Raw genomic sequence first — 55,397 nt, 5'->3', positions numbered from 1 at the left:
CCGACTTGATCAACGCCGGAAAGCTCCCGGTCACCGAGCTGCCGGGAGCCGCGTACTTCCATCACGCCGATTCGTTCGGCATGATGCGTGGGGGACACCTCGACATCTGCGTTCTCGGTGCCTTCCAGGTGTCGCAAGCAGGCGATCTCGCGAACTGGCACACCGGCGATGCCGGGGCGGTGCCCGCCGTCGGAGGCGCCATGGACCTGGCGATCGGCGCGAAGCAGGTGTTCGTCATGATGGATCTCCTGGGCCGCGACGGCACGTCGAAGCTCGTGGCCGAGTGCAGCTACCCCCTCACCGCCGCGCGCTGCGTGAGCCGCGTCTACACCGATCGCGCCATCTTCGACGTCACCCGGTACGGGCTGGCAGTCATCGAGGTGCTGGGCGACTCCTCTGTCGAGCACCTCCGAGAGGTGACGGGCCTCGACCTCATCGATGCGGTGCCCAAGCACCCGGCCGCCACGGCCGTCGGGAGTGCGTCGTGATCGCCAGCTTCGTCTACGACGCCGTCCGAACGCCGTTCGGGCGATTCGGCAAGTCCCTTGCCGGTGTGCGACCCGATGACCTGTTCGCGACGGTGCTGCGCGGCGCTCTCGCCCGGCATCCGGATGTCGACCCGGCCAGGATCGATGACGTGGTCGCCGGAGCCGCCAATCAGGCCGGTGAGGACAATCGTGACGTGGCGCGCATGGCGGTGCTACTCGCGGGTCTGCCGACTTCGGTTCCCGGCGTCACCGTCAACAGGCTCTGCGGTTCGAGCCTGCAGGCCGTGATCGACGCCAGCCGCGCGATCGAGGCGGGTGATTCGCACCTCGTGCTCGCCGGGGGAGTCGAGTCGATGAGCCGGGCCCCCTGGGTGATGCAGAAGCCGGATCGCAGCTTCCCAGCCGGTGACGCGACACTGCACTCGACCACCCTCGGCTGGCGCCTCGTCAACCCGAGGATGCCGAAGGAGTGGACGATCTCTCTGGGGGAGTCGAACGAGATCCTGGCCGAGCGGTACGCCATCACACGCCAGGAGCAGGATGCGTTCGCGGCGGACAGTCACAGGAAGGCCGACGCCGCGTGGAGCGCCGGCGTCTACGACGGCGAGATCGTGCAGGTGCCGGGAGTCGACCTCGAGCGTGACGAGGGCATCCGGCCCGATTCGACGGTCGACGTGCTGGCGCAGCTCACGCCCGTCTTCAGGGCTGACGGATCGATCACCGCCGGAAACGCCTCGCCCCTCAACGACGGTGCCTCGCTCGTGATCGTCGGATCGGAGGATGCTCCCCTCGAAGCCGAGCCCCTGGCGCGCATCATCGGCCGAGGTGCTGCGGCGGTCGCTCCGGACGTCTTCGGAATCGGACCGGTCGAAGCCGTGAACCACGCGCTCGAGAATGCGGGCAAGACCTGGGCCGACGTCGACTTCGTCGAGTTGAACGAGGCCTTCGCCGCGCAGAGCCTCGCCTGTCTTCGGCTGTGGCCCGAACTCGATCCCGAGAGTGTGAACATCCACGGTGGCGCCATAGCCATGGGCCATCCGTTGGGGGCCTCCGGCGGGCGCATCATCGGGCACGCTGCTCACGAGCTCGCACGCCGCGGCAAGGGAGTCGCCGTGGCGGCCATCTGCATCGGCGTTGGGCAGGGCCTCGCCGTCGTGCTGGAGCGATAGAGAGGCCGACCTGCCGCGCCGTGACGGCGACTCCTCTGCCGTCGCACTAAGTTCAGTGCCCATGAACAACACGTTTCGCACGCTGCCACCGCCCCGCACGTCTCCGCTCCGCGGCGGCCCCACCCTCCGCTGGGGGATCGCCGCCCCGGGAGGGATCGCCGCCGACTTCGTGCACGCCCTGCACACGCACACCGATCAGCGCGTGGTGGCGGTGGGCTCGCGCTCGGCGGAGAGAGCCGAGCAGTTCGCGCGCCGGCACGGCATCGCGCGGAACCACGGCTCGTACACGCAGCTGTTCGAGGATCCGGGCGTGCAGATCGTGTACGTGGCGGCACCCCACAGCGAGCACCGCACGATCGCGCTCGCCGCCGTGGCGGCGGGCAAGCACGTGCTGATCGAGAAGCCGATCGCGCTCTCGGCGGCCGAGGCCGGGGACATCCGGGATGCCGCCCGCGCTGCCGGGGTGTTCGCCATGGAAGCCATGTTCACGCGGTTCCTGCCGCAGACCGACGTGATGGTGCAGCTCCGCGACGACGGGGTGCTGGGGGACGTGGGGCTCCTGACCGCGGATCTCGGGTTCGCGGCCGAGCCGGGCGGGCGCATCCACGACCCGGCTCTCGGCGGGGGAGCGCTCCTCGACCTCGGGGTCTACCCGGTCTGGCTGAGTCACCTGTGGCTCGGGGCGCCGGCCTCCGTCACCGCGGTGGGTTCGCTCTCGGCGACCGGGGTCGACGAGCAGAGCGCCCTCGTGCTGCAGCACGACTCGGGCGCCCTCGCCGAACTCTCCACCGGCATCCGTGTGCGGTCGGCGGGGCGGGCGAGCATCTCCGGCAGCCGCGGGCGCGTCGACGTCGATCCGTGGTTCATCTTCGCCGGTGGCCTGGAGTGGGCTCCCGTCGACCCCGAATCGTCGGTGCTCCGCTTCACCGACGAGTCGGGGCTGCTGCTCCGTGAGGGCATGGCCTGGCAGACCGCGGCCGTGGCCCAGCACGTCGCCGACGGCCTCCTCGAATCACCGCTGCACCCTCTTCAGACGTCGATCGACGTCCTCACCACGATCGATGAAGCCCGCCGACAGCTGCACGGCGATGACGCCGCGCGACACATCTCGTGAGAGCGCTCTCTCACACCCCTTGACCGCAGACAGAAGTTCGACGTAGGGTTTCGTCAATCCCGTGGGAGCGCTCCCACGGCTCAGCATGGGAGCGCTCCCACGGTTCAGACCACGCACACAAGGGAGTGACCGTGACATCATCACGCAGCAGGATCGCAGCATCCATCGCCGGCGCCGCCGCTCTGGCCCTCATCGCCACCGGATGCTCGTCGTCCGGTGAAGCCGCGGGCGGCGGTGACGAGAACATCACCCTGTCGATCACCACCTTCGGCACCATGGGAGTCGACGCCAACTACGAGAAGTACATGGAGGAGAACCCGAACATCACCATCGAGGCGACAAACCTCGAAGGCGGCGGTGCCGCCAGGGACGACGCCTACGCGAAGATCGCGGCCGGCACCGGACTGAGCGACATCGTCGCGATCGAGGAGGGCTGGCTCGGCACGATCGCCGAGGTCTCCGACTCGTTCGTGGACCTGCGCGACTACGGGATCGAGGACGCCAAGGACACATGGCTCGAGTGGAAGTACGACCAGGGCACCGACGCCGAGGGGCGCGTCATCGGCGCCGGGCTCGACATCGGCCCACAGGGCCTGTGCTACCGCGGAGACCTGTTCGAAGCCGCAGGGCTGCCGAGCGAGCGAGCCGAGGTCGCCGCCTACTTCGGCGGTGAGGATGCGACGTGGGACCGCTTCTTCGAGGTCGGCAAGGAGTACGTCGACGCCAGTGGCAAGGCGTTCTACCACAGCCCTCGCTTCTTCTGGAACTCCTTCGTGAACCAGCAGGAGGAGGGCTACTACAAGAAGGACGGCGAGACGCTCAACATCGAGGGCAACGACGTGCTGAAGGCCCAGTTCGAGAAGATCGTCGAGGCCGAGCAGTCCGGCCTCGGTGCAGGTCTCCCCGGTTGGGACGTGGGCCCGGAAGCCAAGGAGGACAAGTTCGCGGTCTACATGTGCCCGAGCTGGATGCTCGGCATCGTGCAGGGCTACTACGACGAGGGAACGACCGACAGCGGCTGGGACTTCGCCGACGTGCTCCCCGGCGGGGCGGCCAACTGGGGTGGCGCGTTCCTCGGTGTCTCGGAGTCGTCCGAGCACAAGGAGGAGGCCGCGAAGCTCGCCCTCTGGCTCGCGGCCCCCGAGCAGCAGGCCGCATCGTTCGAGCTCGCAGGCCCCTTCCCGAGCACGGTCGAGGGCCAGGAGCTCGTGGCCGACACCACCAGCGCGTTCTTCAACGAAGCCCCCGTCGGCGAGATCTTCGCCGCTCGCTCCGAGGGCGTCATCGCGCAGGTCAAGGGCCCCGAGGACTCCAACATCCAGGACAACGTGTTCGGCCCCGTCTTCGACCGCGTCAGCCAGGGCGAGATCACCAGTGGCGATGAGGCCTGGGACGAGGCGCTCGTGCTCCTCGACCAGCTCGTCGGCTAGCTCCCCCGGGGCGGCTCGGCGCACCCCGCCGAGCCGCCCCCCCCTTCCCCGCCCTGCACGCTTCGTCTCGCGGATTGGCTCACAGATGACCAGCTCCACACTCGGCCGCGCGGCTCGACCGCCCCGCCCCGTGCTGACCTTCCGGCAGAAGGTCGGCCGCTTCGACCACCGCTTCTCGCCCTACCTCTACATCGCACCCTTCTTCATCCTGTTCGCGCTCATCGGGATCTTCCCGATCGCCTACACCCTCAACGTCTCGCTCTACGACTGGCACCTGCTGAAGGGCCAGGGCGACTTCGTCGGGCTGGACAACTACGCCTCGGTGCTCGGCGATCCGTTCTTCTGGAACGCCTTCGGCAACACCGTCAGCATCTTCCTGCTCTCGGCCATCCCCCAGCTGGTGATCGCGACGGGCATCGCCGCCCTGCTCGACCAGACGCTGCGAGGCCGCACGTTCTGGCGCATGAGCATCCTGCTGCCCTACATCGTGGCCCCGGTGGCGGTGGCTGTCATCTTCCTGCAGATCTTCAACCAGTACCACGGGCCGATCGCGGGCCTCCTGGAGACGCTGGGGCTCGAGCCCATCCGCTGGGCGTTCGACGTGCTGCCCTCCCACATCGCCATCGCGAGCATGGTCAACTGGCGGTGGACGGGCTACAACGCCCTCATCCTGCTGGCCGCCATGCAGGCCATCCCGCGCGACGTCTACGAGTCCGCGGCGCTCGACGGCGCCAACAAGATCCGCCGCTTCTGGTCGATCACGGTGCCCATGATCCGCCCCACCCTGATCTTCGTGGTGATCACCTCGACCATCGGCGGGCTGCAGATCTTCACCGAGCCGAAGCTGTTCGACGGCCGCACTAACGGCGGAGGCGATCGCCAGTTCCAGACGATCGTGCTCTACCTCTACGAGCTCGCCTTTCCCCGTCGCGACTTCGGCCGGGCCTCGGCGACCGCGTGGATCCTCTTCCTCATCATCATCCTGGCGGGGCTCATCAACTTCGCCATCTCGCGGGCCATCCGCACCGCCGACGCGAGACCCGCGGCCCTCGGGCGGATGGGCAGGTTCCGCCGGAGCGGCCCAGGCGGTCAAGGCAGCGCGAGCGGCACGGGCAGCAAGCCGGCACCGCTCACCGTCACCGGGGCGTCGGTCGGCGCCCAGCAGGGAGAATCATGAGCACCCTCATCAAGACGCCGAAGCCACCCAAGCCGGCCCGCGCCTCCTCGACGCCCACGGTCGAGGAACGCCGGATCATCGATTCCGAACGACGGAGCCGACGACGACGCGCCTACGAGCGCCCGGGCATGCTCACCTACGCCCTCCTCGCCGCGTTCTTCGCGGGTTCGGCGTTCCCGCTGTGGTGGTCGTTCGTCATCGGCAGCCGCCAGTCCTCCGACACCAACCTGGTGCCGCCCGCAGTGCTGCCGGGGCCCAACTTCCTCACCCACGCCCTCGAGGTGTTCGAGACGGTGCCCTTCTTCCAGGCGCTCCTGAACAGCATCATCATCTCGGGGGCCATCACCGTCTCGGTGGTCTTCTTCTCGACCCTCGCCGGCTACTCCTTCGCGAAGCTGAAGTTCCGGGCGCGCAACGGGCTGCTGGTCGGGGTGATCGCGACCATGGCGATCCCGACCCAGCTCGGAATCATCCCGCTGTTCATGCTGATGGCGGAGTGGCAGTGGATCGGCACCCTTCAGGCGGTGATCGTGCCGGGCATGGTGACGGCGTTCGGCGTGTTCTTCATGCGGCAGTACCTCGTCGACGTGATCCCCGACGAGCTCATCGAAGCGGCCCGGATGGACGGCGCGAGCATGTGGGGCACCTTCCGGCACGTCGCGCTGCCGGCGGCAAGGCCCGCCATGGCCGTGCTCGCCCTCTTCACCTTCATGGCGGCGTGGACGGACTACCTCTGGCCCTCGCTCGCGCTCAGCCCCCGCAACCCCAGCGTGCAGACCGCGCTCGCCGCACTGAGCGCCAGCGGCGGGCAGACGCCCGACAACTCGATGGTGCTCGCCGGGGCCGTGCTGTCGGTGATCCCCCTTCTCATCCTCTTCTTCGTCGCGGGCAAGCAGCTCGTGGCCGGAATCATGCAAGGCGCAGTGAAAGGCTGACATGACCCTCGACATCGCACCCCACACCCGGGAGAGCCCCGACTACCGCGACGCAGGGCTCGTCTTCCCGCCCGGGTTCCTGATCGGATCGGCGACGGCGGCCTACCAGATCGAGGGCGCCGCCGCCGACGACGGGCGGGGCCCCTCGATCTGGGACACCTTCAGCGCGACTCCCGGGAAGGTCGCCGGGGGCGACACGGGTGCCGTGGCGGTGGACCACTACAACCGGCTCGACGCCGATCTCGATCTGATGGCCGAACTGGGACTCGAGGCCTACCGGTTCTCGATCGCCTGGCCGCGCATCCAGCCCACCGGTTCCGGAGCGGTCAACGAGGCGGGTCTCGCCTTCTACGGGCGACTGGTCGACGGACTCCTCGCGCGGGGCATCCGCCCCATCGCGACCCTGTACCACTGGGATCTGCCGCAGGCCCTCGAGGAGGCCGGGGGCTGGACCGAGCGGGAGACCGCGCACCGCTTCGCGGAGTACACCCGCATCGTCGCCGAGGCACTCGGCGACCGCGTGCCCGTCTGGACCACGCTCAACGAGCCGTGGTGCAGCGCGTTCCTGGGCTACGGATCGGGGGCCCATGCGCCCGGCCGCACCGACGGGGAGGCAGCGCTCCGCGCCGTGCACCACCTCAACCTCGCCCACGGCCTCGCGGTGCAGGTGCTCCGGGAGGTCGTCCCTCGGGCCGAGGTCTCGATCACGCTCAACTTCCACGTCGTGCGCGGCGACGGCGACGGCGCCTCCGACGCGGTGCGGCGGATCGACGCGCTCGCCAACCGCGCGTTCACCGGGCCCTTGCTGCGCGGGGCCTACCCCGCCGATCTGATCGAGGATACGGGGGGCGTCACGGACTGGTCGTTCGTGCTGCCGGGCGACGACGCGATCATCCATCAGCCGCTCGACTTCCTCGGCGTGAACTACTACTCCACCGCCAGGGTGCGACTGTGGGACGGGGTGTCGCCCCGTGAGCGCGCCGACGGACACAAGTCGGCCGGGGGGTCGCCGTGGCCCGGGAGCGAGCACGTCGAGTTCCTGCAGCAGGAGGGGCCGCACACGGCCATGGGGTGGAACATCGCGCCCGACGGGCTCGAGGAGCTCCTCGTGTCGCTCGGCGAGCAGTTCCCGGGGCTGCCGCTCGTGATCACGGAGAACGGGGCGGCGTTCGACGACGAGGTGACCGGCGACCGCGTGGCCGACACCCTGCGCATCGATTACTTGAGGCGGCACTTCACGGCCGCCCACCGTGCGATCGAGCGCGGCGTCGACCTGCGCGGCTACCTGGTCTGGTCGTTCCTCGACAACTTCGAATGGGCCTACGGCTACAGCAAGCGGTTCGGCATCGTGCACGTCGACTACGCGACCCAGCGGCGCACGGTCAAGGACAGCGGGCGGTGGCTGGCCGAGCTCGTGCAGGGTCACGCGATCCCGCTCTGAACTCCGGGGGTGTCCGCGGAGCCCGCCCAGTGGCCCGACCGCGGCGTCCCCCTACAATGGCGCTGTGCAGGAGCTCGGACATGACGACTGAGGCGACCGGAAGCGACGCGCTCTCGGGCCCGACCCTGGTGGGGGTCGCGGAGCTCGCCGGCGTCTCCCGCTCGACCGCGTCGCGGGTCATCAACGGATCTCCCAACGTCACCGAGGAGACGGTCGCCAGGGTCAACGAGGCGATCGCGCGGCTCGGCTACGTGCCCAACCGCGCTGCGCGCAGCCTCGTCCGTCGCCGCACCCAGACCATCGCGATGGTGATCCCCGAGCGCACCGCGGAGTTCTTCGCCGATCCGTACTTCGCCGAGGTCATCCAGGGTGCCGCGATGTACGCGTCGAGCACCGACTACTCCCTGACCCTGCTGATCGAGTCGGAGTCCGATCCCGCCAAGGCCCACCGGTTCCTGCGCCGCGGCAACGTCGACGGCGCGCTCGTGCTCTCGCACTACAGCGCGTCGTCGGACTACCTCGAGCTCTCGCGCTCGCTGCCGGTGGTGTTCGGTGTGCGGCCCGCCGGAGGCATCGACGCCGAGATCCACATCGTCGACGTCGACAACGACAGTGCCGCCGCCCTCGCGACGGAGCACCTCATCGAGACCGGCCGCACGCGCATCGCGACGATCTCGGGCCCGCAGTCGACCTCGGCCGGCCGGGAGCGGCAGCGGGGCTGGCACCGGGCGCTGGCGGACGCCGGACTCGGCGAGGCGGGGTGCGAGGAGGGTGACTACACGCCCGCCAGCGGAGCCGCGGCCATGGAGCGACTGCTCGCCGGAGCAGGCGGATTCGACGCCGTCTTCGCCGCCTCGGCCCAGATGGCCGCGGGTGCGCTCGAGGTGCTCTCGAGCCGGGGCATCCGGGTGCCCGAGGACGTGGCCGTGGCCACCATCGACAACAACGTCTTCACCACGACGACCACTCCGCCGCTCACGACTGTCGACCTGCACACGGCGGGCAAGGGGGCGACGATGGTGGCCACGCTCGAGCGGCTCATCCGGGGGGAGCACGTGGAGGCGATGACGCCGGTTCCGATCGAGCTCGTGCGGCGCGGATCGAGCTAGCCGGCCTTCAGCGACGCGACCATGCTGCGGAGCGCCGCGCGGGCCGCGGCCTGCTCGGTGGGAGTCAGGCTCTCGAGCATGCGCACTTCCACGGAGCGCACCGCTGCCGTCGCGGACTGCAGGCTCCTGCGTCCTCTGTCGGTCAGCCGGGCGGGGAGCGCTTTCCCGGCGGGCGCCTCGGCGGGGCGGATGACCTGGCCGTCCCGTTCCAGGGACTGCAGCAGGACGTTCATGGACTGGCGGGTGACGAAGGTGCCCCGCGCGAGCTCGGAGTTGGACAGTCCGGGCCGCTGGGAGAGGAGCTCGAGGCACGAGTAGTGCGTGATGGTCATGTTCAGGGGGCGCAGCACGGCCTCCATGGCGACGCGGAGGGCGCTCGAGGCCTCCTTGAGGAGATAGCCGAGCGAAGTGTCGAGGTCGATTCCGGCGTCGTCTTGACTCATGTCAGTATTCTGACATAGATTGACTCGTGTCAGAAAACTGACACAATTCGAAAGGAACACCGTGCCCGTCACCGGCCCCGACTTCATCTCCCTGCAGACCCGCGACCTCGCCGCCTCCCAGGCCTTCTACGAGCAGTACCTCGGACTCGTCCGCTCGCAGGCCGGCCCGCCCCACGCCGTCGTGTTCGAGACGACGCCGATCGCCTTCGCCCTGCGCGACCTCGTTGCAGGCACCGACCTCGACGCCGCCGAGCAGCCCGGCATCGGCGCGGCGATCTGGCTGCACGCCACCGACGTGCAGGAGATCCACGACGCGCTGGCGGCCGACGGTCACCCCATCGTCGCTGCTCCGATCGACGGCCCCTTCGGCCGCACCTTCACCTTCGCCGACCCGGACGGCTACCGCATCACCCTGCACGACCGCGCGTAGTCGGGCGATCCGGTCGCGCGCGGGCCGACCCGGGCTCGCCGGCGTCCACAGGAGGTGGGTCGAGCGGGTTATCGTTGATCGACACGTGTCAGTTCACCGCGCCGATGGCCGCGGTCTCAGCGAGAAACAGGACGACGATGACGGACGCCGCCCCCACGACACCTGCAGGCTGGTACCCGGATCCGGCCGTGGCGAACCAGCAGCGCTATTGGGACGGGGAGCGCTGGACCGAGCACGTGCATCCGCTCGCCCCGGCGGGAGCGTCGCAGCAGGCGCACGGCCAGCCGGGATCGGCTACGACGGGTGGGCCCGGCGGCCCGCAGCGCCCCAAGAAGAAGCGTCGCGGCCTCGTCATCGGCCTGGTGGCCGGAGGCGCGGCGCTCGCCGTGGGAGTGACCGCACTCTTCGTGTGGGGCATCCCGGCGCTCACCGGCCCGAAGCTCGTGACCGAGGAGGGCTGGGCCTACGCCTATGCGCCCTTGCTCGAAGACGTCGAGCCCGACCACACCTTCACCTTCCCGGCCGACTACGACCTCGAGGCGATGGCGCGCGAGAACGGCGACGAGTTCGACAACAGCTTCGCCTTCGAGGTGTTCACCGATGCGGCGCTGACGAAGCACGCCGACCTCTCCGCCTTCCAGTGGAAGGGAGAGATCGATGTCTCGCCCGACGCGCTGTCGACCGGGCGCTTCTACGCCGGCACCGGTCTCGGTTACGACGAGAGTCTCGAGCGCGAGTTCGAGTTCAACCCGGACGGCGGATTCTTCTGGGGCCTCAACGAGGAGTACTTCCTCGTGCAGAAGCTCGACCGTTCCGGCGAGCCCCTCGAGAAGCCCATCGTGCACCCCTTCACCATCGAACGCTCGCTCGCGGCACCCGAAGCGGTCTACACCGCCGACGAGAACGGCACGCTGCAGGTGAGCTGGGATCCCGTCGACGGGGCGACCGAATACCTCGTGACCGTCTCGTCCTGGGACGGGGACCGCCGGAGCGTCGACATCGTGGGCACCACGACCGAGACGTCGTGGTCTCCTCCGCTTCTCGACCCGTTCTCGGGTGAGGAGGTCGAGGTCGAGATCGCTCAGAACGAAGGCCTTCAGACCTACTCCATCTGGAGCGCCGCGCAGATCGCCGACGCCGGATCGAGCGGCACGGTCAACCCGCTCGACAACGACACGAGCGAGTACGAGTACGCCGTTGTCGCCACGGACGGCTCCCAGTTCTCGTCGACCATCTCGACCGACGCCGAGGCGGTCGCCGCCTCGCTGCCGAAGGAGATCCCCCTCGACGCGAAGGAGCAGCAGTTCCCGAACGGCCAGTGGGTCGACTCGCTCGACCAGATCCCCACCCGGTTCCTCTTCACATCCCTCGACGGTGCGACGAGGCAGACCGCCGGCTACATCGACCCCGCGATGGTCACGCCGGGCGACGAGACCTCCTGGCGCCTCGCCCTGATCGGGAAGGGCACGGCGCTGAGCTGGCCGGTGCGGCTGAACGCGCCCGATCGGGCGAGCGTCGATGCACAGATCGCCGCCTACAACACGCGCGTCGCCGCCGAGGCGCCGACGACCGGCATGCCGGAGATCTCGCTCGTGGCCGAAGGGGTCGACGCCGACTTCGACCAGTACACGCCCTCGACGGTCGCGCCTGACGTCGACTACCCCGTCTACGGCAGCAACGACTTCACCGAGTACCTCGCGGCCAACCTCGTCGCCCGCGAGGACGCCATCGACATCTCGGAGTTCCAGGACGCTCCGGGCATGCCGGAGCTCGACGACGCGATGGGCGAGGCGGTCTACCAGAACCCCTACGTGCTCGGCTACCGCGGCTACTCCGTGCGCGACGAGGTCGTCTACGTCAGCTACGCCAACGACCCCGACGAGACCGTGCGCCTGCAGGCCGAGGTCGATGCGGCGACCGCTGCGGCCGTGGCCTCCGTCGTGACCGAGGGGATGAGCGACGCCGAGAAGGCGACGGCTCTGAACGGCTGGCTGGTCGACACCGCGGAGTACGACACCCCGGCCTTCGAGGCCTCCTTCTTGAGCTACCCCGACGGGTTCGAGCACGCCTGGGACCCCAGCGGCGTGCTGCTGCCGGAGAACGGCAACGTCGGGGTCTGCGCGAGCTACGCCGCAGCGTACAAGGCGCTGCTCGACGAAGCGGGGCTCGAGAGCGTGGTCGTGACCGGAGACGTCTTCGACGGCGGCGGGCACGCGTGGAACAAGGTGAAGATCGACGGGCAGTGGCTGGCGGTCGACCCCACCTGGAACGACGGATCCGACCCGTCGGCCTACCTGCTCATCACCGACGGCGAGTTCGTCGACCAGGCGGCACGCGCCGAGAACACCGAGTGGATGGCGGACCTGCGGATCGCCGGCTACGCGACGCCGTAGCGGCGTCGCTGCTCACTCGCGGTGGGCGGCGGGCCAGATGCCGTGGCGGCCGGGCGAGAGGATGCCCTTCGGATCGACCGCGTCCTTGATGGCCTCGCAGAAGCGGCGGTAGGAGTGGTCGCCGAAGGAGAACTGCTCGGAGGCGAGATCCATGATGTCGAGGTGCGCCCGGTACTCGCCGTAGCCGAGCGTGCCGAAGTGCTCGACCATCTTCTTGAGGGTGTCGCGGGCGCGCCGCACCTGCGCCTCGTCGTCGAGCACGAGCGTGAGGTTGCAGATGAAGATGAGCGAGCGCTCGTTCGTGACCAGCACGCCGGCCGAGAGGTTCTCGTCGAGGTTCTCGCGGATGAACTCGCTCGCGAGCCGCTCGAACTCCACGACCTCCTTGCCGACGAGCGGGATGACGGGGGAGAACGCGAGGTGCCCGATGCCGGTGGGCACCGCGTTCATCATGTCCATGGTCGGGACTCCGGCGTGCACCTTCTCGGTGAAGCTCTCGAACGGGCCCCACTGATCCTTCGTGTAGGTGTGGTCGTGCACGATGCTCGAGCCCTCGATCGCGCCCCACGCCTCGGTGATCTTCGCGAGCTGGTGCTCCACCACGGGGCCGTCGCCCCAGAGGGCGGCGCGGAACCCCCAGCGACCGAGGCCCGAGTTGTCGGCGAGCTCCTGCAGCTGCTCCTCACTGAGCGCGCCCTTGCCGCCGAGGTACTCGCCGAGCTCGGGGAACTGCCAGGCGAGCGAGATGATGTTGTAGAAGCACGGCACACCGCGGAGCACGCCACTGAGACGGAGCTCCCGGATGATGTCGACCGCCTGCTCGAGCTGGTCGCCTCTCGGGATGGTGAGGTAGAGCGGTGCGTAGGCCTCCGGGCGGCGCATGAGCCAGTAGCCCATCCTGGTGACGATGCCGTAGTTCGACTGCACGAAGAGCGGATCGAGCACAGGGCCGAGCCCCCGCTTGTAGAGGTGCCACGACTTGTTGCCCGGCACGCCGCCCATCCCGGTGCGCAGCAGCTCGCCGTTCGCGAGCACGACCTCCATGCCCGTGGCGGCCTGGAAGTCCATGCCGTAGGGGAGGTATGTGCCGCCCGAGTCGAGAGTGTTCCCCACCACCGAGCCCCAGCCGATGTCGGGGATGCTCACGATGAGATCCTCGTTGCCCGAGGCCTCGAGCGCGTCGACGAGGTCGAACCAGCGCACGCCCGGCTCGACCACCGCGTAGGCGAGCTCCCGGTTGATCTCGAGCACCTTGTCCATGCGCCGGAAGCTCAGCAGGATCGAGCCCTTCACCCGCGGCGACGGGCCGCCGTAGCCGTTGTTGCGGCCCTGGGAGCTCGTCCAGATCGGCACGTCGGCGTCGCTCGCGATGCGCACGATCTGCTGCACCTGCTCGGTGCTCGTGGGGTAGACCACGGCGGAGGAGTCGTAGGTGCGGTCGCCCTGGTACCAGTAGGGGTCGCGGTACTCGTCGCGATCGGCGTCCTCGAGGTGCACGGCGTCGTCGCCGACGACCGCCACGAGGCGGCGGACGGTCTCGGCGGTGAGGGTGAACCCGGGGGTGGTGATGGTCATGGCGACTCCTTCGTCGTCGGTGCTGATGCGGGGCGTGCGGATGCGTCTGCGACGGGCTCCGCGTCGGGCGCGACGACGGGGTGGCGGTCGAAGGCGGCGCGGATGGCGTCGTGGCGGGCGCCGACCGCGTCCCACAGCTCGGGGTGGGTGATCGCGTAGAGCTCGTCGCCGCGGATGGCGCGGGTGGTGATGCGCCCCGCGTCGATCGGGTCGATCCAGCGGAGGCCGCTGTAGGCGGGGTCGTGCGAGATGTCGACGTCGGTGAGCCCGCCCTCGAGGCCGGCGGGGCGGTTGCGCGAGCTCGCCTTGATGTTCGTGCGCACAGGCCCGGGCGTGAGGATCGTGACGTGCACGTCGGAGCCCTCCTCGGCGAGTTCCACGGCCATCGTCTCGGTGAGGGCGGCGACGGCGAACTTGGTGGCGGAGTAGGCGCCGAGTCCCGGGTTGATCGAGAACATCGCGTTGGAGGCGGTGTTGACGATGTGACCGCCGCGCTCGTTCGCGCGGAGCAGGGGCAGGAAGGTCGTGACGCCGTGCACGACGCCCCAGAGGTTGACGTCGATCATCCAGCGCCAGTCGGCGAGCGTGAGGTCCGCCACGCGGGCGAGCGGGCCGATGCCGGCGTTGTTCACCACGATGTCGACGCGGCCGAACCGCTCGAGCGTCGCCGCCGCGAGGGACTCGACGCTCTTGGCGCTCGTGACGTCGACGTGCAGCGCGACCGCTCCGATCTCGGCCGCGGCGGTCTCGCAGACGTCGTGCTGCACGTCGGCGATCACCACCTCCGCCCCCTCGGCGATGAGCTGCTCGGCGATGCCGCGGCCGATCCCGGAGGCGCCGCCCGTGACCACGGCGACCGCGCCCTCGATCCGGGTCATGCGGCCGCTCCCGCCATCCGGTGCGTGCTGCGGATGAGTGCCATCGCGTACCCCCGATCGCGGGGGCGCCGATGCCCCCTCGTCGCGCCCACCGTACGAACCGTCCAGCACGCCCGTCAACGACACAGTTGCGGGGAACTACCCCGGATTCGCGGTCGTTGCCGCGCGGGCGCCTACTTGAGGAGGCGGGAGAGGACGCGGTCGGCGAGGGGCTTGCCCCCGGTCTGGCAGGTGGGGCAGTACTGCAGGGAGGAGTCGGCGTAGGTGACCTGGCGCACCGTGTCGCCGCAGACTGGGCAGGGCTCGCCGGTGCGGCCGTGCACCTGGAGGTTCGACTTCTTCTCGCGCTTGAGCTCGCTCGCGGCGAGGCCGTCGGCGCGAGCGACCGCGTCTCGGAGGGTGGACTGCAGCGACGCGTAGAGCGCGGCGGTCTCGGGCGCGGTCATGGCGGCTGGCTTGAAGGGCGACATGCGGGCGGCGTGCAGGATCTCGTCGGAGTACGCGTTGCCGATGCCCGCGATGAGGGACTGGTTGCGCAGCACCCCCTTGATCTGGGCGCGGCCGGCCCCCGCGAGAATGCCGGCGAAGACCTCCTCGGTGAAGGCCGGGTCGAGCGGATCGGGCCCGAGCCGGGCGATGCCGGGGACGTCGGCCGGATCGCGCACGAGCGAGATCGCGAGGCTCTTCTTGGTGCCCGCTTCGGTGATGTCGAGACCCGATCCCGCCGCGAGCCCGTTACCGCCTTCGAGCACGAGGCGGGCGGCGAGCGGACCGCGCGAGGGTGTGCCGGTGGGGGGTGGAGGAGGGCCGTCGCGCCAGCGGATCCAGCCGGCCCGCGCCAGGTGGATGACGAGATGGAGGCCGCCGATCTCGAGATCGAGGAACTTGCCGTGCCGGCGGACCCCCTCGACGGTCTCGCCGCTGAGAGCCGACAGCGGCGGGTCGAACGTCTTGACCGCCGCGAACGAGACCGCTTGGAACGTCTCGACCACGTGTGCGCGCAGGCGCCCGCCCAGGTCGGTGACCAGGGCTTCGACTTCGGGCAGTTCGGGCACGCATCCAGTCTGCGCCCGGCCGCCGACATCCGCTCGCGTTCGCCTGGCGTTCACCTGGTGTTCGGCGCAGATCGCCACACTGCGGTCGACGCCTCTCGGCGTGCGAAAGGGCCCCCATGCGAAACCACTGGCGGAAGAACGCCGCGCTCCTCGTCTCGACCGCTCTCGCGGTCCCGCTCCTGGCGGCGCTGTCGCCGCTGGGCGCCTCGACGGCCTCCGCCGCGGGCGTTCCCGTGGCTGACTCGAGGGCAGCCTCCGGGGCAGCAGACATCCGCATCAACGAGATCGAGTCCGACGGCGACGCCGTGGGCGACTGGGTGGAGTTCACGAACACCGGATCCGCCGCGGTCGACGTCTCGGGCTGGATCGTGCGCGACGACAACGACGGGCGCACCGACGCGCTGCCTGCCGGTTCCGTCATCCAGCCGGGAGGCTTCCTCTCGTTCGGCGACCCCGAGATGACGTTCGGCCTCGGCCGCGCCGACACCGTGCGGCTCTACCTGGCCGACGGCGCGACCCTCGTCGACTCCTGGGCCTGGACCCAGCACGCGCCCACGAGCTACGGCCGTTGCCCCGACGGTGTGGGCGAGTTCATCGCCACCGTGTCGCCCACCCGCGGCGGCGCGAACGACTGCACCCTCGACCCCTCCGCGGTCGTGCGCATCAACGAGGTCGAGTCCTCCGGCGGCACGCCCGGCGACTGGATCGAGCTCATGAACATCGGCTCCGTTCCGGTGGATGCGTCGGGCCTCGTGCTGAAGGACGACAACGACTCGCGCTCGCTGCAGGTGCCCGCAGGCACCGTCATCCCGGCGGGCGGATTCGCCGCTGTCGACGTCGACGTCGAGGGCGGCTTCGGCCTCGGCGGCGCCGACACCGCGCGCGTCTTCAGCGCCGACGGCGCGACCCTCGTCGACGCCACCAGCTGGACCTCCCACGCCGCCACCACCTCCGGCCGCTGCCCCGACGGCTCGGGCGAGTTCGTGCTCACCGAGAGCGCCACGAAGGCCGCCGCCAACGACTGCGCCCCCGTCGTGGTTCCGGGCGACGCCGTGCGCATCAACGAGGTCGAGTCTTCGGGCGGCACGCCCGGCGACTGGATCGAGCTCGTCAACCCGACGGCCGACGCGGTCGACCTGAGCGGCTGGATCGTCAAGGACAACGACGACAATCACGCGGCGGCCCTGCCGGCCGGCACCACGATCGCCGCCGGTGCCTACCTGTCGATCGACGAGAGCACTCTCGGCTACGGCCTCGGATCGGCCGACTCGGTGCGCCTCTACGCCCCCGACGGCGTGACGCTCATCGACTCCCACACCTGGAACGGCCACGCCGCCACGACCTACGGCCGCTGCCCGGATGCCACGGGCGAGTTCACCACCACGACCTCGCCCACGAAGGGCGCGCCGAACGACTGCAGCGCTCCCGTGCGCATCAACGAGATTGAGTCCTCCGGCGGAACGCCCGGCGACTGGGTGGAGCTGAAGAACAACGGCGCCGGCGCCGTCGATGTCTCGGGCTTCGTGCTGAAGGACAGTGACGACACCCACGCCGTCGTGCTCCCCGCCGGCACGAGCATCGCGGCGGGCGGCTACCTTGCGGTCGATGTCGAGGCCGGTGACACGGGCTACGGCCTCGGCGCCAACGACTCGGTGCGGCTGTTCGCCGCCGACGGCACGACGCTCGTCGACTCGCACACCTGGGCGGGCCACGCCGCCACGACCTACGGCCGCTGCCCCGACGGCACCGGACCGTTCGCGGTGACGACCGCCGCGACGAAGGGCGCCACCAACGCCTGCGAGGGCGACCTCGTGACGCTGCCCTGGCCCGGCGGTGTGTCGATCGAGACCGCCGACGAGGCGGGGTACTTCGGCACCAACATGAGCGGACTCGCCTACCAGGCTTCCAGCACGGCACCGTCGACGGTGGAAGAGGGCACGCTCTGGGCCGTGAAGAACGGGCCAGGCACCCTCTACCGTCTCGACTGGACCGGATCGGCGTGGGCGCCTACGGCCGAGGCCGGCTGGGCGGCGGGCACACCGCTGCACTACGCCGACGGCACGGGCGACGTCGATGCTGAGGGCGTCGCATTCACCTCGGCCGGGCCCGCGGGCGGAGTCTTCGTGTCGAGCGAGCGCGACAACTCGGTGTCGGGCACGAGCCGGCCCGCGGTGCTGCGCTACGACGTGGCGAGTGCCGTCTCCGGTGCGGGCCTGTCCGCCTCGATGGAGTGGAACCTCGCCGCCGACCTGCCGGTCGTGGGAGCGAACGCGGGGCTCGAGGGCATCGCCTGGGTTCCGGATGCCGAGCTCGTGGAGAAGGGCTTCGTCGACGAGCGCACGAACACGCTCTACGACCCGGCGCTGTACCCCGGCCACGGCGAGGGCCTCTTCTTCGTGGCGCTCGAGGCGAACGGAACGGTCTACGCCTACGCGCTCGACCAGGCGACCGGTGGTCACGACCGCGTGGCCACCATCTCGAGCGGCTTCACGGGAGTGATGGAGCTCGAGTGGGATGCGGAGCGTTCGGAACTGTGGGCGGTCTGCGATGACACCTGCGACGGCCGCAGCGCACTGCTCGACGTGGCGGGCGCTTCTGCGGGTGCTGCCGGCGGTCGGTTCGCGGTGACCGAGGTGCTCGAGCGGCCCGCGGGCATGCCGAACCTCAACAACGAGGGGTTCGCGCTCGCGCCCCAGTCGCAGTGCGTCGACGGATCGAAGACCGCATTCTGGTCCGACGACAACGGCACCGACGGGCACGCCCTGCGCACCGGCACTGTGGAGTGCGCGGAGGCGCCGGTGGACCCGACTGACCCGACCGATCCCACCGACCCGACCGATCCGGGTGAACCGACCCTCCCCACAGACCCCCCGGTTCCGCCGACCCCGGTCGACCCGGCGCCGACCGGACCGGGCACCCCCGTGGTGACCGGGCCGCAGCCGGTCGACGGCAGCGCCCTCACCGAGGGCTCGCGCGGTTCGGTGGCGGTTGTCGCCACTGCGCAGGCGGGGCAGTCGGTGGTGGTCACCGTGGGCACGGCCCACGCGGGTGAGCAGGTCGACGTGTGGCTGCACTCGTCGCCGATCAACCTCGGCCGCCACGTGGTCTCGGCGGCGGGCACGGTCTCGGTCACCATCCCGGCCTCGGCTCCCCTCGGGGCTCACCGCGTCGCGGTCGTCGGCGTCGACGGCGCGCTCATCGGCTGGGCGGACATCACGATCACCGCGGCGTCGAGCACACCGACAGGAACGCTCGCCTCCACCGGAGCCGAACCGCTGGTCCCGGCGGGCGTCGCGGCCGCCCTGCTCCTCGCCGGACTCTCGGGTCTCGCGATCCGCCGACGGCGCACGGTGTGACGCAGGTCTGACCCACCTCGCACACGGCTCCGCAGCAGCGGCCCGCTCCTCCGCTCCGGCGAGAGAGAGCGGGCCGTTTCGGCGGTCAGGGCAGGCGACGGAGGCTGTTCTCGGGGTCGATGCGCTCGAGGAGGGTCTCCATGATGGTGTCGAGCTGCGCGACCTGCTCGGGGGTGAGGGCGTCGATCACGTGCTCGCGCACGTTCTCCACGTGTCCGGGGGCGGTCGCGACGACCTTCTCGAAGCCGGCGTCGGTGAGGTGGGCGTTGGTGGCGCGCCGGTCGCCGGGGCAGGGGAGGCGCTCCACGAAGCCGCGGGCCTCGAGGCGGCTCACCACGTGGGAGAGGCGGGGGAGCGTGGAGTTGGTGGTGGCGGCGAGGGCCGTCATCCGCAGCACCCGTCCGTCGGTCTCGGAGAGCTTCGCGAGCACGATGTACTCGAAGTGCGTGAGCTGGGCGTCTCGCTGGAGCTGTGAGTCGAGCACGGCGGGCAGGAGTTCGACGACGGCCTCGAGGCGGATCCACGCCCGCAGCTGCTCAGCCGTCAACCACCGCGCCCCGTCCATCCTCCGAGTCTAGATCCCTTGTCGGAACAACCATTCAGTCGATCCGGGAAGCCGGCTGTCCCGGGTCAGTCGCGGGCGATTCCGCGCAGCTCCCACTGGCGCACCCGCCCCGAGCGGGTGGCGGCGCAGGTGCTCAGCAGGGGCTCCGACAGGTGCTCGGCGAGCTCGACGGTGATGGGCCCCGCCGCATCGCCCAGCCGCACCGTCCAGTGCGCCGCCCCCAGGACGGGATCGCCGTCTCCGTGCCAGCGCTCGTCGAGTGGGGGATAGGCGTCGAGCCCGTCGTCGCCGAACTCCTCGCGTGCGAAGTGCTGCGCGGCCTGCACGGGGTGGGTGAGCGAGCTGCGACCGCGGTAGAACTCGTCCACCACCCGCCCGTCGAGATACGCCTCGGCCACGTGCGCGGCATCCGCATCGTCGACCTTGCCGTAGTAGAGGCCGTGCGGGAAGAGCACCATCGTTCCCGCGAACCGGTCGCCGCCGAGGTGCGAGCACTCCCAGGTCTCGTCGGGGAACGCCTCGGCCAGCCGGGTGACCACCTGCCGGCCCCGCACGGCGCAGCACTGGTCGTGCCGGGCATGGGCGCAGACGGCGAACAGCGGCCGCTCCGAGACCGCGCCCGTCGACCCGTCGAGCGGCACCTCGAGCAGCTCGGCGGGGGAGCCGACCTCGCCCCAGCGCACCACCTCGTGGCCGGGACGGGAGTCGACGAAGGCCCAGCGCCACGTGGTCTGCGCCTCGCGACGACCGGTGCGGCGGATGGCGAGCGGTCGCATCCCGGCCGCCTCGATGCGCGTCACGAGCGCACGCCCCAGCTCGGTGTCGAACGGCGGATCGAGGAACGCCCGCGTGCCCCAGGCGCCCGAGATCTCGACCAGGAACCACTGCAGCCCGCGCGACCCGGTGGCCACGAGCGGATCGTCGCGCTCGCGAGCGCGATCGCTGCACGGCCGCCACTCGATGGTCACGCCGCAGCTCTCACGCCGGCACCAGGATGCCCTCGCGCAGCAACCGGCGCACCACCACCACGGCGTCGGCGTCGTCGAGCCCCGGCAGTTCGGCGAGCGGCACGGGGCCGCCCTCGTGCAGCCGGCGCACGGCGGCCTCGGTCTCTCCCGGGAGCGTGAGCGACTTCGAGGGCGTGATTATCCGCACCTTTCCGGATGCGCCGTCGTCACCGGGCAGCGACTCGACGCGAGCGGCGAGCGATCCCCGCCACCGCACCACCGAGGCCGCCCCGAGCGACGCGATCGCATCGATCGTGGCGAGCGGAGCGACGGGTTCGGGCCGAGTCGCCTCGGCGAATCTGCGTGCGAGCGTGCGGGAGACCAGAGCATCCTGGGCATCAGCGCCAGCACCGGCACCGGAGTCAGCGGCTGGGCTCACGCGCGTGCCGCCACCGGTGAGCGCCGCCACCATCTCGCCCACGACCTGCTCGACGACAGGCCGCACAGCCTCTGCATCGGCCCAGTCGACCCCGAGCGGCAGCGACTCACGGAGCGACTCGTGCGCGCCGAGCGTCGAGACCAGAGCCCGCACCACATCGGCCCGCGTGTACGCCGACATTCCCACGGTGAGGTGCACGGAGGTGCCGCCGAGCGCCGTCGCCGAGTGGATCCAGCCGCGCGGCAGGTAGAGCGCGTCGCCCGGCCGCAGCACAGCGTCGATCACGGGCTCGCCGAGCGCCGCTTCGGCGACGGCGGCCTTGTGGTCGGTCCACGGCTGGTCGCGGAGCGGATCCGGGTGCACGGGAGCGTGGATGCGCCAGTGCTTCTCGCCGGCGATCTGCAGCACGAACACGTCGTGCACGTCGTAGTGGGGGTCGAAGCCGCGGGACGACGCCGGAGTCACATACGCGTTCACCTGCGCCGGATGCCCGATGTCGTCGACAAGGCGCCTCGTGAAGTCGATCAGCGGGGGCCACACGCGGTGCAGCCCCTGCAGCACGATGGTGGCTCCGGCCGCGAACTCGGCGAGCACCTTCTCCGAGCTCACCTGGTCGCCGACCTCGGCGCCGAAGCCCCCGGAGGCGGTGAACGAGGCGGGCGGCAGCACCGATCCTTCGTGCGCCATGCGGATGAAGGGGGTGCGGAGGCCGCGCTCCCGCACGAGTTCGTCGACCGCCGAGGCGCTGAACAGGTCGGAGAAGTCGGCGTGCAGGCCCGAGGCGGGCGAGAGCAGCGCCCGGCGCCCCCAGTACTCCGCAGCGAAGGTGTCGGGGGAGACGTCTATGCAGCGCGACAGCGCGGGCCGGGCGTCGGTGTCACCCGATCCCGGCCCGCCCGTCGTTCCGCGCACGGAATCGAGTGTCACGCCGAGCCGTCGGCCCCGCCGTCGTGGCCACCGGGGTTGGCTCCGCCGTCGGCCGGACCCTCTCCCTCGTCGGCCGAGCCGTCGGCTCCGCCGTCGTGGCCGTCGGGGTTGGCTCCGCCGTCGGCCGGGCCCTCGCCGCCGGCAGCCGAGCCGTCGGCTCCGCCGTCGTGCCCGCCCGGGTTCGCTCCGCCGTCGGCGGTCCCCTCGCCGCCCGCGGCGGCGTCGGTCGTGATGTCGTCGTCGTCGATTGCCATCTGATCTCCTCTCACAGGGCGGCTCGATGCCGTCGCTCGAAGCGTACGCCCGGCCCCCGACCGCCCGCATCCTCTCCCTGTCGCATCCGGGTAGGACGACCGAGGGCGTCGTGCATCGGGTCGGTGCACCGTGCTCGGGCCGGGTACAGGCCGGCGCAGTACCGTGGCGACATGCGCGCGCTCACTCATTCCTCCTTCGGCGAAGCCACCGATGTCCTCGAGGTCACCGACCTCCCTCTGCCCGAACCCGGTGCGGGAGAGGTGCGCGTGCGCACCGTGCTGTCGCCCATCCACAACCACGATCTGTGGACCATCCGCGGGACCTACGGCTTCAAGCCGTCGCTGCCGGCGGCATCCGGAACCGAGGCCGTCGGGGTGGTCGACGCGCTCGGCGAGGGCGTGACGTCGCTGCGGGTCGGCCAGCGCGTCGTCACGGGCGGAACCTTCGGCGTGTGGGCGGAGCACTTCGTGGCGAGGGCCGCCGGTCTCATCCCGGTGCCCGATGGCATCGCCGACGAGACCGCGGCGCAGCTCATCTCGATGCCCTTCAGCGCTCTCAGCCTGCTCGACCACCTCGGCGTCTCGCCCGGCGACTGGATCGTGCAGAATACGGCGAACGGTGCGGTCGGCCGGCTCGTGGCCCGGTTCGGCGCGCTCCGTGGAGTGCGCGTGCTCGGACTGGTGCGCCGCGACGCCGGTGTCGACGAGCTCGCGGCCATCGGCATCCATGACGTGGTCTCGACCGAGAGCGCGGGCTGGGAGAAGGCCGCGGCGGCGGTGCTCGACGGCGGCAGCCCCGTGGCGGCGGTCGACTCCGTCGGTGGCAGCGCGTCGGCCGACCTGCTCGGGCTGCTGGGAGAGGGCGGCACTCTCGTGTCGTTCGGCGCCATGGGATCGGGCGACCTGCAGATCTCGTCCGGTGCCCTCATCTTCAAGGACGTCACGGTCAAGGGCTTCTGGGGCAGCCGCGTGAGCCGGGAGATGGATGCCGCCAAGCGCTCGGCGCTGTTCGGTGAGCTCTTCGAGCGCGTCGGCTCCGGCCAGGTGGAGCTGCCGGTCGAGGCGGTGTTCCCGTTCGAGGAGGCTCGCGAGGCGGCGGCGGCCAGTGCGGCTCCCGGCCGCGCCGGCAAGATCCTCCTCCGCTTCTGACCTCAGCCGCGGTCGGGAGCCCTCAGGCGCAGACGCGGGCCCGACGCTCCTCGAAGGCGACGACGTCGCCGGGGTGCAGCTGGCGGCCACGTCGGAGGTCGACCTCGCCGTTCACCGTGATGTCGCCGTCGGCGATGGCCTCCTTCACGGTTCCGCCGCTGTCGAGAAGGCCCGCGAACTTCACGAACTGGCCGAGGCGGATCATCTCTCCGCCGATGGAGACGTCGTCGATCGGACCGGGGTTCGTCATGCTGGAATGCTAGCCGTCGTCGCGGGGCCCGGAGGTGGCATCCGCCACCCCTAGGCGGCCCGGGCGCCCGGGCGTAGCGTGAAATTTCTCACCCACCGATTGGAGCACCCATGACCGGCACCGACTTCGAGACCCTGGCCGACCTGCTCGACGACTTCCCGCTCACGATGATCGTGACCCTCGACGACGCCGGGCACCCGGTGTCGCAGCCGTTCGCCATGCAGCAGCACCACCGGTTCGACGGCGACCTCTGGTTCCTCGTCAGCGCCGAGTCCTCGACGGCGATCCGGCTCGAGAAGAGCCCTGTCGTGAACCTGGCCTTCAGCTCGAACGACTCCTGGGTCTCGGTCACCGGGCACGCCGAGCTCACCACCGAGCAGAGCTACATCGACGAGATGTGGGACCCGAGCGTGGAGGCCTGGTTCCCCGGGGGTCGCACCGATCCCTCCGTGCGCGCGCTGATCGTGCACGCCGACTCGGCGGAGTACTGGGACACCCCCGGCTCCACGCTCGCCACGGTGTTCAGCTTCGTGAAGTCGAAGGTCACGGGCGCGCCGATGGACATCGAGAACGAGAAGATCGACCTGTAGCGCGGGCTACCTCCGGAGGCGGATGGCGGCCGCACCTCTGGCCGTGGAGGGGTCGACAGGATGACCCTGCTGCAGCCACTCGACGAGGTCACGGTCGGCGAGGCGGCGGGCAGCTCGGCGCACCTGCTCCCGGTGGCCGTGGGCGGCACCGGCCGATGGGCCCGGGACGTCGTCGAGTTCCAGGGTCGCTCCGCCGGGTCGGCGGTGGAGGGCATCGAGGATCGTCTTCTCGAGTTCGAGGTCGCCGGCCGTGACGCCGCGCCGCCGGCACCCGGTGGAGCAGTAGCGCACGTCGTCCCATGATCGCGCCCACTTGGCCCGCCACTCGATGGTCCGCCCGCAGGAAGCGCAGACCTTCGGCGGATGCTCGGGAGTGCTCGATCGTGCCATGGTCATAACCAAGCCTCCATCGGCTCTTCGCGCAAGCCCGGTGGGTCGCGGGAGCAGGCCGTCAGGGCCTGATCTCGGTACGGTGGGACGGTGGATTCGCACTGGCTCACCGCCCCTCCCACCGAGGTGGCAGCGGCCATGGCGACGCAGCGGCGGAGCGCCCGCCCGGCCTGGGTTCCCACCCGGCGACAGATGCTCGTGCACGTCACCTGGAGCCTCATGCTCTGGTACTGCTTCATCGTGTTCATGGCCAACGGCATCCGTGTCGACGGGTACGGCGACAACGACACCGGGCCGGACGACTACCGCGACCTGGCCATCGCCGTGCTCGTGCTCGCGGTGTGGATCGGTGGGGCCCTGCTGCTGCAGCGCTGGGCGAAGCGTCCGCCGTCGCCGCGGGCCCGGCTCGCCGAATGGCGCCAGACTCTCACCGCGCTCGCGAACGGATTCGAGCCGCGGCCGCGCGCGGGCTCGCCGCTGCCGACCCTGATCGCGCAGCCGGCGGGCCGGGCGTCGGCCTATCCGCGGTTCGTGGCGCAGGGCGACGATCGGGTCGAATTCGGAAACCTCGTGATCCGCACGGGGCTGCACGGCAAGCCGGAGACGCGCGGGTATCTCGCGGTCACCCTCCCGTCGGCGCTGCCGCACCTCTATCTCGACTCCCTGGCGAACGGACGCTCGCCCGGTGGTCTTCCCACGAGTGTCGACCGGCAGCAGCGGCTCTCGCTCGAGGGCGACTTCGACCGTCATTTCGAGGCGTACGCTCCAGGGGGGTACGAGACGGATGCCCTCTACGCGCTGACTCCGGATGTGATGGCCGCGCTCATCGACGACGCCTCCGCCTTCGACGTCGAGATCGTCGACGGTCGCGTGATCTTCTCGACCCCCGCGGCGGCGGACTACTCGGATCCGGCCGCGTGGCAGCGGATCGAGATCCTGCTCACCGGCGTCGCCCTCCGCCTCGCGAAGCGCGCCGCCGCCTACCGAGACGACCGTGTTCCTCACCGATATGCCCGCCCGGCCCGGATCATCGGCCCCGACGGCCGACGCCTCACCCACGCCTACCGCAGCCGTGGCCTCTGGCCGATCCTGGGTCGTGTGGGCTGGATCCTCTCCCTGATCCTGCTCTACGCGGTCCCGGGCATCTTCGCCTTCGCGGGCTTCATGTCGATCATCGACGACAGATGAGTTCCGCTGCTGGTCAGCGGTCGGGCAGGTCAACCCCGGTGGCGTCCGCCAGCGAGGCGAGGAGGCGTTCGCGGAAGACCGGGTCGCTCACGGCCGCCGCGGGACGCGGAGCGGCCGGAGAGCCGGCAGCCGAAAGTCGTCAGCCGGCGAGGTCGAGCCGGCTCTGCCGCGGCAGGGGCAGCCGGTAGGCGGGGAGGATGAGCGTCGTGGCGGGCACGGTGGCGGGGTCGATGGCTCTGAGGATGGTCGACATCGGGCTGAGCTCCGGCGCGATCGGTGCCCAGCCGCCCACCAGCTTCATCCGCCTGACGCGGTTGCTCCTCGCCGTCGTCGGTCCTCCGAGGCAGAGCAACCGCCCCCGCACCGGCGACGCGAAGAGCTCCGCCCCTCCGGTCGCGACGGCGCTGATCAGCAACGACAGCTCGTCGACGGGCTGCATCGTGCGGCCCTGCAGGGTGCGGCGGTTGCCCAGGCAGTCGACGGCCGCGACTCCGGCGAACTCGATGCCGAGGATCTCGTCGCGTCCACCCGTCACCGTGAGCGTCATGGCCGCGGGCTCGTGCGGTTCGATCGTGACGGTACCCGTGCCGTTCGGTCCGGCGTCGAGGGTCACGGCGGCGTGTTCGTGAAGGTCGGCCTGCAGGTAGGTTGCGAGGCGCTGCATGCTGTCCATCGGGCTCCAGATCCGTGCGGCGTCGCAACCCAACCTACGGAGCCACCGCCACCGTTCCCCGCACAATCACCTCCGATTCACCCGGGGGTGACGTGCGGGGGATCAGCGCTTCCTGGGTCTGTCGGTCCACCGCGCCGGGTGCGCGCGAGCGAACGCGACGCCGGCCGCGAAGGCCAGCAGCAGGAGCCCGACACCGACGACGACGATGCTCGCGATCGTCACGGGGCCTCCGATCGCGACGCCCGAGGGAAGCGGCTCGTAGCCGATCCAGCTCAGGACGTCTTCAGCACCACGGGGCAGCAGCAGTGTGACGCAGCCGACGACGATGAGCGTGGCCGCCACGACCGCGGAGACCATGAGCGCCGCACGCTGGACCACGACACCTCCCGAAAACGATCAACAGTTGTCGTTAAACAACGTCGATTCCCGCTCGGCCGCAACCCCCAGCGGCCGCATCCGCGCAATCCGGACACTGGCCCGCGCTCGGGGAAGCACGTTGAACCCGGTCGCCCGCGAGCGGACATTCTTAGGTATGACCACGGAGATCGACGAGCTCGCGCTCTGGGAGCAGGCACGGGCCGGCGACGGTCGCGCGTTCGCGCAGCTCTTCGATCTGCACCATCCGCGCGTCTACGGCCGGGCCCTTCGCGAGACGCAGTCGGTGAGTGACGCGGAGGACGTCACGGCGATCGTGTTCCTGGAGTGCTGGAAGCGACGCTCCTCCATCCGGTCGGGCTCGTCGATCATCGGCTGGCTGCTCATCACCACGACCAACACCACGCGCAACCTCGCCCGATCGAGGCGGCGCCACCGTGCCCTCCTCGAGCAGCTCCCACCGCCGGCGCCGCACCCTGATCATGCTGACGCCGTTGCGGCTGCCCTGGACCAGGACGTGGTGGCCGCGCGGGTGAGGACGGCGATGGAGAGGCTCTCCGCACGGGATCGAGAGGTGCTGACCCTGTGCGTGGTCGAGGGGAACACGGTGCCCGAGGCCGCCGCGCGGCTTTCGATTCCGGCCGCGACCGTCAAGACCCGGCTCGCCCGGGCCAGGAAGCGACTCTCCACCCAGGTCGCCCTGCAGTCTTCGTCCGTGTCTCGAGAGGTTCCCTGATGTCGATCGATCCGCAGCGGAGGGATGCCATCCGCGAACTGCTCCTCAAGAACGCCCAACAACCTGCAGCGCAGCCTCGGCGGCGGAGGGGCGGGATCGTAGCCAGCACGCTCCTGGTCGCCGCAGTCACCGTGGGGGTCGTCGCCGTCGTCGCCTCGGCCCTGCCCTTGAGTGACACGATGCTCGCGGCGTCGGATCCGCCCGTTCCCACGATGGAGTCGAGCCCTCTTGCCTCCGGTGTGCAGATCGACTGCGCATCGGGTCGCGACCCGGGCGGCCCCTGGGAGAGAGGGATCCTGGCAGTGCGGGCGGGCGAGGTCGTGGACCGGGACCAGGTGCCGTTCTCCAGCACGCCGACTGAGCCCGTCGTCGATCGGGAGCCCTTGGTGGCACATGCTGAACGGCCACCTGTCGGGGCAGTGTTGTGCTTCGAGATCTGGGATGTCGACGAGGGGTTCGTCCGGTTCGCGCAGCAGGAGTACCGGGGTGACCTCGCGGCCCTCGTGTCGGCACTGACGGGGCCGAACACCCAGCCTCGGGCAGGGGACTGCACCTCGGTCTGGCGGTCGCAGCCCAACCTGTGGATCGTCCTCTCCGATGGATCGACCGTGGCCCCTCGCTGGCCGACCGACGGGTGCGGCGACCTGGTCGGCGACCCAGCGGAGGGACTGCTCGATCCCGCGAACGTCCCGGATCCGACGCCCTGATCGCCGGCACCCTCAGGCTCGAGGACGGTTGCTTCCTGCGGGAGTCCGACGACGAACCCAGGCCGGATGATGCGACCATTGCACTGCGGCCCGGGCTCAGCGGAGGGCGAGGCGGGTCTGGGTGAGGGTCGCACCGCCGTCGGTCTTGAGGGTGCGAAGGAGGCGGTCGAGGGCGGGGGTGCCGCTCACCCGGAGGTGCACGAGGTAGTCGTAGGCTCCCGTGACGTGGACGGCATCCCGGATCTCGGGGATCCGGAGCGCCCAGGCCAGGAACGCCTCCGAGTCGCGCCCCTCACCGAGCCGCACGTCGACGAACGCCTCGAGGCCACCGGCCGGATCCGCGGTGTCGGATGCGAGGACCGCGCGGTACCCGATGATCACACCGTCGCGCTCGAGGCGACGCACCCGAGCCGCCGTCGCATTCGTGCTCAGTCCGATCCGACGCCCGATCGCACTGAAGGATGACCGCCCATCCACCCGAAGAATGTCGATGATCTCTCTGTCTGTGCCATCCATGCGGCCAATCATCTCAGTCGACTGAGAGAAAACTCCGTCGCCGCGAGGGCTCGGCTCCAGAGTCGACCTATGGATGCTCTCGTCTCCTTCGTCTCCGGGTCCGTCGCCGGCCTCGCCCTGGCTGCTCCCCTCGGTGCGATCGGGATCCTCCTCCTTCAGGAAGGGGCCTCTCGTGGGCTCCGTCGCGGCCTTCCCGGCGCCGCAGCCGTCGCGACTGTGGACGTGCTCTATTGCGTGGCCGCTGTTGTCGCCGGCTCCGTCGCCGGACGGTTCGTCGACAGCTGGACGCCGTGGCCTCAGCTCATGGGCGGTTCAGCCGTGATCGCTCTCGGAGTGCGCGGGCTCCTCGCCGCCCGCCGACCGAAGCCGCCTGAGACCGGCCGCCCAGAGGGGCCTGCGCAACCGGCACTCAGGCGCTTCCCTCTCTTCCTGGCGCTCACGGCACTCAACCCGGCGACCCTGCTGTACTTCACCGCGATCCTCACCGGCCTCGACCGCTTCACACAGTCACCATCGACGGCTGCGGCGTTCGTGGCGGGTGTGGGTGTCGCGTCGTTCGGATGGCAGGCCCTGCTGGTCGCGCTCGGTGCGGGCCTCGGGCGGAAGGCCGGACCGGCGATCGCGCGCGGGGCGACCGTCATCGGGCACGGGGTTGTCGTGCTGCTCGGCGTCATCCTCGTCGTTCGCATCCTGCTCGGGCCGGCGCCGTAGAAGGCCTGCCGCCCGCGTCATTCCGGCAGGTCGTCCGGCTGCCCCGAGAGCCGCACCTGCAGGCTCGAGAACGGAAGGATGGCATCCGCCGGAACCGGTCTCGAGATCAGGTAGCCCTGAGCCGAGGTGCAGCCGATCCCCGCGAGGATGGTGAGCTCCTCCTGGCTCTGCACGCCCTCGGCGACCGTCTCGATGCCGAGGTCGCGGGCCAGCCCCACGATCGACCGCACGAGCGCCCGCGCACGCGCATCGGTGGTGAGCGCCGAGACGAAGCTGCGGTCGAGCTTGAGTTCGTCCACGTCGAGGCCGTGCAGCGAGGTGAGGGAGTTGAACCCCGTGCCGAAGTCGTCGAGGGAGACACGCACTCCGGCTGCCCGGAGGGGCGCGAGGGCGGCGGCCACGCGGTCGGGGTCGTCGATGACGTGCTGCTCGGTGATCTCGAGGGTGAGAAGCGAAGGGTGCAGCCCCCGCTCGTGCAGAAGGGGGAGCACGTGGTCGATCGACCCCGGCTCCGTGAGGAAGTCGCCGGAGACGTTCACGGCGACCCGCAGGGGCAGGCCCTGGCGCTCCCACTCCGCCGCCTGGTCGAGCGCCTCGACGAGGATGTCGTGCGTCCATCCGGTCAGGAGCCCGGCGTCCTCCAGCAGCGGGATGAACTGGTCGGGGCCGAGCAGCCCGCGGGTCGGATGCTCCCAGCGGGCGAGCGCCTCCACGCCCTCGACGGCGCCGGTGGAGATGCGGATCTGCGGCTGGTACCACAGCACCACCTGCTCCCGGCCGATCGTCGACCTCAGTTCGTGCAGGCTCCTGAGCCGGTCGAGCGCGTCGGAGGGCTGGTCACCCTCTCCGTCCCGACTCACCCGACCCGTCCGGCGGGCGCGGCGCACGAGGGACTCCGCGTGCTTCATCAGGTCGGCGAAGGTGTCACCGTCGTGGGGGAACACCGCGAGCCCGGCGGTCGACCTCACCACGAGATCGAGGTCGGCGATCCGGATCGGCCGTGAGATGCCGGCTTGCAGGCCGGCTCGCAGGGAATCCCGTTGCTCACCCGGCAGGCCCGGCGCGAACACGACGAACTCACTCCCGCTGAGACGGCTGATCGTCGCATCCGGCGGCGCGGTCTCGCGAAGAGCGGATGCCACGCGGCCGAGCACGTGATCCGTCGCGCCGTGTCCGAGTGCTTCCGAGATCTCCCCGATGTCCTCGAGATCGAGGAGCATGACGGTCGCGGTCGTGAGCGTCGGCAGCGCCGTGTCGGCGCGGTGCTCGACGAGGCCGCGGTTGCCGAGGCCGGTCAGAGGATCGATGTCGAGTTGGGCCCGCAGCTGCCGGCGACGGATGGCGACGGGGATGATGGTGCAGATGACGGTCGCCACCGCCAGGACCACCGCCACGACGGAGCCGGACAGGGCGGGCGCGATCACGAGCACGGCCAGCGCGCACACGATGGCGAGCACGGCGACGGCGGTCCCCACCCGCGACGGGAGTGTGGGGGAGGCCGCGCGTTCGCGGGTCACGCTCCACTGGCAGATCCAGAGCACGATCAGCAGAACCCCGATGCTCCACGCTGCATCGAGCAGCGTGCCCACCACGTAGCCGGAGTCGGGGACATCCAAGGCGTAGACGATGTCGGCGCCGGCGAAGAGAGCGAGTCCCAGCACGAGGAGGAGCCAGGGGGCACCGGAGCGGTCGGAGGCGCGGAGTCCGACGAGTACGGCGATCAGCAGCACGTCGAGCACCGGGTAGGAGAGCGACAGCAGGCTGGCGACGGGGTCCGAGCTGACGACCGTGCTGTCGAGCACGGGGGTCAGCACGAGGGCGAGAACGGATGCCGAGCCGAGCGAACCCACGACGACGTCGAAGATGACGACGGCGCCCCGGCCCGTGAGGAGGTCTCGGCCCGCGAGGACGACCGCGAGGAGGAGCAGCACGTAGAAGGCGAGGTAGAGCAGGTCGGCGGGGGAGGGGAAGGGGGTGATCCCGTCGGTGCCGGTCGCGGCCAGGAACACCGTGTCGGCGAGCACGGTGGCGGTCACCGCTGCGGAGGCGATGACGGGGATGATCTGCTTCGAGGCCATCAGCACGACGGCGGCCCAGCACGTGAGCACGGCCGTCCATTCGGCGGTCATGGAGGCCCACGCGTCGACGACCAGTTCGGCGCTCCCGAAGGAGAGCAGCAGGGTGGCGACGTAGGCGAGCTGGCCCGCGACCGCCACGAGCGCCAGGATGCGCACAGGCACAGGGAGCGCGACGAACGCGCTCCGAGCAGTGGCCGATCGCCTCACGGAATCTCCAACCACGGTGTGCCCCCGGGTTCAGAGTATTGGATCGTGGTGGTCGCGTCTGCCCGCCCCGGGCCGGTCGTCAGATCAGGATGCGCGTGACCACTTCGACCGCGGCGGCCCGCCTCGTCTCGTGAGAGGCGCGCCCGTCGGCCGACAGAAGGCCGACCGGTGCGAGCTGCCAGGCCTGGGCCACGGCGTAGATGATGACGAGGAGGTCGACGGCGCTGATGGCGGGAGACGCTTGCTCCTGCAGTGACTCGACTTTCGCGAGGTAGGTCTCGAGCGGCTCGGAGGCGGCTTCTGGCCGTTCGAGCTGGGCCCAGAGGCAGATGCGCAGCACCTCGGGCCGCCGCTGGTGGAAGTCGAACAGCTCGCCGACCCAGGCCGGGAGCTCGGTCGGTCGCGGTGGCACCTCCTCGGCCATCCGCCGGATGGCGTCGGAGAGCGCCGCATCGAAGAGTCCGCTCTTGTTGCCGAAGTAGGCGTAGATCATGCGGACGTTGCTCTCGGCCTCCCTCGCGATGCGGTCGATCCGGCCGCCGGAGTGACCGTGTGCGGCGAACTCGATCACGGCGGCCGCGAGGATCCGGGCCCGCGTCGCCTCGGCATCTCGCTGCCCCATGGTTCTCCGCTCGTCGGTTGACACGTTCTCCGCCTCGCCCTTAGCCTATAAGTAAATAGATACTTACTTAGGAGCACAATGGATTCCAGCATCGAACGGGCTCTGGCCATCACTCCGGCGTCCCGTGCCGCGGAGCGCACGATCGACATCACCACCACCGGTGCGCAGACGGGCAGGCCCCGGCGCATCGAGGTCTGGTTCTACCGGGTCGACGGCCGCATCTACCTCTCGACGTCGCCGGCCAAGCGCAGCTGGTACGCGAACCTCGTGGCGAATCCGGATTTCGTGTTCCACCTCAAGCACGGCGTGCGGGCCGACCTGCGGGCCGTGGGAACCCCGGTGCTCGACCGCGCAGAGCGGGAGGCCGTGTTCACGTCGATCATCGCCGACCTCAACCAGCCGTGGAACCCGGCCGGCATCCGGCAACCCGTCGAGCCCCTCGAGGAGTGGATGCAGGGCAGTCCCCTCATCGGCGTGGAGTTCCCGGAAGCAGACGCCGCATGAGCGTGGATGCGCCGCGCATCGCCGTGGTCACCGGGGCCAACCGCGGTCTGGGCCTGGCGACCGCCCGCTCCCTCGCCGAGCGCGGTTTCGCCGTGGTGCTGACCTATCGGGGGGATGTCGCCGAGGCTGCCCGTGCCGTGGCGGAGATCCGTGCCGCCGGTGGTGATGCGCTCGCCGCGAGGCTCGATCTGGCGGATGTCTCGTCGTTCGCCGGGTTCGCTGCTTCGCTGCGACGCGGAATCGGCGAGCGGTGGGGGCGTTCCGGCCTCGACGTGCTGGTGAACAACGCGGGGATCGGGGTGTTCGGCCTGCTCGCGGATGCCACCGTGGACGACTTCGAGGCCGTCGTCGGGACGAACCTGCGCGGCACCTTCTTCCTCATCCAGGCATTGGCACCCCACCTCGAAGAAGGCGGCCGGATCATCAACGTGTCCACGTCGCTCACCCGTCACCTCAGCCCGGGCACCTCGCTCTACGCGGCGTCGAAGGCAGCCGTGGAGGCTCTCACCCGGAGCCTCGCGGTGGAGCTCGGGCCACGCGGCATCCGCGTCAACAGCATCGCACCCGGCCCCACGGCCACCGACTTCAACGGCGGCGCGATGCGCGACGACCCTGAACTCCGCAGCACGCTGGCCGCACAGACCGCGCTGGGCAGGGTCGGGCAGCCTGACGAGATCGCGGATGCGATCGCGGCGCTGGCGTCGGACGACCTCCGTTGGGTGACGGCCGAGCGCCTCGAGGTCTCGGGCGGCACGCTGCTCTGAGCGGGTCGCGCAGGCAACGGAGATGTCCCCGAGCAGCCGCTCGATCCAGCCAGAGGTCGCCGCGAGCCGTGGCCCCAGTGCTGGTCGAGCACCTCGCGGAGCTTGGCGGAGAACGCCTCGGGCTGGCCGGCGTAGCCGAACTCGCCGCCCATGAAGCCGCCGTGGTGGCTGGGGAAGACCGTCGCCTGCCGGCCGAGCCGTTCGGCGAGCCCGCGGGGGTCGTAGGTCACGACGGTGCAGTCGCTGCGGCGCACCAGCGCTTCTTCCGCAGCGACTGCCCCCGGCGCTGGTCAGCGGAAGTCGCCGACCTGTTGGTCGACCGGCACCGTGCCCTCCACCACCACGTCGCCCGTGTGGGCGGTGGTGACGGTCTCGATGAGCACGATCTCCACCTCCTCCTCGGCGACGGGATTGTGCTGCACGCCGCGGGGGACGACGTAGAACTGCCCAGGGGTGAGCACGACCTCCTGATCGTCGGGGAGCTGGATGCGAAGCCGGCCCGAGACCACGAGGAACATCTCGTCCTCCGCGGCGTGGGCGTGCCAGACCAGCTCGCCGAGCAGCTTCGCGACCTTCACGTACTGGTCGTTCACGCGCCCGACGACGCGCGGCGTCCAATGGGCCTCGACCTGGCGGAGCTCGGCGGCGACATCGATGCTGGAGAGAGCGTTCATGCACTCATCCTGGCGGCTACCGTCTGTGTATGGCCACACCGATGATGTTCCACCCCGCCCTGCCGTACAGCCCAAGGAACCCCGCCCTCGAGCTGGACGTCCTGGTCCCGCACTGTGGATCCGGGACCGACCCGCTCCCCGTGGCGATCTTCTTCCACGGCGGCGGCTGGCACGAGGGCGACCGGGGCGCGGGGATGCACCCGTGGCTGAACCCTTTGCTGGCAACCCGAGGCTACGTGACCGTCTCGGTCACCTACCGCCTGAGCGGCGCCGCGACGTGGCCGGCGCAGTACGACGACGCCCTCGACGCCCTGACCTGGGTGCAGGATCACATCGCCGACTTCGGGGGAGACCCGTCGCGGATCGCGGTCTGGGGCTTCTCGGCCGGGGCGCACCTCGCGGCTCACCTGGCCCTCCGCGAGCCGGTCGTGGTCAAAGCGGCGTCGCTCGCGGCCTGCCCGACCGACCTGCGCGACACCGACGTCGACGACTCCCACGAGGTGACGTGGCTGACGGGCCCTTCCCCGACCGCGGCGACGCTGGCCGACGTGAGCCCGATCACGTGGGTGACCCCGGATGCGCCACCCACCCTGCTCGCACACGGCACGGCCGACGAGATCGTCGACTTCACTCAGGCGCTGGCGCTCCGAGATGCCCTGACCGCCGCGGGCACCGCTGTCGAGCTGCACGAGATCCCGGACGCAACGCACTCCTGGGCGGACAGGCCCACGCCCGAACCGACCGACCCGACCACGAACTTCGGCACCGTCACGGCGGAGTTCTTCGACCGCGTGCTCTAGGCCTCTGCTGACGTCATCGCGTCCGAGGCGAGTTCATGGGGAGAGGCGACTCCGGCCGCCCGAGTGGCCGATCTCGAGGGGCCCGGCCTCCGGGCGGAGGATGACCTTCGACAGGTAGAGCGGCCGCGAGCCCAGGTGGATCGTCTGCGTCACGATCAGCACGGGCGACGACGGCCGGATCCGAAGCAGCTTCGCGCGGACGACTCCGGGGGTGCCCACGGTGACCTCCGACCCTCCGCCGCCGAAGGCCGGGCCGAGTTCCGCCGCGAGGCTGCCGAGAATGGTTCGATCGGGATCGGGGTTCTCGACCAGGCGCTGCACGGGGGTTCCGAACGTCTGCAGATCCCGGCCGCCCGGCAGATGCTCCTGCACCAGAGCGATGGGCTCGCCGGACGCCGCCAGCACCGACTCGATGAACCAGGTCGACGACCGCGGCGTGATCCCGAGCCCTTCGGCGATGAACGAGGCCGACTCCTGCTGCAGCGTCACCTCGGTGCGGCGAACCGAGAGGTCGGGGAAGCGGAGGCCGAGGATCTCCTCCAGAGGCCGCAATCGCTCGAACCCCACAGCGGGAAGGTCGCCGGAGACGACGCGACCGATTCCCCGCCGCGACCGCAGCAGTCCGTCCTCCTCGAGCAGGAGCAGTGCCTCTCGCACGACGGTGCGACTGACCTCCATGGCGTCGCCCAGCTCGCTCTCGCTCGGCAGGAGCGACTCGGGCGGCAGCGCACCCGAGCGGATGGCGCCGGCGATCCGGTCGTAGACCTCCACCCGGAGCGGGACTCCGGGCCGTGTGGTGATGGACCCCTGCAGAACGGACACGGCTCCATCAAAACATATGCATGTGTCAGACTGGCTTGTATGACAGGCGCGTCTTACCCGGTGGTCGAAGTCCTCCGCACGAGGCACACCGGGTATCTGCTGTTCACCTCGCTGCTCGGGCGACTGCCCGGGGCGATGGCCGCCCTCGCGCTCGTGCAGCTCGTGCGCTCCACGAGCGGCGACTTCGGCTTCGCCGGCCTCATCACCGCGGTCTACGTGGTCGCCGGAGCGGTGGGGCAGCCCCTGCTCGGCCGGCTCATCGACCGCCTCGGTCAGATCGCCGTCCTGGCGGTCAGCGGCATCCTGAGCTTTCTCGCCTTCACGGGAATGGCGTTGACCCTCGAACCGCTGCCGGGCCCGGCGGTGGCGCTCGCCGCAGCAGCCGGAGTGTTCACACCGCCGCTCGAGCCGGCACTCCGGGCGCTGTGGCCGCGACTCGTGGCCCCTGGCCCGCAGCTGAAGGCGGCCTTCAGCCTGGATGCCGGCGCCCAGGAGATCATCTTCATCCTCGGCCCGCTGCTGACCGTCGCGGGCATCGCGGTCTTCGGCCCGATCGGCAACCTCTTGTTCGCGGGAGGGCTCGGGCTGATCGGCGCGCTCGCCTTCGTCCTCAACCCCGCACCGCGCGCTGCCTCGGTCGAGCGTCGCAGCGTCGCGACGCGGTCCGGCGTCCGCTCGCCGATCCTCGTTCCGGCGATCGCGCGTGTCGCCGTCTTCACGTTCGGCATCGGAGTGCCCGTCGGCGCACTGACCATCGTCGCGACCGCCTCCGAGGCGGCCCGCTCCGCCGACGGCCTCGCCGGTTGGATCCTCGCGGTCAACGCGCTCGGAGCTCTCATCGGTGCCACCGTCGTCGGCATCCGCCCCCTCGGCTCCACCCCGGCCCGTCTCCTCACCGCGTGCGGTCTCCTCCTGGCCCTCGGGTACCTCCCGCTCGCAGCGACGGCGTCGCCGACGTGGGCGTACGTCATCGCAGCGGGTGTCTCGGGGTTGATGCTCCCGCCCACCCTGGGCCAGGTCTTCGAGCGGATCTCCCAACTCAGCCCCGCTGCCGCGCTCACCGAGGCCAACGGCTGGGTCGTCAGCGCCATGACCCTCGGAGTCGGCGCGGGCACGCTCGCGGCGGGTGCGGTGGTGGGTTCCGCCGGCACGGCCGCGGTGACGTGGGTCGTGCTCGGCGCGTCGGCGCTCACGGCGCTCCTGGCCCTGATCGCCTTGCGCGACCATGAAAGGCGCACCGCCAGTAGCCTGGCTGCGAACCGGTGAAACGCTCGGCATGCGACGAGAGAGAGCAACGGATGAGCATATTGCGCTACGGGATCAACCTGACTCTCGACGGCTGCGTGCATCACGAGGCGGGACTCGCCCCCGACGAGGACTCGATGCGCTTTTGGACCGCCGAGATCGACCGGGCAGACGCTCTCCTGTACGGCCGCGTGACCTACGAGATGATGGAGTCGGCCTGGCGGCGGCCGGCCTCCGGGGTGTGGCCGGGCTGGATGGACGAGTGGGACGTGCCGTTCGCCGAGAGCATCGACAGCACGAAGAAGCACGTCGTGTCGAGCACGCTGCAGCCCGGCGAGGTCGACTGGAACGCCGAGCTCCTGCGGGGCGATCTGGAGCAGGCGGTGCGGCAGCTGAAGGAGGAGCCGGGGGAGGCCATCTCGGTCGGAGGCGTGACGCTGCCGCTGGCGCTGGCCGATCTCGGGTTGATCGACGAGTACGCGTTCGTCGTGCATCCGGTGATCGCCGGGCACGGGCCGACCCTGTTCGCAGGCCTGCGCGAGCGGGTGCAGCTCGAGCTCGTCGATCGCCAGGAGTTCCGGTCGGGGGCGGTCGCGTCGCTGTACCGCCCCGTCGTCACGTGAGAACAGCGCGGCTCTCTGGGCTACCCGCGCACCGCCGCGCGGATCCTGTCGACCGGGAACTTCGGTGAGCGGTCCGCGTAGAGCAGGCCGTTCGTCTCCTGCCCGGTGTCGGTGAGCTGGGTGTAGCAGAACCCGGAGAGGGGCTTCGCCGAGCCGACGGTGAGGAGGATGGCGCTCACCTGCTTCTCGAACGACTCCGCATCGGGCGCCGTGGAGTAGCCCCAGTCGCTCGAGTCGCCCGTCTCGAGGCTCACCCCGCCGAATTCGGTGAGCATGACCGGCCGGGGCGTCCGCGCCTCTCCGCCTTCCGCGGACATCCGCCGGCCCGCCGGCCCGAACCCGCGGATCATCCGCTGCAGGCCCTCCGCGTTACCGTAGCGTTCGGCGAGTGCGGCAGGGTCGGCGTCGTAGTCGTGGATCGTCATGATGTCGGAGTCCGTGTGCTCCCAGCCGTCGTTGGAGATGACCGGCCGCGTGCCGTCGAGGGCCCGGGTCAGATCGGCGATCGCGCGACTGAAGGCGCGCTGGCGGGGGTCGTGCGAGATGTGCTGAACGCCCCAGCTCTCGTTCAGCGGCACCCAGGCGATGATCGACGGATGCGAACGGTCCCGTTCGAGCACGGCGGTCCACTCGGCCACGAGCGCGCCGATCGCCTTCGGATCGAAGGCGTAGGCGCTGGCCGTCTCGCCCCACAGCATCAAGCCGAGCCGATCGGCCCAGTAGAGGAAGCGCGGATCCTCGACCTTCTGATGGATGCGCGCCGTGTTGAACCCCAGTTCGAGGATCAGTTCGACTTCGCGGCGCAGCGTCGCCGCCGTGGCGGCGAGATGCGATTCGGGCCAGTAGTTCTGCGCCAGCACCGACCGCAGGTAGATCGGCCGATCGTTGAGCAGCAGCCCCTCCTCGCACGTCGCGACGCTGCGGAGCCCGAGGTAGCTCGACACGGCGTCCGTCGGCGGAGCCGCGGGATCGTGCGACTGCACGGAGATCCGTGCTCCGATCAGTGTCGGAGATGAGGGGCTCCAGAGCAGTTCCTCGTACTGCTGGCCGTTGAGCTGACGGGGGATGACCAGGCGCACGGAGACCGCGCGTTCACCCATCGTCCGCACCGTGGTGGCGGCGATCGTCTCGCCGCCGTGGGTGAGCGTGACGTCCACCGAGTCGGCGCCTGCGACGAGCCCGGCCAGCTCGATGTCGGCCTCCACCGTCGACGTCGTCAGGTCGGACCTCCAGATGATCGATTCGACGGAGACGGGGGGAACCCACTCGAGCCAGACCGGCTGCCAGATGCCGGTCGTGCGGTGGTACCAGATGGTGTGGGGTTCCTCGCGCCAGTCCTGTTTTCCGCGCAGGGTCGAGACATCGCTCGGCAGATCGACCGCGCGCACCACGATCGTGAACTCCCCGCCCCCGGCGCGCACGACGTGGGAGATGTCGGCCGAGAACGGGGTCTGCCCACCGGTGTGCGTGGCCACGAGGTGCCCGTTCACCCAGACGCTGGCCGCGTGGTCGACCGCACCGAAGTGCAGCAGCACCCTCCCGGGATCCGAGTCCGCGCCCGTCGGCGACCCCGCCGCCTGCAGCTCGGCCGCGCCGAACGTGCGCCGGTACCACGCTCGCGAGTGGAACCCGGTCTCATGGATGCCCGATGCGGGCGATTCCGGCGGGAATGGCACCTCGATGCGACGCGTGAACGGCACGTCGTCGTGCTCGTACTCCTCGGCGTCGTCCCAGGCGAAGTCCCAGGTGCCCGAGAGGTCGTGCCAGCGGGGGCGCATCAGCTGCGGCCTCGGGTAGGTGCCGTCCTGCGTCGTCGCGTCCGGGGTCTGGGTCGTGGTCATTGCGCGGGTCCTTTCGTGCTGGCGCGATGGGCGATCGTGAACCCGACGGTGTGCATTCCCGGTGCGGGGGGTTGTGCGAGCAGGAGATCGATGGCCGTCGCGACGAGCTCGGCGGTGTGCGGCGACACGGAACTGAGAGTCGGCGTGCTGTACTGACCCTCCTCGATGTCGTCGAAGCCGATCACCGCGACGTCGTCGGGCACCCTGACGTTCGCCGTGGAGAGAGTGTGCATCGCTCCGAGGGCGAGGAGGTCGTTGAAGGCGAAGATGCCGTCGGGCTCGAGTCCGGCGCTCAGGATCGTGCGGGCGGCGCGGGCGCCGTCGGCACGGTGGAAGCCGTCGACGGGCAGGATCAACGACTCGTCGACCGGGATGCCGGCCTCCTCCAACGCGGCGCGATAGCCGGCGAGCCGCAGCAGCGCCGTTTCGTTCGGGCCGTGCTCCTGGGCCCCGATCGCGGCGATGCGCCGGCAGCCGATCGACAGCAGGTGCTGTGTCGCCGCCTTCGCCGCAGCCGTGTTGTCGACGGTGACGTGCGGAAAGGTGCTGGTGCCGATGTGCTCGCCCAGCAGCACGAGCGGAGTGCTGTCGCGGCGGCCCTCGAGGTCACCGGCACTCAGTGCGAGTGGGCTGAGGATGATGCCGTCGACCGCCGTCGCCCCGATGCCTTCGCTGATCTTGCGCTCGACATCGGCGAGGCCGTCGGTCTGATTCACCAGCACGGTGATCATGCGTCCTTGGGCCTCGCGCACCAGGGAGGCGGCGAGTTCGGCGAAGTACGGCTGGCTGAGCTCGGGCACGGCGAGGGCGATCATGCCGCTCCGCCCGCTGCGCAGCTGCCGGGCGGCGGCGTTCGGTCGGTAACCGACCTCCAGCAGCGCCACCTGCACGCGCTCGCGCAGCTCGTCGGTCACCCAGCCGGTTCCGTTCACCACGTTCGACACCGTCTTGGCCGAGACGCCGACGCGATCGGCGACGTCCTTCAATGTGGGCCGCGCCATTGCCGACCTCCTTTCCGCATCGCCGGGACCGGGATGGTCACCTTCACGGTAACGCCTTGTTCAACGATTACCAGTCATGTATAACGGTATTTGTCCTCTCGTTCAACGTTGAACGACTCACGAAGGAGAAAGTCGATGAAGACACAGCAGCGACGCGGTTCACGCGAACGGCGTTCCCGTCACACGATCCGCCCGCTCACCGTGGTGGCCGCCCTGGCGGTCACCGGCCTCGCGCTCGCCGGCTGCACCGGCCAGGGCTCGGGCGGCGGCAGCGACGACCAGCCCGACGCCTCGGGCAAGGTCACCCTCGACTTCTGGAACGGGTTCACCGGCCCTGACGGACCGGCGCTCGAGAAGGTCATCGAAGACTTCAACGCCTCGCAGGACGACGTCGAGGTCAAGGCCAACATCATGCCGTGGGACACCCTGTACCAGAAGGTGCTCACATCGGTCGCCGGCAACGACGGCCCCGACATCATCGCGATGTCGGCGTCGCGCATGCCGCAGTTCGCGAGCCAGGGCCTGTTCGAACCGCTCGACGACTACTACTCGGATGCCGGCAACGACACCGAAGCCCTCGCCACCGCCGCGGTCGATGCCTCGGTGTTCGACGGCGTCAACTACGGGGTGCCGGTGAACTTCACCCCGATGATGATGTACTACAACAAGGATCTCTTCACCGCCGCCGGCCTCGACCCCGAGAAGCCGCCCACCACGTGGGACGAGCTCGCGTCGATGGTGCCCAAGCTCACCGTCGACGAGAACGGCGACGGCCAGCCCGAGCAGTTCGCGATGGCGCTCGGCGACCACGAGACGGTTCCCGTCTTCGCCTCCCTGCTGTGGGGCACGGGCGGCAGCATCGCCAACGACGACGGCACGAAGTCGACGCTGGGAGACCCCGAGTCGATCGAGGCGCTCGACTTCTGGGTGTCGCTCATCCGCGACCAAAAGGCCACCCAGATCGGCATGTCGGGTGCGGATGCGGACAAGCTGTTCCAGACGCAGAAGGCCGCCATCGAGATCGTCGGACCGTGGATGACGACCGGTTTCGACGAAGCCGGTCTCAATTACGGTCTCGCCAAGCCGCCTGCGGGCCCGACGGACGAGGCGGTGCTCGCCGACGTCGTGTCGATGGGTCTGCCCGCCGGAACGAGCGACGCGCAGAAGGAGGCGGCCTACGAGTTCTTCGCGTACTGGAACTCGGTCGAGGCCCAGACCACCTGGTCCGATGGATCCGGCTTCCCGCCGAACCGCGCCGACGTGGCCGACAAGGTGACCGCGAGCCCCTACCCCGCGATCTTCGGTGCCGCCGAGGTCACGGATGTCTCGAAGACCCTCCTGCCCGGTGTCGCCAGCGGCGGCCCGATCATGGAGACCATCTTCAATCCCTCGGTTCAGAAGGCACTGAACGGAGAGGGCTCGGTCGAGGACATCTTCACCGACGCCTCCGCCCAGGTGCAGGCCGAACTCGACAAGTGATCCACCCGGAGGGCGGGTGCTTCCCGCGCCCGTCCTCCGCGAAAGGCACACCATGACGACCACCGCAGAACGCCCCGCGGTCAAGCTCCCGCCGCCCAAGCGCCGCCGGCCCGCGCTGCGGGTCAGCGGCCGCCGCTCCCTCACCGCGTGGCTCTTCCTCACGCCGACCCTGCTCATCCTGATCGCGTTCACGGTCTACCCGATGGTGCAGGCGCTGTACCTGTCCTTCACCGACTACAACCTGATCAGGGCGGCCGAGTGGGTCGGCATCGACAACTACACCGAACTGCTCTCCGACAGTGCATTCTGGAACGCCTTCGGCAACACGGTGCTCTACGCCGTGGTGGTCACCCCGGTGACCGTCGTGCTGGCACTCGCCTTCGCGCTGATGCTGAACCAGGCGTTCCACGGCCGGGCGTTCGCCCGCACCGCGATCTTCCTGCCGTTCATCGTCTCCCTCGGCATCATCGCGATCGCCTGGGCCTTCCTGCTCGACCCGAACATCGGTCTGATCTCGCACTGGCTGAGCCTCGTCGGGATCGTCCCCGAGCAGGGCTGGCTGAGCGACCCGCGCTATGCGATGGCCGCGGTGATGATCGTGGGCGTCTGGAAGAACGTCGGCTTCTACATGGTGATCTACCTGGCAGGCCTGCAGTCGATCCCCGTCGACATGTACGAGGCGGCGCGGCTCGACGGCGCCGGGGTGTGGCAGCGGTTCCGCAACGTGACGTTGCCCCTGCTCTCGAACCAGACCCTGCTCGTGTCGGTGCTGGCGCTGATCGCGACCCTGCAGGCCTTCGACCAGATCTACGTGATGACGAGGGGCGGGCCGTTCTTCCGCACCGAGACACTCGTGATGCTGGTCTACCGCGAGGGCTTCCAGGAGCTGCGCTTCGGCTACGCGTCGGCGATCTCCTTCGTGCTCGTGCTCTTCGTGTTCATCCTCTCGATGGTGCAGTTCGGCTATCTCCGACGTAAGCAGGTGACCTACTGATGGCGATCACGGCAACGAGGCCGACCGGTGCCGGAAAGCCCACCGGGCCCGGTGAGGCGAGCACCGCATCCGCTCGCCGTCGTCGCCCGGTGAACACCCGCCGGGCCGCCACGTGGCTGCTCGCCATCACCTCCATCGCCATCGGCCTGCTCATGCTGCTGCCGATCATCTGGATGGTGTTCACCGCCTTCAAGCCCGAGAGCGACATCGTCAGTGCGCCGCCCACTCTCTGGCCGCGCGAACTCACCCTCGAGCACTTCGTGGAGGTGTGGGATCGCATCCCGTTCGCCCGTCTCTACGTGAACACCATCGTCTTCGCCGGCAGCGTGACGATCATCTCGCTGCTGTTCGACTCGATGGCCGCCTACGCTCTGGCCCGCCTGCCGTTCAAGGGCCGGGCCGTGGTGATGGTGCTCATCCTGCTGCTGCTGATGCTGCCGTTCCAGGTGACGCTCATCCCGCTCTACGACATGCTGAACGGGCTGGGGCTCACGAACACCCTCCCGGGCCTGATCATCCCGAGGATGACGAACGCCTTCGGCATCTTCTTCCTCACGCAGTTCTTCCTCTCGCTGCCGAAGGACCTGGAGGAGGCGGCGCGGGTCGACGGAGCATCCGAATGGCGTATCTACTGGGGCATCATCATGCCGCTGTCGCGCCCGGCCCTGCTGACCCTCGGGCTCTTCCACTTCCAGTACAACTGGAACGATCTGCTCTGGCCGCTCGTGATGTCGTCGTCGGTGGAGACCTCCACCCTGCCGGCCGGACTCGCCCTGTTCATGGGGCAGCACGTCGTGGAGTACGGGCTGCTGATGGCCGGGTCGCTCCTCGCGATGCTCCCGGTCATCCTCTTCTTCCTCCTCATCCAGCGCAGTTTCGTGGCCGGTATCGCCACCACGGGCCTCAAATGACGAAAGGATGCCGCGTGAGCGACACCCCCTGGTACCTCGAAGACCGCCTCCACTACGGCGTCGGCATCGAGGACACCTTCATTCCGCAGGAGGCCGTGGGCCACCGCAAGCTCGACGAGTACGAACTCACCCAGCACTACGCCCGCTGGCGCGACGACCTCGACCTCGTCGCCGAGAGCGGCGCCGAGTTCGTGCGCTGGGGCATCCCGTGGTACCTCGTCGAACCACGGCCGGGGGAGTTCGACTGGTCGTGGCTCGACCAGGTCGCCGAGCGGATGCGTGAGCTGGGACTGCGCTGCATCGTCGACCTCATGCACTACGGCACTCCGCTGTGGCTCGACAACTCGTTCATCAACGCCCGCTATCCCGAGCGGGTCGCCTCGTACGGCCGCGCGGTCGCCGAGCGCTATCGCGACGTCTTCACCGACTTCACGCCGCTGAACGAGCCGGTGGTCAACGCCGAGTGGTGCGGTGAGAACGCCAAGTGGCCGCCCTATCTCTCGGGCCACGACGGCTTCATCAAGGTCACGATGCAGCTGGCCCGCGGCATGGTGCTCACTCAGCGGGAGATCGCCGCCGTGCATCCGGACGCCACCTTCGTGCACGTCGACGCCGGCTTCCTGTATCGGGGAGAAGGCGAGTCGCCGCTGCTCTCCCGCGAGCTGCTCGAGGAGCGCCGCTTCATCGCCCTCGACCTGATCACGGGCCGCTTCGACGCCGACGCTCCGCTGCACCCGTGGCTGACCTCGCACGGGGTCACGGAGGCGGAGTTGCAGTGGTTCCGCGAGAACGCGGTCACCCCCGACGTGATCGGGGTGAATTACTATCCCCACTTCACCACGGGCGAGTTCGTCGACGGCCGGCTCGTCCCGGTGCGCAACGACGGGGGCGGTCTGCGCACCCTGATCGAGCTCTACGCCGATCGTTACGGCCTGCCCATCGCCGTCACCGAGACCTCCCTGGTGGGCACCCCCGCCGAGAAGATCGAGTGGATGCGCGAGTCGGGAGAGGTGCTCGCGGCGATGCGCGCCGAGGGGCATCCGATCATCGGCTTCACCTGGTTCCCATTCTTCTCGATGGTCGACTGGCTCTACCGCTTCGACCAGCTGAAGCCCGACGACTGGATGCTGGAGTTCGGCATCGTCGAACTGGTGCGCGGCGCCGACCTCGGTCTCGAGCGGGTGCGCAACGAGGCGTTCGACGTGTTCACGCGGGCTGCGCTCGACGCGCGCGGGGCGGGGGAGCGGTCGACCGCTCGGTGACCTGCCGTGACGGCCTCGTCATCGGTGATCAACGCGGGTGGCGCCTGATCTCGTACTGCCGCTCGATGCCGGCGGTGCTCCGGCCCCACTCGCTCGCGGCCACCCGCGCCTGATGGGCGGCGAAGGCGTCTTCGGTCGCGAAGTGCTCCTCGACGGTCCACACGAGGGGGTCGTCCGTCGCGGCGACCTCGAACGAGAGGCAGCCGTGCTCGGCTCGGGTGAGCCCGATGTGCTCGGGCAGGTGGGCGGCGACGATCGCTGCCTCTGCGGCGTTCCGGCACACGAGCTCCCCGGTGAGCCGGATCTCGACCGCGGGCGTGCCGGGTTCGTCATCCGCTCGCCCCCGAGATGGTCGAGGTCGCTCGGGATCGGGAAGCAGGAGCGCTTCGGTGACCAGGTAGGTGACGTCGAGGGAGATCAGTCGAGGGGTGGTCATGGGGCCGCATCCGGCGCCGTGCTCGGCTCGGGCGACGGGGTGGGGGTGGGTGTCGGGGTGGGGACGGTCGACTCGGGCACGGCGTTGGTGGTGCGGAACGGCGGTGTCGCCGGCAGTGCGTCGCGAGCATCCACGTTGCCCAGGTCGTCGAGGGGTGCCTCCCGCAGCGGGTAGACGTTCCAGATGTTCCCGCGAGGGCTGTCCGCGAAGGGCACGGTGACGGTGACGCCGTCGTCGCTGTAGTTGTAGTCGTCCCCGACGAGCGGAGCGCCGACCGTCACCAGCGGGTCACCGTTCTGGTCGAACAGCTGGAGGTCGGTGACGGGGTTGCCGTCGGCGTCGTAACCGAAGATGTTCGTGACGCGCTGGCCGTCGAGCTGCAGCCCTGTCGGGTCGGTGTACATGACAGCGGAAGACGACCCGTCGTTCGCTCTGGCCTCGTTCAGCGCCCACACGGTCACGAACGGGGTGGCCACGATCGCGACCACGGAGACCACCACCCGCAGAACCCGTAGGAACGACCCGGGCGCCCACCGCCCGCGCCCCCACTGCACGCTCACCACGACCGCGGCGAACAGCATCACCCACATGACGAGCTCTGACGGCACCAGCGCACTCCGCCCCAGCACGACGACCGTGAGCAGCTGATAGACGACCCACCCGCGCAGCACCCACCACACGGGCCGCACGGCGAGGGCGAAGTCGACCAGCCACGACCCGACACGGGACGATTGGGTGATTCTCCGAGTAGCCGCCTCAAGAGCGTCGAGCCGCTGCCGCACACGCCGCCGCAGCGGCAGGTTCGAGCTGGTGCGGGGCGGCAGACCAGCGGATGCGCGAAGCTCGGCCGCATAGGACGCCGGGTCGTCGAGGTGCAGGTCGCCCTGCTCGTCGGAGGCCTGTTCGGAGAGGTCGGCCTCGAGCCCGCCGGTGAGGTCGTCGACCTCTTCCAGAGGGAGGTCGTCGAGGTGGCGCCTGACGGCGGCGGCGAATTCCGCGATCGTGCTGTCGAGGGTGGCCGTTGATTCGCTCACTTGTTCTCTCCGATCGTGCGCAGCGCGGTCTTCTTCGGTGGGGTTTCGGCCAGCAGGGCCGACATGGCCCCGGCGAAGTCGGACCAGATGGTGCGCTGGCGGGCCAGCATGTCGCGACCCTCGGCGTTGATGGCGTAGTACTTGCGGTGCGGGCCTCCGTCAGACGGCACCACGTAGCTCGACAGCGCGCCCGCCGCATAGAGCCGCCGCAGCGTCCCGTAGACCGACGCGTCACCGACGTCGCCCAGCCCCGCATCGCGCAGGCGCCGGACGATGTCGTACCCGTACCCATCGTCGTGCTGCACGACGGCCAGCACGGCCACGTCGAGCACACCCTTGAGCAATTGCGTCGTATCCACTGAACCTCCACTGTGTCGATACACACGGTACCACGGGATGCGGAGTAGTGCGCACTGGAAGGTTCGCCGAGTCAACACGCGTCCGCCGGCGGGCGCCGCGGCGGGATCAGAGCACGGGGGTAGGCGGGTAGGACTGGCAGACCTAGGCACGAGCGGGCCAGGTGTGGCGGGAGTGCGCGCCCGGCGCCAGGGGAGGCTGGAGGCACCCCTGAGGAAAGGAACCCCTGATGACCTACCCCACTGACCGCCCCGCCGTCTGGTTCGTGACCGGTGCTTCGCGCGGCCTCGGCCTCGCGCTCGTGAAGCACCTGCTCGGTCGAGGCAATCATGTCGCAGCCACCACGCGTTCTTCCGAGCGCCTCCTCGCCGCGCTCAACGATGTGGAGACCGTCAACCTCCTCGCGCTGGAGGTTGAGCTGAACGACGAGACGCAGGTGAGTGCCGCGATCGCCGAGGCGACCGAGACGTTCGGGCGCATCGACGTCGTGGTGAACAACGCCGGCTACGGCATCCTCGGCGCCGTCGAGCACACCAGCACCGAGGACATCCGCGCGATGTTCGAGGTGCAGGTGATCGGCACCTGGAACGTCATCCGCGCCGTTCTGCCGCAGCTGCGCGCGGCCGGCAGCGGGCACATCATGAACGTGTCCTCGATCGTGGGCCTGCTCGCGTTCCCGGGCTGGGGCCTCTACAGCGCGGCGAAGTTCGCCGTGGAGGGTCTCTCCGAGGCGCTCGCCGCCGAGGTCGCAGGATTCGGCGTCGGCGTCACCGTCGTCGAGCCCGGCTACTTCGACACGGCGTTCCTCACGGCGGACTCCCTCGTGCTGACGGATGACCGCTCGAACGCGTATCCGGAGATCGCCGAGATGATCGCCGCGCACAAGGAGATGCCCGGCACTCAGCCCGGAGACCCGGCCAGGGCCGCTGCCGCGTTCGTCACCATCGCTCAGCGGGAGAGCGGTCCGCTGCACCAGCAGCTCGGTTCGGACTCCTCCGGCCTGGCGGAAGGCAAGGCCGACTCGCTGAAGGCCGACATCCTCGCGGGCCGTGAACTCGCGCGCAGCACCGACTACGTGCGCTGAGAGACGTGGGGAGAATGGAGGCATGACCGATCCGCACCGGGAGCTGGGGGAGTTCCTGCGTCGTGCTCGCGCTCGCCGGAACCCCGACACGACGGGGCTGCTCCCGGATGGCCGGATCCGTCGGGTTCCCGGCCTGCGCCGAGAGGAGGTCGCCGTGCTCGCGGGCGTCTCCACCGACTACTACACGCGCCTCGAGCAGGGCCGCAGTGTCACCCCGTCGGCGCAGGTCGTCGATGCCCTCGTCCGGGCCCTGGATCTCGACACCGCCGGCGAGAACTATCTCCGCACCCTGGTCGGCACGGCGGGAGCCCCGGTCTCCCGTTCTCGCCCCTCCGTGCTGCGGGTCAGACCGGGGCTCTACCGGCTCCTCGACTCCTTCAGCACCCAGCCGGCTCTGATCCTGGGCCGTCGCACCGAGATTCTCGCGTCGAACCCTCTCGCGCGGGCGCTGTTCGCCGACTTCGAATCGATGCCGGCCAAGAGCCGCAACTACGCCCGCTGGCTGCTCCTCGACGACGGCGCGCGAACTCTCTTCCGGGACTGGGAGGAGCAGGCCCGCAACGCGGTCGAGGCACTGCGCCTGGACGCGGCGCAGACGCCTCACGACAAGGGCACCCAGCAGCTCGTGGGTGAGTTGTCCGTAGCGAGCGGTGAGTTCCGTCAGTGGTGGTCGGCGCACCGGGTGCATCAGCGCACGCACGGCACCAAGCGCCTGAATCATCCCCTGGTGGGCGAGCTCGACATTCACTTCGAAACCCTCACCCTTCCCGGAGAGGCGTCCCAGACGCTCTACATCTATACGACGGAGCCGGGCTCGGCGTCGGAGCAGTCGCTCTCCCTGCTCGCGAGCTGGGCCGGATCCGTTCCCGGCGGACCCCAGGCGGCACGCAAGAGCAGGCCGAGCCGATGACGATCCTCCTCGGACTGTCCGGGGCGCTTGCCTACGGATTCGCCGACTTCCTGGGTGGTCTGGCGTCGCGATCGATCCGTCCGATCGTGGCGACGGCCTGGGCGGCGCTCATCGGTCTGGTGCCGCTCGTCGTCGGACTCGCGGTGCTCGGCGGGCAGTTCACGGCGAACGCGCTCCTCTGGGGCACCGTGGCCGGGGTGTCGGGCTCGGTCGGTGTGCTCATGCTCTACACCGCGCTCGCGGTCGGGCCGATGAGCGTGCTCTCGCCGGTGACATCCGTCGTGTCGGTCATCGTCCCGGTGAGCATCGGCCTGATCTTCGCGGGCTCGCGGCTCTCGGCCCTGGGTGTGGCGGCGATCATCGTGGCCGTCATCGCGGTCGCACTGGTCGGCGCTGTCAAGGATCGTTCTGGTTCGAGGCTGACAGGTCGAGGGCTTCTCACGGCGGGGATAGCGGGCTGCGGGTTCGGCGGTCTCGTGCTCGCCTACGCTGCGACATCGCCCGACGAGGGGTTGGCTCCACTCGTCGTGGCGCGCATCGTGCAGGCCGCGGTGATGTGGATCGGGGTGGCCGTCATCGTCGGCCGTGAACGGGCCCGGCAGGCACTTGCCACCACCCTGTCACCGGGTCGAAGCGGCAGGCTCTGGATGCAGATCGCGATCTGCGGCACGCTCGACGCCTCCGCGAACGTCCTCATCCAGGCCGCCCTCCATTCCGGGGCGACAGCGGATGTCCTTCCGGTGGTCAGCGTCCTCAACGCCCTGTACCCGATCGGAACCGTGATCCTCGCCGCCATCGTGCTCCGAGAGCGTCTGACCCTCCTGCAGATCATCGGTCTCGCACTCGCGCTCACGGCCAGCGCGGTGCTCGCAACCACGTGAAGTCGGGGTGCGCTCGGCTGGCCGTCTTTATGACTAACGCGGTTACTCATAATCCTGACCCAGGGCGGTTATGGGTTGGAGGACGCGCTCAGGCGGGTGTTCAATAGAGCTTCGACCGGGCCGCATCCACGAACTTCGGCACTCCTGCTCGGGTGAGCGCGAGCAGGAAGTCATCGACGGTCATCGCCGGAGAGTCGTAGCCTTCGACGAGTTCAACCAGGGCGCGTAGCGTCGGCGCGTGGTGCAGATCGAGCTGATCCAGAAGGAAGGCGTCGGGGTGGACGACCTCGAGGTCGAACGGCTCGACGGACTCGTCGGAAAGTCCTTCACGTTGAAGGTCACAAGCACTTCGGCACTACCTCGGACGGCGGCTGCGAGGACATGCCGATCCTTCTTGTCGTTCGTCATTGTCGGCACCAGGTCGTCGTAGCCGGTGACCAGCGCATCAGCGAAGTATCGCTCCATCGTGCCGACGCGCTTCTCGACGAGCGCCGGATCCTCGCCGTTCTTGACGAGGTTCTTCGCCAGCTCGAACAGCACATCCTTCGACCACAGCGGCCGGAACAGTCCACTGTCGGCGAGTTCGAGGATGAAGTCGTTGAGCAGCGCCCCGTAGAGAACGTTGGTGTCGAAGAAAGCCGGAAAGCTCACTCAGCGTCCAGCTCCGCACGACGCTTCACGTCAGCCGGGTTACCGACCTGAACCTTCGACCCGAGACTGGCGCGCTGCAACTCGCGCAACGCAGCACGGCGCTCAGAGCGAAAGCTCGCCTGGTAGGCGACCAAGTCCTCTAGCTGCACACGACGGTGGCGGCCGGGCTTGTCGTAAGCGATGTCGCCGGCCTCCAGGAGACGGACCAGCGTCGGGCGGCTGATACCGAGGAAATCCGCGGCTTGCTGCGTCGTCATGGACATGCCCTGCGGCACGACCGTGATGCCCGCACCCGCGGCGAGGGCGTTCGTCACCTGGTCGAGGATGCGGAAGATCTCATCCGGGATGGGACGGGCATTGCCCTGGGGGTCGACGAGTGCAGCCTTGGACGAGTTCTGCGCGAGGAAGGCCTCAAGCTCGCGCATCAACTCGGCGAAGTCGAGAATCTCCTCACGGGCGTTGGCCTCGGGGAGGTAGGTCTGTGCCTTGCGGGCACCGCGTGACGTGTTGGGCGAGGTGCTCATAGCGTCCATGATACTCGGGCAAAACGAAAAAAACGAACACAAGGTTGGGTGGTTTCCGCCACCGTTCCGGGCTTGAACGCGAGAAGCGAATCCGTTTTCACTCGGCGATGGGTGCCCACCATCCGGTACAGGATCTCGCCACTCTCCAGGAGTTCGATCACGTAGGGGTGGAGCGGATGGCGCTCTGACCCGCAGCTGACCGAGGTGCCGAACGAATTCGACGCGCGTCGTAACCGGCCAAAGTGTAGGCACCCGACTCGTCGGCGGGCCGGCTCTGGGCTTCGTAACACAGGTCTTACGTCGCCGAAACATAGTTGTCGCGCCGGGATACTTCGGCGAGTTTCCGCCGATCTGAGGCCATAGGGTCGAATGCCTGAAGGTGATCCTCGTGCGGATTATGCGAATCGCATTGTGCTCACCTCTTTGAGAGTGCATCCTGCACTCCTCTGCAATCTGTCGCCCCAATAGCATTCACGCTAATTCAGATCCAGCAGGAGGCATGCAGTGACCAGCTACAGGGTGTCGATGGATATCGGCGGAACCTTCACGGATATCGTGACGTTCAACGAGGCGACGGGGGAGTTCCGGGCGACGAAGGCGTCGACGACTCCTGGGCAACTCAGCACCGGCGTGCTCGGTGGGCTCGAATCGATGATCGACGACCTGGCCGAGATCGACTTCATCGTGCACGGCACCACGCAGGGCTTGAACGCCTTCCTGGAGCGGCGCGGAGTACGCGTGCTCCTGCTCGCGACGGACGGAGTGCAGGACGTCTACCACATCGCCCGCGGGCCCCGGATGCGACTCTACGACGCCCAGTACCGCAAGCCGGAGCCGCTCGTCGAGCGCAAAGACGTGGTCGGCATCGCCGGCCGCTTCCAGTACGACGGCAGCGAACTCGTCCCGCTCGACGAGGCCGCCGTGCGCGAGGCCGCCGAGCGCGCGAAGCGCGAGGGGTACGGCGCTGTCGCCGTCGGGTACCTCTTCAGCTACCGCAATCCGAGCCACGAACTGCGCACGCGCGAGATTCTCCGCGAGGTGCTCGGCGACGACTTCACCGTCTCGCTCTCGCATGAGGCCGCCAAAGAGTGGCGCGAATACGAGCGCACCTCCTCGGCGGTGATCGAGGCGTATACCGGCCCGGTCGTGCGCAGCTATCTCGTCGACCTCGAGCAGAAGCTGACCGCCCGCGGTGTCGAGGCCCCTCTGCACATCATGCAGTCCTCCGGCGGAGTGCTCACCGCCAGATCCGCGAGAGAGCGGCCGCTGCAGACACTGCTCTCCGGTCCCGTCGGTGGCGCCATCGGCGGCGAGGCCCTGACGAAGATCGTCGGCAACGACAACCTGATCGGCGTCGACATGGGCGGCACCTCGTTCGACGTCTCGCTCGTCGTGAACGGCGTGCCGGATGTCTCGACCGAGGCGACGCTCGAAGGCCTCCCGATGCTGATGAGCATCGTGAACATCCACACCATCGGCGCGGGAGGCGGCTCGGTCGCCTGGGTCGAGGCCGGCGGTCTGCGGGTCGGTCCGCGGTCAGCGGGCGCTCAGCCCGGCCCGGCCTGTTACGGCCGCGGCGGCACGGAACCCACAGTGACCGACGCGAACTTCGTGCTCGGCCGGGTCGACGCCGAGAACTTCGCCGGCGGCCAGATGCGCTTGGACCGTGACGCTGCGGTGAGCGCCCTCGAATCCGTCGGTGCGAAGCTCGGGTTCGGCGTCGTCGAGATGGCCGAGGGCATCTGCAATGTCGCGAACTCGCAGATGGCCCAGGCCATCCGCACGATCACGATCTCGCGCGGCATCGAGCCCCGTGACTTCTCGCTCGTCGCCTTCGGCGGCGCGGGCCCGATGCACGCGGTCTTCCTCGCGAAGGAACTCGGCATCCGCGAGACCATCGTGCCGCGGTTCCCCGGCGCCTTCTCCGCCTGGGGGATGCTGCAGGGCGACATCCGGCGCGACTTCACCGAGCCCTACTACTTCCTCGACGAGGACATCGACACGACCGATATGAGCCGCGTGCTGCGCGGTGTCGAGACCGAGGCGCTGGCCTCGCTGGAGAGCGAAGGGATCCCCGCCGCCGACCGCTCCGCCGAGCATGCGGTCGACGTGCGCTACCTCGGCCAGGAGTACTTCTTGACCGTGCCGCTGGAGAGCGCCGATGAACCGATGGCCGAGCACTTCCTGGACGACCTGGGCGCCCGGTTCGCGAAAGCCTACGAGGCACGATACGGGCACTCCACCCTGGGCGCCCCGATCGAGATCGTCACCCTGCGCACCCGGGTCGTCGGCCGGCTCGAGTCGGCGAACGCCTTCCTGATCGCTGCAGCGGAGGGCCCGGAGTTCGCCCACGAGATCCGCAAGGTCATCTTCGACGGGCAGGAGCTCGACACCGTCGTGACGGAGCGCGACGCGTTGCGGGCCGGACACGTCTTCACCGGCCCGGCAATCGTCATCGAGGCCACCGCCACCACCGTCGTGCCCCCGGGATTCTCGGTGGCGGTCGACGAGCACGGCACGCTCATCATCACCAATCTCGAACTCGGAAGTGAGGCCTGAACATGACGTCCACCACCGCCACCGCACCCCCGGTCACCGTCGACCCGGTCACGGTCGACCCTGTCACCGTCGAGATCCTGCGGAATGCCCTGACGAGCGCCGCGGAGGACATGAACGCCACTCTCATCCGCTCGGCGTACTCGATGATCATCTATGAGGGCGGCGACTGTGTCGTCGCGCTGCTCGACAAGCACCATCAGGTGCTCGGGCAGTCTGCCGGGCTTCCCCTCTTCCTCGGCAACATCGAGACCTGCTCGAAGGCGGTCGAGGAGAAGTACGGTCGCGACGTGTGGCGCGACGACGACGTCTGGATCCTGAACGACGCCTACATCGGCGGCACCCACCTCAACGACGTCACCATCTTCGCGCCCGTCTTCGTGGACGGGGTGCTGGTCGGGTTCTCGGCCACCCGCGCCCACTGGATGGACATGGGCGGAAAAGACGTCGGTGCCTCGATGGACTCCACCGACATCTTCCAGGAGGGCTTCCGGATGGGCCCGGTGAAGCTCATCTCCCAGGGGGTGGAGACGGATGTGGTCGAGCTGATCCAGACGAACACCCGCTTCCCCTACCAGACCGTCGGTGACATGCACGCGATGATCGCGGCCCTGCGGATGGGATCCATCCGGATGCAGGAGCTTGTGCGCAAGTACGGCCTCGACGTGATCGAGGCCGCGCGGGACGAGATCTTCCGTCAGACCGAAGAGCTCGAGCTCGAGCGCGTGCGGGAGATCCCCGACGGCGTGTACTCGGCCGAGGGCTACCTCGACAACGACGGCATCACGCTCGACGTGCCCATCCCCATCAAACTCACGGTCACGGTCTCGGGCAACCAGATCGAGTTCGACGTCACGGAGTCGGCCGACCAGACCCAAGGCCCCGTGAACTGCGGCGTCGCGCAGGCCATCTCGGCGCTGCGCGTCGGGTACAAGATCCTGGTGAGCCCTGAGACGAACTCCAACGGGGGATCCTTCCGGCCGCTGACGGTGAAGGTGCGCGAAGGCTCCGTGCTCGGAGCGGTCGCCCCCGCCGCCTGTCAGTGGTACTTCTCCCATCTGGGCATGCTGATCGACATGGTGTCGCGCGCGCTGGCCCCTGCTCTGCCCGACCGGGTCGCCGCCGCGAGCCACGGGGATTCGATGATCATCACCAGCGCCGGGTTCGATCCGCGGGTCGGTCGCAACTGGGTGTCCATGGAGGCCACCCTCGGCGGCTGGGGAGCATGGGAGGGAGCGGACGGTGAGTCGGCCCTGATCAACAACGTCAACGGTTCGCTCCAGGACTTCCCGATCGAGATGGTCGAGACGAAGTGGCCGTTCCGGATCCGCGAGTACTCGATCCGCCCCGACTCGGGTGGGGCCGGGCGCTGGCGCGGTGGCAACGGTGTGATCCGCGAGTACGAGTTCCTCGCCGACGGCGTGTTCGGCCTCTGGTTCGAACGCTCCACGACGCCGGCCTGGGGCTTGTTCGGCGGAGATGACGCCGTGGGCCCGGAGGTGGTCATCGATCCCGGAACACCTGAGGAGTTCCGCACGCTGAAGGTCAATGCCCGGCCAGCGGCGAAGGGCACGATCATCCGCTTGGCCGTCGGCGGCGGAGGCGGCTACGGAAACCCCGAGGAGCGCGATCTCGAGGCCGTGCGCTACGACGTCGAGAACGGTTTCGTCTCCGCCGAGCAGGCGCAGTCGGACTATGGCTACACCCACGACGTCCCGACGTCCTGA

The 55,397-nt window shown here is 69.6% G+C and carries 56 protein-coding genes (1 of these 56 cut by a window edge); 31 read left to right on the top strand and 25 right to left on the bottom strand.

From position 1 onward, the window contains the following. The 8 genes from N1028_RS01900 to N1028_RS01865 form a co-directional block, all read left to right on the top strand. On the top strand, positions 1-488 hold the 3' portion of the coding sequence (locus N1028_RS01900) for a 3-oxoacid CoA-transferase subunit B (RefSeq protein WP_259525070.1). Its footprint begins 208 nt before the window's first position; the window shows 488 of its 696 coding nt (coding positions 209-696); its start codon lies beyond the left edge, outside the window; its stop codon occupies positions 486-488. After that, on the top strand, positions 485-1,657 hold the full coding sequence (locus N1028_RS01895; protein WP_259525069.1) for a thiolase family protein: 1,173 nt from the start codon (positions 485-487) through the stop codon (positions 1,655-1,657). Before N1028_RS01900 ends, N1028_RS01895 begins: the two co-directional genes overlap by 4 nt. 61 nt (positions 1,658-1,718) lie before the next feature. Then, the gene (locus N1028_RS01890; protein WP_259525068.1) at positions 1,719-2,771 is read left to right on the top strand and encodes a Gfo/Idh/MocA family protein; all 1,053 of its coding nucleotides are present in this window, start codon (positions 1,719-1,721) and stop codon (positions 2,769-2,771) included. Positions 2,772-2,902: 131 nt separating this feature from the next. Next, positions 2,903-4,201, top strand: coding sequence for an ABC transporter substrate-binding protein (locus tag N1028_RS01885; RefSeq protein ID WP_259525067.1), 1,299 nt, complete (start codon positions 2,903-2,905; stop codon positions 4,199-4,201). Positions 4,202-4,286: 85 nt separating this feature from the next. After that, positions 4,287-5,378 (top strand): carbohydrate ABC transporter permease, encoded by a 1,092-nt coding sequence (locus tag N1028_RS01880; RefSeq protein ID WP_259525066.1) that lies wholly within the window; start codon positions 4,287-4,289, stop codon positions 5,376-5,378. Continuing rightward, positions 5,375-6,313, top strand: a complete 939-nt coding sequence (locus N1028_RS01875) for a carbohydrate ABC transporter permease (RefSeq protein ID WP_259525065.1) — start codon at positions 5,375-5,377, stop codon at positions 6,311-6,313. The genes N1028_RS01880 and N1028_RS01875 overlap by 4 nt, the downstream gene beginning before the upstream one ends. A gap of 1 nt (position 6,314) precedes the next feature. Next, positions 6,315-7,754, top strand: a complete 1,440-nt coding sequence (locus N1028_RS01870; RefSeq protein ID WP_259525064.1) for a GH1 family beta-glucosidase — start codon at positions 6,315-6,317, stop codon at positions 7,752-7,754. Between the two features lie 80 nt (positions 7,755-7,834). Then, on the top strand, positions 7,835-8,863 hold the full coding sequence (locus N1028_RS01865; RefSeq protein WP_259525063.1) for a LacI family DNA-binding transcriptional regulator: 1,029 nt from the start codon (positions 7,835-7,837) through the stop codon (positions 8,861-8,863). On the opposite strand, the gene N1028_RS01860 is transcribed toward N1028_RS01865, so the two are convergent. Then, complete coding sequence (locus N1028_RS01860; protein WP_259525062.1) at positions 8,860-9,306, bottom strand: MarR family winged helix-turn-helix transcriptional regulator; 447 nt, start codon at positions 9,304-9,306, stop codon at positions 8,860-8,862. The two genes, N1028_RS01865 and N1028_RS01860, sit on opposite strands and share 4 nt — an antisense overlap. Positions 9,307-9,367: 61 nt before the next feature. Between N1028_RS01860 and N1028_RS01855 the strand changes: the two genes are divergently transcribed. Together N1028_RS01855 and N1028_RS01850 are read left to right on the top strand one after the other, a co-directional pair. Further along, positions 9,368-9,736, top strand: coding sequence for a VOC family protein (locus N1028_RS01855; protein ID WP_259525061.1), 369 nt, complete (start codon positions 9,368-9,370; stop codon positions 9,734-9,736). 137 nt (positions 9,737-9,873) lie between these two features. Then, positions 9,874-12,129 (top strand): DUF2510 domain-containing protein, encoded by a 2,256-nt coding sequence (locus tag N1028_RS01850; RefSeq protein ID WP_259525060.1) that lies wholly within the window; start codon positions 9,874-9,876, stop codon positions 12,127-12,129. Positions 12,130-12,141: 12 nt separating this feature from the next. Here N1028_RS01850 and N1028_RS01845 read toward each other — a convergent pair whose 3' ends face one another. The 3 genes from N1028_RS01845 to N1028_RS01835 form a co-directional block, all read right to left on the bottom strand. Then, positions 12,142-13,704 carry an FAD-binding oxidoreductase gene (locus tag N1028_RS01845; protein WP_259525059.1) on the bottom strand — a complete coding sequence of 521 codons (1,563 nt, stop codon included), beginning with the start codon at positions 13,702-13,704 and terminating at the stop codon, positions 12,142-12,144. Further along, a complete protein-coding gene (locus tag N1028_RS01840; RefSeq protein ID WP_259525058.1) occupies positions 13,701-14,582 on the bottom strand; it encodes an SDR family NAD(P)-dependent oxidoreductase in 882 nt (293 codons plus the stop codon). The genes N1028_RS01845 and N1028_RS01840 overlap by 4 nt, the downstream gene beginning before the upstream one ends. A gap of 173 nt (positions 14,583-14,755) precedes the next feature. Next, positions 14,756-15,637 carry an Fpg/Nei family DNA glycosylase gene (locus N1028_RS01835; RefSeq protein WP_259525055.1) on the bottom strand — a complete coding sequence of 294 codons (882 nt, stop codon included), beginning with the start codon at positions 15,635-15,637 and terminating at the stop codon, positions 14,756-14,758. Between the two features lie 116 nt (positions 15,638-15,753). Between N1028_RS01835 and N1028_RS01830 the strand changes: the two genes are divergently transcribed. Next, a complete protein-coding gene (locus N1028_RS01830) occupies positions 15,754-18,993 on the top strand; it encodes a lamin tail domain-containing protein (RefSeq protein ID WP_259525054.1) in 3,240 nt (1,079 codons plus the stop codon). Between the two features lie 85 nt (positions 18,994-19,078). On the opposite strand, the gene N1028_RS01825 is transcribed toward N1028_RS01830, so the two are convergent. The 4 genes from N1028_RS01825 to N1028_RS01810 form a co-directional block, all read right to left on the bottom strand. Beyond that, positions 19,079-19,558, bottom strand: coding sequence for a MarR family winged helix-turn-helix transcriptional regulator (locus tag N1028_RS01825; RefSeq protein ID WP_259525053.1), 480 nt, complete (start codon positions 19,556-19,558; stop codon positions 19,079-19,081). A gap of 65 nt (positions 19,559-19,623) precedes the next feature. Further along, positions 19,624-20,526, bottom strand: a complete 903-nt coding sequence (locus tag N1028_RS01820; RefSeq protein WP_259525052.1) for a ferredoxin family protein — start codon at positions 20,524-20,526, stop codon at positions 19,624-19,626. A gap of 10 nt (positions 20,527-20,536) precedes the next feature. Beyond that, on the bottom strand, positions 20,537-21,871 hold the full coding sequence (locus N1028_RS01815; protein ID WP_259525051.1) for a cupin domain-containing protein: 1,335 nt from the start codon (positions 21,869-21,871) through the stop codon (positions 20,537-20,539). Continuing rightward, complete coding sequence (locus N1028_RS01810; protein ID WP_259525050.1) at positions 21,868-22,125, bottom strand: BatC protein; 258 nt, start codon at positions 22,123-22,125, stop codon at positions 21,868-21,870. The genes N1028_RS01815 and N1028_RS01810 overlap by 4 nt, the downstream gene beginning before the upstream one ends. A gap of 171 nt (positions 22,126-22,296) precedes the next feature. Between N1028_RS01810 and N1028_RS01805 the strand changes: the two genes are divergently transcribed. Continuing rightward, entirely contained in the window at positions 22,297-23,274 is a 978-nt protein-coding gene (locus tag N1028_RS01805; RefSeq protein WP_259525049.1) for a zinc-binding dehydrogenase, read from the top strand. A 22-nt stretch (positions 23,275-23,296) separates the two neighbouring features. Here N1028_RS01805 and N1028_RS01800 read toward each other — a convergent pair whose 3' ends face one another. Then, complete coding sequence (locus tag N1028_RS01800) at positions 23,297-23,524, bottom strand: RNA-binding S4 domain-containing protein (protein WP_259525048.1); 228 nt, start codon at positions 23,522-23,524, stop codon at positions 23,297-23,299. A 110-nt stretch (positions 23,525-23,634) separates the two neighbouring features. Here N1028_RS01800 and N1028_RS01795 point away from each other — a divergent pair, with 110 nt between their 5' ends. After that, the gene (locus tag N1028_RS01795) at positions 23,635-24,114 is read left to right on the top strand and encodes a pyridoxamine 5'-phosphate oxidase family protein (RefSeq protein WP_259525047.1); all 480 of its coding nucleotides are present in this window, start codon (positions 23,635-23,637) and stop codon (positions 24,112-24,114) included. A 6-nt stretch (positions 24,115-24,120) separates the two neighbouring features. On the opposite strand, the gene N1028_RS01790 is transcribed toward N1028_RS01795, so the two are convergent. Further along, on the bottom strand, positions 24,121-24,504 hold the full coding sequence (locus N1028_RS01790; protein WP_259525330.1) for a DUF2256 and DUF3253 domain-containing protein: 384 nt from the start codon (positions 24,502-24,504) through the stop codon (positions 24,121-24,123). Positions 24,505-24,594: 90 nt separating this feature from the next. Between N1028_RS01790 and N1028_RS01785 the strand changes: the two genes are divergently transcribed. Then, positions 24,595-25,692, top strand: a complete 1,098-nt coding sequence (locus N1028_RS01785; RefSeq protein ID WP_259525046.1) for a hypothetical protein — start codon at positions 24,595-24,597, stop codon at positions 25,690-25,692. 139 nt (positions 25,693-25,831) lie between these two features. Here N1028_RS01785 and N1028_RS01780 read toward each other — a convergent pair whose 3' ends face one another. Next, positions 25,832-26,356, bottom strand: a complete 525-nt coding sequence (locus tag N1028_RS01780; protein ID WP_259525044.1) for a hypothetical protein — start codon at positions 26,354-26,356, stop codon at positions 25,832-25,834. 111 nt (positions 26,357-26,467) lie between these two features. Continuing rightward, complete coding sequence (locus N1028_RS01775) at positions 26,468-26,743, bottom strand: hypothetical protein (RefSeq protein ID WP_259525043.1); 276 nt, start codon at positions 26,741-26,743, stop codon at positions 26,468-26,470. On the opposite strand from N1028_RS01775, the gene N1028_RS01770 reads away from it, so the two are divergent. Both N1028_RS01770 and N1028_RS01765 read left to right on the top strand, forming a co-directional pair. Further along, the gene (locus tag N1028_RS01770; RefSeq protein WP_259525042.1) at positions 26,721-27,476 is read left to right on the top strand and encodes an RNA polymerase sigma factor; all 756 of its coding nucleotides are present in this window, start codon (positions 26,721-26,723) and stop codon (positions 27,474-27,476) included. The two genes, N1028_RS01775 and N1028_RS01770, sit on opposite strands and share 23 nt — an antisense overlap. After that, positions 27,476-28,183, top strand: coding sequence for a hypothetical protein (locus tag N1028_RS01765; RefSeq protein WP_259525041.1), 708 nt, complete (start codon positions 27,476-27,478; stop codon positions 28,181-28,183). Before N1028_RS01770 ends, N1028_RS01765 begins: the two co-directional genes overlap by 1 nt. A gap of 96 nt (positions 28,184-28,279) precedes the next feature. Here N1028_RS01765 and N1028_RS01760 read toward each other — a convergent pair whose 3' ends face one another. Then, positions 28,280-28,699 (bottom strand): Lrp/AsnC family transcriptional regulator, encoded by a 420-nt coding sequence (locus tag N1028_RS01760; RefSeq protein ID WP_259525040.1) that lies wholly within the window; start codon positions 28,697-28,699, stop codon positions 28,280-28,282. Positions 28,700-28,768: 69 nt separating this feature from the next. Between N1028_RS01760 and N1028_RS01755 the strand changes: the two genes are divergently transcribed. Beyond that, on the top strand, positions 28,769-29,410 hold the full coding sequence (locus tag N1028_RS01755; RefSeq protein WP_259525039.1) for a LysE family transporter: 642 nt from the start codon (positions 28,769-28,771) through the stop codon (positions 29,408-29,410). A gap of 17 nt (positions 29,411-29,427) precedes the next feature. Here N1028_RS01755 and N1028_RS01750 read toward each other — a convergent pair whose 3' ends face one another. After that, positions 29,428-31,695 carry a putative bifunctional diguanylate cyclase/phosphodiesterase gene (locus N1028_RS01750; protein ID WP_259525038.1) on the bottom strand — a complete coding sequence of 756 codons (2,268 nt, stop codon included), beginning with the start codon at positions 31,693-31,695 and terminating at the stop codon, positions 29,428-29,430. Between the two features lie 79 nt (positions 31,696-31,774). Further along, on the bottom strand, positions 31,775-32,317 hold the full coding sequence (locus N1028_RS01745) for a TetR/AcrR family transcriptional regulator (protein WP_259525037.1): 543 nt from the start codon (positions 32,315-32,317) through the stop codon (positions 31,775-31,777). A gap of 78 nt (positions 32,318-32,395) precedes the next feature. Between N1028_RS01745 and N1028_RS01740 the strand changes: the two genes are divergently transcribed. Continuing rightward, entirely contained in the window at positions 32,396-32,821 is a 426-nt protein-coding gene (locus tag N1028_RS01740) for a nitroreductase/quinone reductase family protein (RefSeq protein WP_259525036.1), read from the top strand. Then, a complete protein-coding gene (locus N1028_RS01735; protein WP_259525035.1) occupies positions 32,818-33,585 on the top strand; it encodes an SDR family NAD(P)-dependent oxidoreductase in 768 nt (255 codons plus the stop codon). The genes N1028_RS01740 and N1028_RS01735 overlap by 4 nt, the downstream gene beginning before the upstream one ends. A gap of 290 nt (positions 33,586-33,875) precedes the next feature. Here N1028_RS01735 and N1028_RS01730 read toward each other — a convergent pair whose 3' ends face one another. Beyond that, positions 33,876-34,259 carry a cupin domain-containing protein gene (locus N1028_RS01730; RefSeq protein ID WP_259525034.1) on the bottom strand — a complete coding sequence of 128 codons (384 nt, stop codon included), beginning with the start codon at positions 34,257-34,259 and terminating at the stop codon, positions 33,876-33,878. A 29-nt stretch (positions 34,260-34,288) separates the two neighbouring features. Here N1028_RS01730 and N1028_RS01725 point away from each other — a divergent pair, with 29 nt between their 5' ends. Then, positions 34,289-35,059, top strand: a complete 771-nt coding sequence (locus N1028_RS01725) for an alpha/beta hydrolase (RefSeq protein WP_259525033.1) — start codon at positions 34,289-34,291, stop codon at positions 35,057-35,059. A 33-nt stretch (positions 35,060-35,092) separates the two neighbouring features. Here N1028_RS01725 and N1028_RS01720 read toward each other — a convergent pair whose 3' ends face one another. Further along, positions 35,093-35,881 carry a GntR family transcriptional regulator gene (locus N1028_RS01720; RefSeq protein ID WP_259525032.1) on the bottom strand — a complete coding sequence of 263 codons (789 nt, stop codon included), beginning with the start codon at positions 35,879-35,881 and terminating at the stop codon, positions 35,093-35,095. Between the two features lie 39 nt (positions 35,882-35,920). Between N1028_RS01720 and N1028_RS01715 the strand changes: the two genes are divergently transcribed. After that, on the top strand, positions 35,921-37,147 hold the full coding sequence (locus N1028_RS01715) for an MFS transporter (RefSeq protein WP_259525031.1): 1,227 nt from the start codon (positions 35,921-35,923) through the stop codon (positions 37,145-37,147). A 32-nt stretch (positions 37,148-37,179) separates the two neighbouring features. Beyond that, positions 37,180-37,749, top strand: a complete 570-nt coding sequence (locus N1028_RS01710) for a dihydrofolate reductase family protein (RefSeq protein ID WP_259525030.1) — start codon at positions 37,180-37,182, stop codon at positions 37,747-37,749. Positions 37,750-37,769: 20 nt separating this feature from the next. Here N1028_RS01710 and N1028_RS01705 read toward each other — a convergent pair whose 3' ends face one another. Together N1028_RS01705 and N1028_RS01700 are read right to left on the bottom strand one after the other, a co-directional pair. Next, the gene (locus N1028_RS01705) at positions 37,770-39,590 is read right to left on the bottom strand and encodes a glycoside hydrolase family 2 TIM barrel-domain containing protein (RefSeq protein ID WP_259525029.1); all 1,821 of its coding nucleotides are present in this window, start codon (positions 39,588-39,590) and stop codon (positions 37,770-37,772) included. Beyond that, positions 39,587-40,591, bottom strand: coding sequence for a LacI family DNA-binding transcriptional regulator (locus N1028_RS01700; RefSeq protein ID WP_259525028.1), 1,005 nt, complete (start codon positions 40,589-40,591; stop codon positions 39,587-39,589). Before N1028_RS01700 ends, N1028_RS01705 begins: the two co-directional genes overlap by 4 nt. A gap of 135 nt (positions 40,592-40,726) precedes the next feature. Here N1028_RS01700 and N1028_RS01695 point away from each other — a divergent pair, with 135 nt between their 5' ends. The 4 genes from N1028_RS01695 to N1028_RS01680 are packed head-to-tail and all read left to right on the top strand — an operon-like array spanning position 40,727 to position 45,237. Next, positions 40,727-42,070 carry an ABC transporter substrate-binding protein gene (locus tag N1028_RS01695; RefSeq protein WP_259525027.1) on the top strand — a complete coding sequence of 448 codons (1,344 nt, stop codon included), beginning with the start codon at positions 40,727-40,729 and terminating at the stop codon, positions 42,068-42,070. Between the two features lie 52 nt (positions 42,071-42,122). Next, a complete protein-coding gene (locus N1028_RS01690; RefSeq protein ID WP_259525026.1) occupies positions 42,123-43,064 on the top strand; it encodes a carbohydrate ABC transporter permease in 942 nt (313 codons plus the stop codon). After that, positions 43,064-43,975 carry a carbohydrate ABC transporter permease gene (locus tag N1028_RS01685; protein ID WP_259525025.1) on the top strand — a complete coding sequence of 304 codons (912 nt, stop codon included), beginning with the start codon at positions 43,064-43,066 and terminating at the stop codon, positions 43,973-43,975. Before N1028_RS01690 ends, N1028_RS01685 begins: the two co-directional genes overlap by 1 nt. A gap of 14 nt (positions 43,976-43,989) precedes the next feature. After that, complete coding sequence (locus N1028_RS01680) at positions 43,990-45,237, top strand: family 1 glycosylhydrolase (RefSeq protein WP_259525024.1); 1,248 nt, start codon at positions 43,990-43,992, stop codon at positions 45,235-45,237. 28 nt (positions 45,238-45,265) lie between these two features. Here N1028_RS01680 and N1028_RS01675 read toward each other — a convergent pair whose 3' ends face one another. From N1028_RS01675 to N1028_RS01665, 3 genes are read right to left on the bottom strand one after another with little or no spacing between them, the layout of a single operon-like run. Further along, positions 45,266-45,673, bottom strand: a complete 408-nt coding sequence (locus tag N1028_RS01675; RefSeq protein ID WP_310795555.1) for a putative quinol monooxygenase — start codon at positions 45,671-45,673, stop codon at positions 45,266-45,268. Further along, positions 45,670-46,707: a hypothetical protein gene (locus N1028_RS01670; RefSeq protein ID WP_259525022.1), complete on the bottom strand. Its 1,038-nt coding sequence runs from the start codon at positions 46,705-46,707 to the stop codon at positions 45,670-45,672. The genes N1028_RS01675 and N1028_RS01670 overlap by 4 nt, the downstream gene beginning before the upstream one ends. After that, positions 46,704-47,066: a PadR family transcriptional regulator gene (locus N1028_RS01665; protein WP_259525021.1), complete on the bottom strand. Its 363-nt coding sequence runs from the start codon at positions 47,064-47,066 to the stop codon at positions 46,704-46,706. The genes N1028_RS01670 and N1028_RS01665 overlap by 4 nt, the downstream gene beginning before the upstream one ends. Before the next feature lie 227 nt (positions 47,067-47,293). Here N1028_RS01665 and N1028_RS01660 point away from each other — a divergent pair, with 227 nt between their 5' ends. From N1028_RS01660 to N1028_RS01650, 3 genes are read left to right on the top strand one after another with little or no spacing between them, the layout of a single operon-like run. Next, positions 47,294-48,148, top strand: a complete 855-nt coding sequence (locus N1028_RS01660; RefSeq protein WP_259525020.1) for an SDR family oxidoreductase — start codon at positions 47,294-47,296, stop codon at positions 48,146-48,148. 22 nt (positions 48,149-48,170) lie between these two features. Then, on the top strand, positions 48,171-49,058 hold the full coding sequence (locus tag N1028_RS01655; protein WP_259525019.1) for a helix-turn-helix transcriptional regulator: 888 nt from the start codon (positions 48,171-48,173) through the stop codon (positions 49,056-49,058). Further along, the gene (locus N1028_RS01650; protein WP_259525018.1) at positions 49,055-49,939 is read left to right on the top strand and encodes an EamA family transporter; all 885 of its coding nucleotides are present in this window, start codon (positions 49,055-49,057) and stop codon (positions 49,937-49,939) included. The genes N1028_RS01655 and N1028_RS01650 overlap by 4 nt, the downstream gene beginning before the upstream one ends. Before the next feature lie 100 nt (positions 49,940-50,039). Here the strand turns inward: N1028_RS01650 and N1028_RS19815 are convergent, their stop codons facing one another. The 3 genes from N1028_RS19815 to N1028_RS01640 are packed head-to-tail and all read right to left on the bottom strand — an operon-like array spanning position 50,040 to position 51,114. After that, complete coding sequence (locus tag N1028_RS19815) at positions 50,040-50,159, bottom strand: VapC50 family PIN domain-containing toxin (protein ID WP_510727677.1); 120 nt, start codon at positions 50,157-50,159, stop codon at positions 50,040-50,042. Then, positions 50,120-50,590 (bottom strand): PIN domain-containing protein, encoded by a 471-nt coding sequence (locus N1028_RS01645; RefSeq protein WP_259525017.1) that lies wholly within the window; start codon positions 50,588-50,590, stop codon positions 50,120-50,122. Before N1028_RS01645 ends, N1028_RS19815 begins: the two co-directional genes overlap by 40 nt. Beyond that, on the bottom strand, positions 50,587-51,114 hold the full coding sequence (locus N1028_RS01640) for a helix-turn-helix domain-containing protein (protein WP_259525016.1): 528 nt from the start codon (positions 51,112-51,114) through the stop codon (positions 50,587-50,589). Before N1028_RS01640 ends, N1028_RS01645 begins: the two co-directional genes overlap by 4 nt. Before the next feature lie 504 nt (positions 51,115-51,618). Here N1028_RS01640 and N1028_RS01635 point away from each other — a divergent pair. Further along, positions 51,619-53,673 carry a hydantoinase/oxoprolinase family protein gene (locus N1028_RS01635; protein ID WP_259525015.1) on the top strand — a complete coding sequence of 685 codons (2,055 nt, stop codon included), beginning with the start codon at positions 51,619-51,621 and terminating at the stop codon, positions 53,671-53,673. 2 nt (positions 53,674-53,675) lie between these two features. Beyond that, positions 53,676-55,397 (top strand): hydantoinase B/oxoprolinase family protein, encoded by a 1,722-nt coding sequence (locus tag N1028_RS01630; protein WP_259525012.1) that lies wholly within the window; start codon positions 53,676-53,678, stop codon positions 55,395-55,397.

The organism is Herbiconiux oxytropis (assembly GCF_024979315.1).
GTDB lineage: Bacteria > Actinomycetota > Actinomycetes > Actinomycetales > Microbacteriaceae > Herbiconiux > Herbiconiux oxytropis.
The sequence above is the reverse complement of the archived record's forward strand: the minus strand, read 5'-3'. Positions and strand labels throughout refer to the sequence as shown.

Bases quoted from the DNA above. Each gene is read 5' to 3' on its own strand.
- N1028_RS01690 (WP_259525026.1), top strand. From the start codon at position 42,123: ATGACGACCACCGCAGAACGCCCCGCGGTCAAGCTCCCGCCGCCCAAG.
- N1028_RS01795 (WP_259525047.1), top strand. From the start codon at position 23,635: ATGACCGGCACCGACTTCGAGACCCTGGCCGACCTGCTCGACGACTTC.
- N1028_RS01650 (WP_259525018.1), top strand. From the start codon at position 49,055: ATGACGATCCTCCTCGGACTGTCCGGGGCGCTTGCCTACGGATTCGCC.
- N1028_RS01755 (WP_259525039.1), top strand. From the start codon at position 28,769: ATGGATGCTCTCGTCTCCTTCGTCTCCGGGTCCGTCGCCGGCCTCGCC.
- N1028_RS01745 (WP_259525037.1), bottom strand. From the start codon at position 32,317: ATGGGGCAGCGAGATGCCGAGGCGACGCGGGCCCGGATCCTCGCGGCC.
- N1028_RS01830 (WP_259525054.1), top strand. From the start codon at position 15,754: ATGCGAAACCACTGGCGGAAGAACGCCGCGCTCCTCGTCTCGACCGCT.
- N1028_RS01675 (WP_310795555.1), bottom strand. From the start codon at position 45,673: ATGACCACCCCTCGACTGATCTCCCTCGACGTCACCTACCTGGTCACC.
- N1028_RS01840 (WP_259525058.1), bottom strand. From the start codon at position 14,582: ATGACCCGGATCGAGGGCGCGGTCGCCGTGGTCACGGGCGGCGCCTCC.
- N1028_RS01710 (WP_259525030.1), top strand. From the start codon at position 37,180: ATGAGCATATTGCGCTACGGGATCAACCTGACTCTCGACGGCTGCGTG.
- N1028_RS01660 (WP_259525020.1), top strand. From the start codon at position 47,294: ATGACCTACCCCACTGACCGCCCCGCCGTCTGGTTCGTGACCGGTGCT.
- N1028_RS01640 (WP_259525016.1), bottom strand. From the start codon at position 51,114: ATGAGCACCTCGCCCAACACGTCACGCGGTGCCCGCAAGGCACAGACC.
- N1028_RS01725 (WP_259525033.1), top strand. From the start codon at position 34,289: ATGGCCACACCGATGATGTTCCACCCCGCCCTGCCGTACAGCCCAAGG.
- N1028_RS01790 (WP_259525330.1), bottom strand. From the start codon at position 24,504: ATGGCACGATCGAGCACTCCCGAGCATCCGCCGAAGGTCTGCGCTTCC.
- N1028_RS01705 (WP_259525029.1), bottom strand. From the start codon at position 39,590: ATGACCACGACCCAGACCCCGGACGCGACGACGCAGGACGGCACCTAC.
- N1028_RS01700 (WP_259525028.1), bottom strand. From the start codon at position 40,591: ATGGCGCGGCCCACATTGAAGGACGTCGCCGATCGCGTCGGCGTCTCG.
- N1028_RS01880 (WP_259525066.1), top strand. From the start codon at position 4,287: ATGACCAGCTCCACACTCGGCCGCGCGGCTCGACCGCCCCGCCCCGTG.
- N1028_RS01770 (WP_259525042.1), top strand. From the start codon at position 26,721: ATGAGCGCCGCACGCTGGACCACGACACCTCCCGAAAACGATCAACAG.
- N1028_RS01735 (WP_259525035.1), top strand. From the start codon at position 32,818: ATGAGCGTGGATGCGCCGCGCATCGCCGTGGTCACCGGGGCCAACCGC.
- N1028_RS01875 (WP_259525065.1), top strand. From the start codon at position 5,375: ATGAGCACCCTCATCAAGACGCCGAAGCCACCCAAGCCGGCCCGCGCC.
- N1028_RS01825 (WP_259525053.1), bottom strand. From the start codon at position 19,558: ATGGACGGGGCGCGGTGGTTGACGGCTGAGCAGCTGCGGGCGTGGATC.
- N1028_RS01760 (WP_259525040.1), bottom strand. From the start codon at position 28,699: ATGGATGGCACAGACAGAGAGATCATCGACATTCTTCGGGTGGATGGG.
- N1028_RS01765 (WP_259525041.1), top strand. From the start codon at position 27,476: ATGTCGATCGATCCGCAGCGGAGGGATGCCATCCGCGAACTGCTCCTC.
- N1028_RS01805 (WP_259525049.1), top strand. From the start codon at position 22,297: ATGCGCGCGCTCACTCATTCCTCCTTCGGCGAAGCCACCGATGTCCTC.
- N1028_RS01685 (WP_259525025.1), top strand. From the start codon at position 43,064: ATGGCGATCACGGCAACGAGGCCGACCGGTGCCGGAAAGCCCACCGGG.
- N1028_RS01655 (WP_259525019.1), top strand. From the start codon at position 48,171: ATGACCGATCCGCACCGGGAGCTGGGGGAGTTCCTGCGTCGTGCTCGC.
- N1028_RS01810 (WP_259525050.1), bottom strand. From the start codon at position 22,125: ATGGCAATCGACGACGACGACATCACGACCGACGCCGCCGCGGGCGGC.
- N1028_RS01890 (WP_259525068.1), top strand. From the start codon at position 1,719: ATGAACAACACGTTTCGCACGCTGCCACCGCCCCGCACGTCTCCGCTC.
- N1028_RS01865 (WP_259525063.1), top strand. From the start codon at position 7,835: ATGACGACTGAGGCGACCGGAAGCGACGCGCTCTCGGGCCCGACCCTG.
- N1028_RS01845 (WP_259525059.1), bottom strand. From the start codon at position 13,704: ATGACCATCACCACCCCCGGGTTCACCCTCACCGCCGAGACCGTCCGC.
- N1028_RS01695 (WP_259525027.1), top strand. From the start codon at position 40,727: ATGAAGACACAGCAGCGACGCGGTTCACGCGAACGGCGTTCCCGTCAC.
- N1028_RS01860 (WP_259525062.1), bottom strand. From the start codon at position 9,306: ATGAGTCAAGACGACGCCGGAATCGACCTCGACACTTCGCTCGGCTAT.
- N1028_RS01780 (WP_259525044.1), bottom strand. From the start codon at position 26,356: ATGCAGCGCCTCGCAACCTACCTGCAGGCCGACCTTCACGAACACGCC.
- N1028_RS01870 (WP_259525064.1), top strand. From the start codon at position 6,315: ATGACCCTCGACATCGCACCCCACACCCGGGAGAGCCCCGACTACCGC.
- N1028_RS01850 (WP_259525060.1), top strand. From the start codon at position 9,874: ATGACGGACGCCGCCCCCACGACACCTGCAGGCTGGTACCCGGATCCG.
- N1028_RS01740 (WP_259525036.1), top strand. From the start codon at position 32,396: ATGGATTCCAGCATCGAACGGGCTCTGGCCATCACTCCGGCGTCCCGT.
- N1028_RS01630 (WP_259525012.1), top strand. From the start codon at position 53,676: ATGACGTCCACCACCGCCACCGCACCCCCGGTCACCGTCGACCCGGTC.
- N1028_RS01715 (WP_259525031.1), top strand. From the start codon at position 35,921: ATGACAGGCGCGTCTTACCCGGTGGTCGAAGTCCTCCGCACGAGGCAC.
- N1028_RS01800 (WP_259525048.1), bottom strand. From the start codon at position 23,524: ATGACGAACCCCGGTCCGATCGACGACGTCTCCATCGGCGGAGAGATG.
- N1028_RS01730 (WP_259525034.1), bottom strand. From the start codon at position 34,259: ATGAACGCTCTCTCCAGCATCGATGTCGCCGCCGAGCTCCGCCAGGTC.